Here is a 56,401-nt window from a genome sequence, read left to right as displayed (position 1 = left end):
AAACGGCGCGCCGGGCGGGCGTCTTCGGGTTCTTCCGGCGTCTGAGGCCCCATATGGCTGCCGCCGGTAAAACGCCAGACCTCCATGCCCGCCGCTTTAGCCGCACGCAAGCCCGTCAGGCTGTCTTCGATCACCAGACAGGCGCCAGGGTCAGCCCCCATCCGGGTCGCCGCGTGCAAGAATAGATCCGGCGCGGGCTTGCCTCGCGCCACTTCACTGGCGGTAAAGGTCACCGGGCCCAGCCGGGCCCAGAGCCCCACCAGCCGCAGCGAGGTCTCGACACGGCGCGGGCTGGACGAGGTCGCGACGCAGACCGGCAGCGCCAGCTGATCCAGCATCGTGGTGACGCCGGGCATGACCCGCAGATCGCGGGCAAAAGCCGCCAGCAGCGCCTCGCGGTAGCCGGTCTCGAAATCCTGCGGCAGGTCGAGGCCGAAATCCTGCCGGATCGTCGCCATCACCGTCGGATAGCTGCGCCCCAGAAAGTGGCGCGCGACGTAAGGAAGGTCGATCTGCACCCCAAGCGCCGCCAGCTCAGAAACCAGCATCCGCGCGCTGATGATCTCACTGTCGATCAGCACACCGTCACAATCGAGGATCAGAAGCTCTGGAGAGATGGTCATCATGCCCCGCCGTGGAACCGGAGCATATCTTACCCATTCCGGCGCAGGCCGAAAGCCCGGGCCTCAGCACCGCGTCTTCTCAGCGCTGTTTGCCCAGAGCCAGCGTATGTGCGCGCAGCCAGGCCAGAAAACCGCGCGGATTGCCATCCCATTTCTTCAGCTCATCCGCCGGGATCGGCTCGCCGATATAGGGGCGCTGCGGCTTGAACAGTGCGCGCCTGATCTCGCGCAGCAAAAGCCCCTGGCGGAGCGTGTCCGAAAGCTTGTTCGCGATCAGGAAGCTGCGGCTGTTCTGGCCCGGGAAGAAGATCGGCAGAATGGTGGCGCCGGTCGATTTCACGATCTTATGGGTAAAGACGTTCCATTCCGCCTCGATTGCGGGGCCGAAATATGTCTCGGACATCGCAACCTTGCCGGCCGGGAAAAGGATGATGACGCCGCCATTTTTCAGCTGGGCCAGCGTCTCGTTGCGCATTTTCAGCCCCTCTTCGCGCGCATTTTCCTCATGCGGGAAGGGGACGGGGATCATAAATTCCTCGACCTCGGGGATACCGGTCAGCAGGGACCGGGTGAGGATTTTGAAATCGGGGCGCACGCGCGTGATCATCTCGGCCATGATCATGCCATCGACCAGACCCGAAGGATGGTTCGCCACCACCACGACCGGGCCGGTTTTCGGGATGCGGGCGATTTCCTCGGGCGGCGTGTCGATCCGGATCCCCATATGGCGGATCGCCTTGGGCCAGAACGGTGCCCCAAAGGGCGCGCCGGATTTTTCAAAGCTGCGGATCAGCCGCAAAAGCCGGATCTTGGCCGTCAGCCATTCAATCGCGCGAATCGTATTCGCCTTGAACGGGTTGCGGAAGGTGCCCGCATAGGACAGCCGGCGCATGTCATAGGGTTTATCCACCTGCCCCCGCGACTTGGCCGGAGTGGCATTCTGGGTGGCGGACTGGCTTTGCTCGGTCACGAAGCGACGATCCTCAGCGTGTGCGTCCCGGAACCGGCCCGAAAATCGGACCCCTCATTCCAGGAACACGAGGCTCTCAATAGTCCTCTCCGAAGCGCCCGGCAACCAGAGCCTCCAGCGCATCGGCAAGTTTCTCCGCCTCGGCCCCCGATGTCGTCACGTCAATCGAGGTCCCGCGCGAGGCGGCCAGCATCAGAAGACCCATGATCGAATCCCCCGACACTTCCATCCCGTCCTTGGCAACGAGGGCGCGGGCATCATGCGCCTCGACCGTTTCGACGAATTTCGCCGAGGCCCGTGCATGCAGCCCCTTCTCATTGACGATCTTCAAAGTCCGCAAGAGCAAATCCTCTGGTGGCAGAACCGCCTCAGATCCCGCCGCCGAGATCAAGGCTGTTGATATATTTGCGGCCGGCATCCAGCGCCATCGAAACCGCCTCCGGCACCGGAAGATCCCGCGATTTCGCCAGTTTGATCAGCATCGGCAGGTTTGCGCCATAGAGAATGCGCCGCCCCGAGGCCGTACAGGCCGGCAAGGACAGGTTCGAGGGCGAGCCCCCGAACATATCCGTCACCACCACCACGCCTTCGCCGGTATCGACCGAATTGGCGGCGGCGATGATCTCGGCCTGTTTGGCATTGCGGTCATGGTCGTCTTCGATCGCAATGGCGATCATACCGTCCTGAGGGCCGACAACATGCTCGACCGCGGAAAGATATTCCCGCGCCAGACCGCCATGTGCGACGATTACAATCCCGATCAAACCACCGACACCTTGTCAGCTGGGCCAGGCATTTCGCCGGCCTTGCGTTCCAGTTCCCTGTGCCGTTTTGACACTGGCCAGCCGGCCTGCGCAAGGGCACTGCCCATCAATTCCACCATAGCAACCGATCTGTGCTGGCCGCCGGTGCAGCCAAAGCCGATTGCAAGATGCGCCTTGCCCTCATCGACCTGGGCCGGAAGCAGAAATTCCGTCAGATCACGCACCCGGTCAAGGAAAGGTGCAAAATTCGGATCCTGCGCCAGAAACGACTGCACGTCGTGGTCGCGCCCGTCCAGCGCGCGCAAGGCGGGGTTCCAGTGCGGGTTTTTCAGAAAGCGGCAGTCGAACACCATATCCACCCCGCGCGGCAGCCCGCGCCGGTAGCTGAAACTTTGCAGCGAGACGGCGAGGCGGCCGGATTTATCCGGCTCGAACCAGCGTTTGATCTCGGCTTTCAGATCATGGGGCGACAATTCGGTGGTGTCGATCAGCAGATCGGCCCTGACCCGGATCGGGGCCAGCAGGTCAAATTCGCGTGCGATGCCTTCGGCCGGGGTCTCATCCGTGGCCAGCGGGTGGCGACGGCGGGTCTCGGAATAGCGGCGGATCAGTTCGGGCGTGGCGCAATCCAGATAGAGCACCATCAGCGAGACCTCGGGCGCGCGCATCATGGTGTCGATCAGCTCGATCAGCGCGGTGGCATTGAAGTCGCGATTGCGCACATCAAGGCCAAGCGCGATGGGACGGTCGGGAGGCGTTCCCTCCAGAAGTCGCGGGATCAGGCTGAGCGGGATATTGTCGATGGTCTCATAGCCGATATCTTCCAGCACACGGATCGCCGTGGTCCGCCCGGCACCCGACGGGCCGGTCACAAGGACCAGTCTGAATTCCCGGGGCGCATCACCCCCGGAACAGGCCGCCGAAGAGGCATCCATGGCTCACTCCTGCCGCGCGCCCGTCATCAGGGCGAGCAATCCTTCGGCAAGATGGGGATTTTGCGACCGCAGCACAAGCGGCAGTTCATATCCAGGTAAACTGGTGTGGCGCAGCGGCGGCACTCGCCTGGTCTCGGTCTCGCCCAGATCGACCACCAGCGCCAGCGGCACCGGGCCCGAGGGCTCTACCCGCAGGATGCCGATGCCCCGCGCCTCGATCAGCCCGCGAATCGCATCCGCCGGGCAGGAAATCTCGACCCCCGTGCCGGTATCGGTCAGCGCCGTGCGGTCATCCGAGACCAGCCGCGCGCCATAAGCCATCAGTTTCAGCGCCAGTGAGGATTTCCCCGACCCGGCAGGGCCAAGGATCAAAAGCCCTCTGCCCGCGATCGCAACCGAACTGGCATGCAGGATCTGCGCCGCCTTCACAGCCATCGTCACAACCGTCATCACACCGGCAGGCCGACCACGAAACGCGCCCCCAGCGGTTCCGAATTCGGATCGGCATTCGGGTGGCGGATGTTTTCGGCCCAGATCACGCCGCCATGCGCCTCGACGATCTGTTTCGAGATAGACAGGCCGAGGCCGGAATTATTGCCGAAATGGGTTTCCGGACGGTCGGAGTAAAAGCGTTTGAACACTTTGGTCAGCGCCTGTTCCGGGATGCCGGGGCCGGTATCCTCGACCACGATCAGCACACGGTTCTCCCGCTGACGCGCCCAGACCCGCACCGCATCGCTTTGCTCGCAAAAGGAAATCGCATTGGTGATCAGGTTGACAAAGACCTGGGCCAGCCGCGCCTCAAGCCCGCGGACCACAATCTTGCCCTGCGGCAGATCGGTCAGGAAATCGACACCTTTTTCCGCCGCCTGATCGCCCAGATATTGCGTCAGATTGGTCAGGGTCTGGACGAGGTCGAACTCCTCCTCCTCTTCCTTGACCAGTTCCGAATCCAGCCGCGAGGCATTGGAAATGTCACTCACCAGCCGGTCGAGCCGCCGCACATCATGCTCGATCACATCCAGCAGCTTCTCGCGATGCTCTTCTTTTTTGACAAAGCGCAGCGAGCCGACTGCCGAGCGCAGCGAGGCCAGCGGGTTCTTGATCTCATGCGCCACATCGGCGGCAAATTGTTCATTGGCATCAATGCGGTCGTAAAGCGCCGCCACCATGCCGCGCATCGCGACCGAAAGCCGCCCGATCTCATCGGGACGCGCCGCGAGATCCGGAATCCGCACGCGGCCGGGCGAGACCTTGCCACCATCCGAGCCGCGCCCGATCTCGGCCGCCGCCGCCAGATCGGAAAGCGGATTGGCGATGGTCGAGGCCAGCACCAGCGACAGGCCGATGGACACCAGCAGCGCCACGATAAAGACCTGCAGCACCTGTTCCCGCTCGTATCGCACCAGGCGGTCGATCTCACCCGCCGCCGAGGTCAGCACGAGGACCGAACGCAACTCGCCCGCCACCGCAACCGGCGTGGCGACCGAAAACACCTTGCCGCCCTCGACACCAAGCCCGGTCGAAGAGGCCGTTTGCCCCGCCATCGCCGCAGGCAACAGTTTGCGCGCCAGCGTGGCGCTGTCTTCGCCCTCAAGCCGGGTGCGACCCAGCGAAAGCACCACCGAAACCCCGTCCCAGACCGAGTTCAGGAAATCGGTGATCACCGTCGGGCGCCCACTGACCAGATTGCTGTCCGGCCCGGTACGGGTGGCGAGAATGCTGCCCTGGGGGTCAAAGACAAAGGCAACCACGCCCGGCGCCAGATCGACCCGGCCAAGCGCGGTGGAGTAATCATAGGGCGCATCCGGGTTGGCCTGACTGGCCCCGAACACGCCCGAAATCAGCCGCGCCTCGCGCACGAGACCGGCCTCGCGGCTGACCACCAGGCTGTCGCGGAACGGATTCAGGAACAGCACCCCCGCCACCAGGATGATCAGCGCCATCAGGTTGAAAATGATGATCTTTCGCGCCAGAGGGCTGCGGTTCAGCGCCACAAGGCCGCCAATCGGGCGGGCCTCGCGCTGATCATCGGGGATGCTGTCGGGCGAGACCCAGTCCTCGCCCAAAAGGACCTGCCCCCCGCGCCGACGGGTGCCGGGGCGGGGGTTGCGGTTGTCAGAACCAAGGCGCGGCGAGGCTGTCATTCTTCGTTGTAGCGATAACCGATGCCGTAAAGCGTTTCGATGGCCGAGAACTCTTCATCAACCGAGCGCATCTTCTTACGCAACCGCTTGATATGGCTGTCGATGGTGCGGTCATCGACATAGACCTGATCGTCGTAAGCCACGTCCATCAGCTGATCGCGCGACTTCACGAAACCCGGACGCTGCGCCAGCGCCTGGAGCAGCAGGAACTCGGTCACGGTCAGCGAGACGTCGCGACCCTTCCAGCTGACCGCATGCCGCAAGGGATCCATCCGGAGCTCACCGCGCTCGATCACCTTATTCTCTTCCGAGACCGGTGCATCCGAGGCGACGCCCGCATCCTGACGGCGCAAAAGCGCCCGGATGCGTTCGACCAGCAGCCGCTGCGAGAAGGGCTTTTTGACGTAATCGTCGGCCCCCATCCGCAGCCCCAGCACCTCGTCGATCTCGTCATCCTTCGAGGTAAGGAAGATCACCGGCATCGCGGTCTTCTGCCGCAGGCGCTGCAAGAGATCCATCCCGTCCATGCGGGGCATCTTGATATCAAGAACCGCCATGTCGGGCATGCGGCGATTAAATGCGTCCAGGGCCGACTGGCCGTCAGTATAGGTTTCGACTTCAAACCCCTCGGCTTCGAGGGTCATCGAGACGGACGTCAGAATGTTCCTGTCGTCGTCCACCAGGGCGATGCGCGACATAATGTATCCTGCTCTGTTTCTTATCAGGATATAATCCCCAAAGCGCGCCCCGGAATCAACAGGAAACGAATCACCCACCCGTTCCGGCGGGGGAAAGCCCTGCGAAATTGTGGCAGCATGGCGAAATTGCCTCACTGTGGGCAAGCCGCCGCCACTGGTTGCGCTAACCTGTGTATGGTTGCGCTAACTCCCTGAAAGGTTGCTGTTTTCCTCTATAGACCGCGTGTTATAGGCGCCCTGAGGGCAGTACAAACGGATAGGGTTTGCCCTTGCGCCCAAGGCCCGGGCGCAGTTTCAACCAAGGCCGCGCCAGGTGCGCGGCGACCGGAGCTTGGCACGGATATGACTATGAACGGACGCGTGAACCCAAAACGCACTCTGGAACACCAGGGCATCAGCGGTGCTGGTACTGTTCATTACAACTATCGCGAACCCGCACTTGTCGAAGCCGCGGTCGCCCGTGGCGAGGGCCATATCGGCAAAGGCGGCGCCTTCCTCTGCACGACAGGGAAATTTACCGGCCGCTCGCCCAAGGACAAATTCGTGGTCCGCACGGCTTCGACCGAAGACACCATCTGGTGGGAAAACAACGCGCCGATGGCGCCCGAGGCCTGGGCTTTGCTCAAGGCCGACATGCTCGATCACCTGAAGGGGCGCGAGCTTTTCGTCCAGGATCTCTTTGCCGGCGCTGACCCGGCGCATCGCGTCGATGTGCGGATGGTGACCGGGCTTGCCTGGCACAACCTCTTCATCCGCCATCTGCTGCGCCGTCCCGAAGCCACCGAGCTGGACAGCTTCGAGCCGGAATGGACGATCATCAACCTGCCCTCCTTCAAGGCAGACCCTGCACGTCACGGCACCCGCTCTGACACCGTGATCGCGCTGAACTTCGATGAAAAGACCGTGCTGATCGCCAATACCGAATATGGTGGCGAGAACAAGAAATCGGTCTTCACCATTCTGAACTACCTGCTGCCGGAAAAAGGCGTGATGCCGATGCATTGCTCGGCCAATCACGCGATCGGCAATCCGGAAGACACCGCCGTCTTCTTCGGCCTCTCGGGCACCGGCAAGACCACGCTTTCGGCCGATCCCTCGCGGATCCTGATCGGCGATGATGAGCATGGCTGGTCCGATACGGGCACCTTCAATTTTGAAGGCGGCTGCTATGCCAAGACGATCAACCTCTCGGCCGAGGCCGAACCGGAGATCTACGCGACCACCCACCGTTTCGCGACCGTGGTGGAGAATATGGTCTGGGACCCCGAGACGTTCGAGCTCGATTTCGAAGACAATTCGCTCACCGACAATATGCGCTGTGCCTATCCGCTGGATTACATCTCGAACGCTTCGGTGACGGGGCTGGGCGGGATGCCGAAGAATGTGGTGATGCTGACCTGTGACGCGTTCGGCGTGCTGCCGCCGATCTCGCGGCTGACACCCGCGCAGGCGATGTATCACTTCCTCTCGGGCTTCACCTCGAAAACCCCGGGGACCGAGCGTGGTGTGGTTGAGCCGACGCCGACCTTCTCGACCTGTTTTGGCGCCCCCTTCATGCCGCGCCGGCCCGAGGTTTATGGCAAGCTGCTGCAGGAAAAGATCGCGCGTTTCGGCGCCTCGTGCTGGCTGGTGAATACCGGCTGGACCGGCGGCAAACATGGAACCGGCCGGCGGATGCCGATCAAAGCCACCCGCGCGCTGCTGACGGCGGCGCTGGATGGTTCGCTGGGCCAGGTGCAGTTCCGCAAGGATCCGAATTTCGGTTTCGAGGTTCCGGTCGATGTGCCCGGCGTTGATCCGGTGCTGCTGAACCCGCGCGAGACCTGGGCCGATAAGGCCGCCTATGACGCGCAGGCCCAGGTGCTGGTCGGCATGTTCTCGAAGAATTTCGGCCAATATGTCGAACATATCGACGCCGATGTGCGCGCCGCCGCGATTGGCTGAAATATTCGATAAGTGAAATCAGAACCGTCCGGGAACGCTGTTTTCCGGGCGGTTTTGTTTGATGTCGTCAGGTCGCGGGGAATTCGGCCCGCAGCTCGTCGCCAAAGATCAGCATGGTCGGCCCTTTGCGGGCAGCGCCCGCACGCAAAAGATCCGGCAGCGCCGCCGCGCCGCTCACCCGCTCGACATGCCAGCCCGAAGCGGCGGCGATGGCTGCAAGGTCGGGCGTGTAGATATCGACGCCCAAAGCCGGGATATTGCGCGCGATCATATAGCTTTTGATCTCGCCATAGCCGTTATTGTCATGCAGCAGCAGGATCACCGGCACTTCGGCCTCGGTCGCGGATGCCAGTTCCGACAGCGAGAATTGCAAGCCCCCATCACCCGAGATCGCCACCACCGGGCGATCATCCGCCAGTTTCGCACCAATCGCCGCCGGCAGCCCATAGCCCAGCGTGCCGTAGCCGGTGGCCGAGTTGAACCAGGTGCCGGGGCTCTCGGCCTCGTAATTCATATTGCCGGCATAGGTCAGCTGCGTTGAATCGCCAACCAGCCGCGCACCGGGCAGCGTGTCCCTGACCAGCGACAAGAGCGCCAGATCGCGCCGGTAGGCCTCGGGCAATGCGGCACGCCCGGCCCGCGCCACACCGGCCCGCGCCGCGCCGTCTTTCTTTGCGGCAGGGGGCGGGTCGGCAAGAACCGCCGCCACGAACTCTGCCGCATCCGATGCAATCGCCAGCCAGGGCGTTACCCCCCGCGCCATATGCACCGGATCAAGATCGACGCGGATCAGCTTTCCGGGCAGCGAGAAACCGCCATCCTCATTCATATCGTAATCGGTCAGGCCCAGTTCGGTGCCGATCGCCAGAACCACGTCGGCGCCCGCGATCAGCGCCCGGGTCGTCTCCATCGAGGGCGACAGCGGCACTGCCAGCGGATGCCCGGGTGGCAAGAGGCCACGGGCATTGGTCGTCATCACCAAAGGCGCATCGAACAGCTCGGCCAGCCTGCCGATTTCGGCCCGCTGCGCGCCGCCACCGGCGAGGATCACCGGCCGGGCGGCCCCCTCCAGCGCCTGCACCGCCTCACGCAGCGCCGCCGGCGCCGGCGCCGGCAGCGACAGCATCATCGGCTGCGGCAAAGGCAGATGGCCGGCATCCGCAAGCATCACATTGATCGGGAGCTCAATATGCACCGGGCGCGGCCGCGCGCCGTAAAACACCGCGAAAGCCTGGGCCAGCACCCCGGCCAGTTCCTCGGGCCGGTTCACGGTGCGCGAAAACGCCGCCACACCCGAGACCAGCGCCTGCTGATTGGGCAGTTCATGCAGCCAGCCCTCGCCCGAGCCCATCCGTCCATGTGCGTTCACGGTCGAGATCACCAGCATCGGAATCGAATCGCCGTAAGCCTGGCCCATGGCCGTCACGATATTGGTCATGCCCGGGCCGGTGATGATGAAACAGACGCCCGGCTTGCCAGAGGCCCGCGCATAGCCATCGGCCATGAAGCCGGCGCCCTGTTCATGGCGCGGCGTCACATGGCGCACACCCGATCCGGCAAGGCCCCGATAGAGCTCGACCGTATGAACGCCGGGGATGCCGAACACTACCTCGACGCCATAAGCCCGCAAGAGATGGGTCAGATAGACCCCCGTAGAAATATTAGCCGTCACGTCCTCATCCCTGTCTTTTCTGGCCCTGCCGAACCTGCACCGCCGTTTTGATCAGCACAACCGCGACCACAATCGCGATCAGCACCACGGAAATCGCGGCGATTGCCGGGTCGATATTGTCCCTCAGCCCCATCCACATCATCCGGGGCAGCGTCACCGCATTGACCGAGGTGATGAAAAGGGTGACGCCGATCTCCTCCCAGGAGAGAACGAAGGTCAGGAACAACGCCGCGATCATGCCGAAGCGGATATTCGGCATGATGATGCGGAACACCCGCGTCATCAGCCCCGCCCCCATCGAGCGCGCAGCGAGGTCAATGCGGCGATCAACCTGGCTCAGCGCGACGGTGATCAGCACCACCGCGAAAGGCGCCACCATAACCGAATGCGCCAGCGCCACGCCGAAGAACGTGTCATAGCCGATCACGCCGTTCCACTGGCTCAGCGAGGTCAGAAAGAAATAGAGCGTCAGGGCCGAGACGACCGGAGGCGCCACCATCGGCAGCATCGCGATCCCCATATAGAGCCCGGCGAATTTCGGTTGCAACATCCAGAGCCCAAGCGCGAAAGCGGCGGCCAGCGCGGTGGAAAAGAGGCTCGCGACCAGCCCGATGCGGATCGAGAGCCAGACGCCCTTGCCCCAGGCCGGATTGTCGATCAGCGCCCGGTAATGGCGCAGCGACCACTCATCCCCGGCCATCGACAGATTGCGCCCGGGCGTGAAACTGACCGGCACCACCGCGATCAGCGGCATCAGCAGAAACACCGCGACCAGCGCCGCAAGGATCGTGGCCAGGAGGCCCGGTTTCAGCGTGATCATCGCCCGGTCCCCTTGGCATATTTCATCGTCAGCGCCAGCAAGAGACCGATGGCGACCATCATAATCACCGAGATCGCGGCGCCAAGGCCCCAGTCCGGGCTCTGGAAAATCCTCAGCCAGATGAGTTCAGCCACCAGCACCGAGCGGCCACCGCCGAGGATCGCGGGGGTGACGAAGAAGCCAAGCGCGAAGACGAAGACCAGCAGACAGGCGCCGAAAATGCCGGTTTTGGTCATGGGAACAAAGACCTGCCAGAAGATGCGCGCCCGGGACGCCCCCATGCCGCGCGCGGCGAGAAGCACGCGCTCATCGACCGAACGCATGGCCGAGGCCAGCGGGAAGACCGCGAAGGGGATCAGGAAATGCACCATCCCCAGCACAACGCCGAATTCGTTCCGCACCAGCGCCAGCGGTTCGGAAAAGATGCCGATCTCCTGGCCCCAGGTGTTGATGATGCCGCGGTTCGACAAAAGCGCCAGCCAGCCAAAGGCCCGTGTCAGCACGGAAATCCAGAAGGGGATCAGGATGCAGAGCTCGACAAACAGCCGCATCACCGGCCCGCCCCGCACCCAGAGAAGGGTGATGATATAGGCCATGGCGACCGCCAGAACGGTGACCAGCGCGCAGATCCTGACCGTGCGCCAGATCACGCTGAGAACCAGCGGATCGGTCAGCGCGGTTTTATACTGGCCAAGGCCCGGCTCGGGCAGTGTCACGCTCCAGCGCATGACGCCGAGGAACGGGACAAGATAGGCCAGAGCCAGAAAGACCAGCAGCGGGGCCAGCAAAAACAGGCGGGAACGGAGCATGGCATCCTCCTGAGCGGCGATCCCCGGGCCGGACTGGCCCGGGGCAAGGGACCCATCAGGCCGAGATGATCTTCAGATATTCATCCAGCGCGGCGCCGTAGCTGGTCTCGTACCAGGCCATGTCGATCGGCATTTGCTGGGCATAGTTATCGGCGGCCACCGGGTTGTATTTCGCGTCCTCGGGCGGCAGCAAGGCATCGGTCGCCGGGTTTGCCGGCCCCTGGCCCAGCATCTCGAACATGATCAGCTGTTTCGCCGGATCCTGCACCGAGGCGAGGAATTGCATCGCGGTTTCCGCACCACCCGGATTGCCTTTGACCACGCCAAGCGCGCCGGGCGAGACGAAACCGTCTTTCCAGATGAATTTCACATCGCCGCCGCTGTCTTCCTCGATCAGGCGGGCGCGGGTCGACCAGACGATGGCCATCGAGGCCTCACCATCCAGAAGCAGCGACTGGCTCTCGGACCCGCCGCCCCAGAAGGCCACGACATGCTCTTTGAACGCCGCCAGCTTCTTATGCGCCCGCTCGATATCCAGTGGGTAGAGATCGCCCGGCGCCACGCCATCGGCCAGCAAAGCCGCCTCCCAGACACCGACGCCCCATTTATAAAGCGCACGCTTGCCGGGGAATTTCTCGGTATCGAAGAAATCCGCCATGCCGGTCGGCGGGTTATCCCCGAATTTGGTCGCGTCATAGGCGATGACATACGAGAAGAAATAGGTCGAGGCGGCATAGTCCCAGCCAAAGCCCTCGCGGAATTTGGTCTTGTCGACGACGGCGTAATCGACGGGTTCCATCATGCCTTTCTTGCCAAGCGCCTCAGCCGAGAACGGGTCGACATCGACCAGATCCCAGGTCGGTTTGCCGCTTTCGACCTGAGCCTGGATCGCACCCTCGGTCGGGCCCGATCCGTCCTGGCGCACGGTGATGCCGGTCGCCTCAAGGAAGGGCTTGCCATAGGCGGTGTCATAGGCCGCGCCCGCGTCGCCGCCCCAGTTCACCAGCACCAGTTCTTTGGTCTGGGCATCGGCGCGGCTCCCCAGCCCAAGCGCCGAAGTTCCCAGCAAAAGCGCAAGACCGGTGTTGAAATTCCGCCGCGAAATCTGACCCTTGCGGGCCTTCATCGCAAGGATTTCCAACTGGTCGCGCTGGAAGGGTCCGTTCATAATCCATCTCCCTGTTGAGGATTTTCAGTCAGCCGGCGCCCGCATCTTATGGCGGGTCTGTCCCGGAATTCGCTTACAGCATGAAACCGCGATGGGCGTCCCAGCTGGTCCAGACCGCCGCCCCCGGCACAAGCCCGTCGGGCAGTTTCGCGGTCGGCATATGCAAAACGACCGGCACCCCGCCTTTGGTGGTCAAAGCGAGGCGGGTCTCAGACCCAAGATAGGTCAGATCTTTCAGCTCGACCGGCAGCGCATTGCCAGAGGCGGGCTCGCTGACCAAGAGGTCCATATATTCAGGCCGGATCGCCAGATGATCGCCCGCACCGTCAGGCAGCCGGATCGCGCGCCCCTCGATCTGCGAGGAGGCGACCGGCAAAATATTGATGTCGCCCAGGAATTCCGCCACGAACCGGTTGGATGGCCGCTCATAGATTTCACGCGGGGCGGCGATCTGCTGCAACTGGCCCTTTTCGAAAATCGCGATGCGCGAGGACAAGGCCAGTGCCTCTTCCTGGTCATGGGTCACGAAGACAAAGGTGGTGCCGGTCTCCTGATGGATGCGCCGCATCTCATCCTGCATCTGGCCGCGCAGGTTCTTGTCCAGCGCCGAAAATGGCTCGTCGAGCAGCAGAACCGGCGGCTCATAGGCCAGCGCCCGGGCCAGCGCGACCCGCTGCTGCTGGCCGCCCGACAGGCCCGAAGGCCGTTTGTGGCCATGGCCGCCCAGCCCGACCATCTCGACCATGTCCCTGACACGTTTCGAAACATCCGCAGAGGAGCGGCCCTGGACCTTCAGCGGGAAGGCGATGTTTTCCTCGACAGTCATATGCGGAAACAGCGCGTAACCCTGAAAGACCATGCCGAAGCCGCGCGCCTCGGGGGGCGTCCCGGTCATCTCGCGCCCGTCCAGCGTCAGCCGTCCCGATGTCGGCGCCTCGAAACCCGAAAGGATCATCAGGAAGGTGGTCTTTCCCGACCCGGATGGCCCCAGCAGCGTGACGAATTCGCCGCGCCCGATGGTCATGGAAATATCCTGCAGCGCGGTAAAGCGCCCGAACATCTTGCCGATCCCAGAAGCTCCGATTTCTGCTGCCTGCGTCACTTGGTATCCCTTGCCAGAGTTGCCGGTGCCAGAGTTCCGGATGCCAGAATTCCGGATGTCAGAGGTCCGGGTGCCGGCCAATGCCGCAGATCGCGGCGGGGACCGGGCAGACTGTCCATCCAAGCCTGAGACGGGGGGCTCTGAAAAACAATAGAAAGTTTTTCACCCTTTCGGGAAATAATATTTGCCGATCTTTGGCGGACCGATCAAAAAGGGGTCAATCACCGATCAACGCGCCCAGAAGCCAGTCGCGAAAGGCACCGACAGCCGGGTTGCCGGCCTTTTCCGGCGGAATGACCACGAAATAGGACCGGACAGAGCGCACGGAAAGATCAAAGGGCCTGACCAGATGGCCGGCGCGGATCGCATCCTGGCAGATGAATTCATCCCCCATCGCGATCCCCTGGGCGCCAAGCGCCGCCGCATAGACCAGGTTCATATCGGCAAAACGGATGCCGTTCTGCGCCGACTCGACCGGCATCCCCGCCAGGCGGAACCAGCATTCCCAATCCTCGTAATCGCCCAGATGCAAGAGCGTGGCCCCCAGCAGCGCGCCGGTATCGGCCATGGATTCAAAGCGGTTCAGCCAGGCCGGGCTGCAAAGCGGCGTGAAATCCACCTCTTTCAACAACTCGACATCCATGCCGGGCTGCTTGCCCTCGCCAAAGGTGATAAAGATATCGACATCGGGATTCGACACGTCATCCAGCCGGCGTGGCGTCTGCACGGAAAGTGTAACATCTGGAAAATCCGAGACAAATCCTCCAATCTTGCCACAAAGCCAGCTTGAGGCAAAGCCCGGCGGGCAGCTGACCGACAGCGTCCCCGTCACGCCGCGCGCCGCATTTCGCGTCGCCGAGCCGGCAATCATCGACAGAGCGCGGCGGATATCCGTTGCATAGGCCAGGCCCTGGGGCGTCAGCTCGACCCGCGTGCCAATCCGGCTTGTCAGGCGAAAGCCCAGGTCACGCTCCAGAAGCCGCAACTGGTGACTGACCGCGCTGCGGGTCAGGTTCAGCTCATCCGCCGCCTGCCAGACCGTGCCGTGGCGGGCAAAACTCTCCAGCGCGCGCAGCGCCTGGGTCGAGGGGATACGGGCCATCAGGACCTCACTGGCTTTGCACCATACCGGGGCCCCAGTCTGGGTCTTTCTGCGGCGCATACAAGCAAAAGGTGAATTTCCTTTGCCGAAGCCGGGAAAAGGTTTCACTTTCAGGGCAGCCGCCTGCCCTGTTAGCCCTGAAAGGGTGGCAGGGAGGCGCCTTGCCCGCCCCCTGTCGCCCTTTTGTGTCGATCCGGAGCCCGGGACATGTCGCAGCTTTCCGCCGCCCAGACCACCGCCCTTGCCAGCGTCAAAGCCCGCGCCCGGGACCATTCCGACTGGTGCGCCACGATCTTTTCCTATGGCGAGACCGCCTGGCGCGAATACCAGTCCTGCGCCTGGTATGTCGAAAGGCTGCGCGCCGAGGGGTTCACCGTCGAGGAAGGATCGGCCGGCATGCCGACCGCCTTCTGCGCCACCTGGTCGAACGGCCCCGAATCCGAGGGCGCTCCGGTGATCGGCATGTATGCCGAATATGATGCGGTGCCGGGGAATTGCCAGGCGGCCTCGACCCGGCGCGAACCGCGAAAGGGGCTGGGTTTTCAGGCCGGCGGCCATACCGATCCGCATTCCGGCCTTGGGATTGCCGGGCTGGCGGGGCTGCTCGCGACCAAAGCCGCGATGGAAAAGCACGGGATCAAGGGCGGCCTGCGCTTTACCGGCGAGCCTGCGGAAAAGGTGCGCGGCTCGAAACCGATCCATGCCGCGAAAGGCTATTATGACGGGCTGGCCGCGATCCTGTCCTTCCATCCGTTTTACATGCTGCCGATGTGCAACACGGTCCGCTGGGACACGCATTGCGGGGCGGCCTACTCGATGATCTACCGTTTCATCTGCGATGAGCCGCAGGCCTGGGGGGGCAGCCTGTCGCAGGATGGCGCGCCGATCCCGCAATCACATTCCGCCGTCCGCGCGCCCGGTGCCAATGACGCGCTGAACCTGATGTTCCTGACCTCGAAATCCTTGCGCGATTCGATGCTGCCGCATCAGGGCGGCTGGTCGATTTCCGAGGCGATCCTGACCGCAGGCCAGGCCACCGCCGACAACCTGCCCGCCGGTCTGGCTGAGATCCAGTATATGATGCGGGTACCGACGCTCGCGATGGCCGAGGCGGTCACCGCAGCGCTGGACCGCAATGCTGAACACGCGAGCGCGATGACCGGCTGCCGGGTCGAGCGGCACTGGGTCTGCAAATCGCGCCCCGGCCTTGCGAACCATACCATCGCATCGGTCGTATGGGACGCGATGCAGGCAGCCGGCGCCCCCGAATGGGGGCAGGACGCGAAAGAGATCGCCCGCGAGATCCAGTCGGGTCTTGGCATCGCGCCGATGGCAGAGCCCTTCATCCCGGAAATGACCCGGCTGATCGACCCGCAGGCGGCGGAGAAAATCCTGCGCGAGGATCTGCCGCCCTCGCAGAAGAATTCCACCTCGGATGATTACACCGATATGTGCTGGCATGCGCCCACCGCGCGCTTCTACATCGCGCGCCCCGCGCTGAATGCGCCGGCGGGGTATACTTACCCGGCCTGGGTGATGAACGCGCTTGGCGGCATCCCGGCGACCATCGACCCGATGGTGCAAAAGGCCGCCGAGGTTCTGGCGCTCTCGGCGCTGCGCATTCTGGAAGACGCAGAGGCCCGGGCGGCGATGTGGACCGAGTTCGAGAGCCGCAGCAAGGCCGCCCCGATCCCGCCCCTGTGCGATTACGCCCCCCCGATCCATTTCCGCTGGCCGGAATATGTCACCACCGCAAGGGGCCGCGACTGGTGGATCCCCTCTGCCATGCAAGGCGCCTGAAACAGGAGAGAGAAATGAACGTGCAGACCAGGCCTGAACCCTTTTCCCTCCAGCGCCGCAAACAGGGCGGCGGCACCAGCCCGCTGGCGCATTGGGGGTTCCGAAATGAAACCGACCGGCTGACCGATGTGCTGCTGGGCGACCCGGCTTACCTGCGCCATATGGCGACCTCGTCCCTGTCGAGGAAACACCTGCGCGAGAACCCGTGCAACATCCAGGAAGCTCAGGCGCAGCATAAGGAACTGAAAGCGGCCTATGAGGGCTTCGGCGTCACTGTCCATACCGTGCCGCCCGAGGCAGAACTGCCGATGCAGGTCTATACCCGCGACAGCTCGGTGATGACCCCTTACGGCGCAGTGATCACCGCGATGAGCCAGCCCTGGCGCCGCGGCGAAAACTATGCCGCGATCCGCCATTACGAGAGCCTCGGCATCCCGATCTATGACATGGTGACCGCCGGCACTTTCGAGGGCGGCGATTTCAATGTGATCGAGGAAGGCGTTTTGCTCGTGGGGTGCGGCGGGGCCCGCACCAATGAGGACGGCGCGCGCCAGGTGGCGTCCTGGTTCGCGGCCGAAGGCTGGGAGGTCCGCCTCGCCTTTATCGACGAGTATTACGTCCATATCGACCTGATGGTGGTGCCGATCGCCGAGAAACTCACCGCCGTCTGCCTCGCCTGCACCGAGCCCGCCATCGTCGACTGGCTGAAGGCGAAGGGCCATGAGATCATCGACGTGCCCTTCCAGGACACGATGGCACTCGGGTGCAATTTCATGTCTCTGGGCGGCGACCGCATCATCGCGCCGAAAGCCTCGCAAACCCTGATCGGCCAGCTGAAAGCGCGCGGATTCGACGTGGCCGTGGTCGATACGGCGGAAATCTCGAAAACCGGCGGTGGCATCCATTGCATGGCCCAGGCGCTGAAACGCGAGGGGTAAAGCCGATCAATCGCGCGCCGGTTCACTCCGGCGCGCTTCGAAGGCCCGGAGCCGGCGGAGCAGCTCATCGCCGGATTGCCAGGAGTACAGGGTTTCCAGCTGCTTAAGGCGCGGCAGGAGCGGCATCACTTCGGCCTCATCCAGCGCTGAAAGCAAGATGTACAGGTTGGCGACCCGTGACTGGTCGGGCGCGGCGGTGGCAGCTTCGTCTTCCAGGGCTGCCATGATCTGCTCTGCCCGACCGCTTAACGCAGCAGGATCCAGCGCCAGATGCTCCGCAAGCGGCCGGGGCATCTGCCGATGGTCAAGCCCGTGATCCTGCTGGCGGCCCGCAATCCAGAGATCGGCCAGCCTGATCTGTTCCGCCACCAGCCCCGCCAGCGCCGCATCGAATTTCCGGCGGACGAGGTCCGGATCTGCCATAATCCGCCCCTCTGGCCCGACTTTCTCGAGCCCAAGCACCCTTGCCAGCGCCTCGAGCGAATTCGGCGCCGTGGCCCATTCCATGCGGGTATCAAGCCGCATGCAGCCAATGGTCATCGCCTTGCGCCCCAGCAGCCGGCCGCAAAACGCGCCAAGATCCGGCCACCAGGGCAGGGGCAGCCAGCCCGGCGCCGGATCGCGCAACATCACCGGCGCGGCTCCCCCGGGCGGCTCGATCAGATAACCCCGGTCAGCAAGACTGGCCCCGCGCCCCGGCGATCCCTCTGGCGGTGCCTGTATCCGGATCGCCGGCAGATCCGGAACTTCGGGCATGGTCAGCAGGCAAATCTCCTGTCGCCCCGGGTGATAAGCGCCGCCGAAATCGATCCCCGGTATCCAGCCGTTCGGCAGTCGTTCCAGCAATTCATCGCAGAGGGTGCCGTCGATAAAGCGCCCCGCCCTTGTCGGCGAGGAAGGATCCAACGGATTGAAGGTATATGTTACCGGCACTCCGTAATCCAACAGCAGTGAGCCCGCCGGGAACAGCGGCAAAACCAGCGCCTGGCGGGTTGGGTCGAATTCCACCCGCAGCCCGGCATTTGCCACTGCTCGCTCGCGCAATTCCTGCGCATAGCGAAGGTTTTCCACCGCGTACAGAAGGTAATAGCCCGAGAAAACCGCAATCACCGGCGTCAGCCAGAGTGCATGGATCTTGCCGCCCGCAACCTCGACCATGATGCCGATCATCCCCAGCCAGAGACAGGCGAAGATCGCGACCGCGAGCAACCAGGCGAGGAAGACCGCCAGCAAGGGTGGCACCGGCAGGTGCAGGGCGTAATAGGGTAAGGATGTGCCGTTCACCGCTGCGAACAGCGATGGCAGAAAGAACAGGAGCGAGCGGGGGAAACGGCGTCTCATGCCGGGGGGTGTAGCGCCATGGCGCGGCTATTCTGAGGCCGTTTCCGGGCAATGGCGCGACCCGGAGACAGACATATCGGCCTCACTTCCGTCGCTTGTGCTCCTCAAGCCTTGGGAATATTTCCACGAAATTGCAGGGCCCGTGCCGGTAGTCGAGCTGTTTGACAAGAATCTCGTCCCAGGCATCCTTGCAGGCGCCGGTCGAGCCTGGCAGCGCGAAAAGATATGTCCCGCCCGCAACGCCTGCACAGGCGCGGCTTTGCACGGCAGAGGTGCCGATCTTCTGCATCGAGACGATGGTGAAGACGGTGGAAAAGGCGGTTATTTCCTTCTCATAGACGTCGTGATGCGCCTCGACCGTCACATCCCGGCCCGTCAGACCGGTGCCGCCGGTCGAGATCACCACATCGACGCCCGGATCGGCGATCCAGGCCCTGAGCTGCGCGGCGATGCCGTCCCGGTCATCGGTCACGATGGCACGGGCGGCCAGGAGATGCCCGGCGCCTGTCAGACGCGCCACCAGGGTATCGCCCGAGCGGTCCTCGGCGAGGCTGCGGGTGTCGGAAACCGTCAGCACCGCGATGCGGGTCGGGATGAATTCCCGGTCGGTCATGCGGCACGCTCCATCACGGCAAGGCGCAAAGCGAGGGCTGCAAAGATGCCGCCGGTCGCGCGGTTCATCCCCCTGGCCAGCCGGTCAGACCCGGTAAGCGCCCGCCCGAGGCGCCCGGCAAACACCCCGACCGCGCCATTGATCACAAGGCCCCCTGCGCAGATGATCAGCCCGAGCGCCAGGAATTGCGGCAGCACCGGGCGCGCAGCGCTTACGAATTGCGGCAGGAAGGCGAGGATGAACAGCGCCACTTTCGGGTTCAGAAGGTTCACCACCAGCGCCTCGCGAAACACCCGCAGAACCGGCGCGCGGGTGACCGGGGCGATCTCGGGCCGGCCGGCATTCCAGGACTTCACCGCAAGCCACAGAAGATAGGCAACACCGCCCCAGCGGATCACCTCAAACGCCATCGGATGCGCTTTCAACAGCGCCGCAAGGCCCAGCCCCGCCACCAGAACATGCACGAAACAGCCCAGGGCGATGCCGAGATTGGCCGCCATCCCGGATTTTGCCCCGCCTTTCAGCCCCTGGGCCAGCACGAACATCATATCCGCCCCCGGCGTCAGGTTCAGCGCCAGAGCGGCGGGAAGAAAGGCCAGCAATGTGACGGCATCAATTGGAAACATCGGCGGCACCTGGGGGTTGCAAGGCGTGGATCACGGAAGGCTTCACAGGCAGGGATTCATCACGGGCAGGCGCGGCGTGGCCAGCACACGGTTCATTTCGCCCGGAAAGTCTTCGCCCGACAGATAGCCGAGCATCTCCGCCAGATCGCCGCCCGGTTTCAGCCGCTCACAGGTCTTTTGCCGCGCGGCCTCGTCTTCACCCGCCTGGTCCGCCATCGCCTTTTCCAGCAGCCCCTGCGCATAGCCTGCCGGGCGCGGCGGCACCGCATTTTCCTCGATGAAACGGCCCATCCGGTCGAAAGCGGCCTTAAGCCGAGCCTCCTCCCCGGCATCCAGATTGCCCGGGCAGGTCGCATTCAGCGCCGTCATATCGGCCATGATCGCAAAGGTGCAGCCAAGCGCGCCCCCCGCATCGGTGCCGTAGCAATTCCCGTCCGAGCATTGCACCAACACCCCGTCCCCGAGATTGAGGCTCTGCACCGTCATGCCATTCGCATCGGTCATGGTCTCGACCCTGTCGGCATTCTCGCGCATCAACAGGCCGTAATCTATCCAGTCCTGCGCGAAGACAGGCAGCGGCAGCAGCATAAGGATCACGGCGAGGCGCATGGATTATTCCTTGTCGAGAAAGGCCCTGAGCGCGAGCAGATCGGCCCAGGCCTCACGTTTGGCCCCGGGAGTGCGCAAAAGATAGGCCGGATGCGTCATCGGCAAGAGCGGCTTTTCCAGCGCAGTCGTCCAGTTGCCGCGCGCGCGCAGGATGCCGCGATTGCCGGTCAGAGCGACCAGCGGCGTATTGCCCATGACGACGATCACATCCGGGTCGGCCAGCGCGATATGGCGCTCGACAAAGGGGCGCATCATCGCGATTTCCGCCGGGGTCGGATCGCGGTTCCCTTCGGGGCGCCAGGGCATGACATTGGTGATATAGAAGGCCGCCGCCGGATCGGGGCTTTGCCTCGACAGGCCGATGGCGGCAAACATCTGGTCCAAAAGGCGGCCCGCCTCGCCCACGAAGGGGCGGCCCTCGATATCCTCGTCGCGCCCCGGCGCCTCGCCAAGGATCAGGAGCCGCGCCTTCGGATTGCCATCGGCAAAGACGGTATTGCGCGCGCCGCGTTTCAGATCGCACAGATCAAAGCTGCGGATCGCATCGGCCAGGGCTTCAAGCGTTGCAGCCCCGGCAGCCGTGGCGCGGGCCACGGCGACCGGGTCGATCCCGGGAACTGCGGGCTGCTCCTGGACATCCGGCCATGGCGCGCGCGGCTGTGCAGGCGCTTGCGGGCTGGAGGCGGCGGGTTGCGGGCGGGCAGGCTTTTCGACCACCACCTCATAGCGGTTGACCGGAACCTCGCCGATCACCTCGTCGATGCCGCAATCAAGCTGCCAGTCCAGCGCCGCATAAGCCGCATGCCAGTCGGCCACGATCAGGGCGGCGAGGTCTTCCCCCTCCGCCGGTGTTTCTGCCGTGATGCCGGTCTCGATTCCCATGGCGCCGAGGGTAGTGCCTGTAATGCCGCGCCACAAGCCGGCGCCCGCCCCTGTCCTGCCAGCGCTTGCCCCTTTTCCCCCGGTTTGCCATAAGCAAAGGGCAAAATGACAGGGATCACATCATGGCTTTCCATGCCCGCCATCTTCTGGGGATCGAGCCGCTCTCGCCCATGGAGATCACCACAATCCTCGATCTCGCCGACCGCTATGTCGATCTGAACCGCCGCACGGTCAAACAGTCGGATACCCTGGCGGGGATGACGCAGATCAACATGTTCTTCGAGAATTCGACCCGCACCCAGTCGAGTTTCGAGATCGCCGGCAAGCGTCTTGGCGCCGATGTGATGAATATGAATATGGCGACCTCGTCGGTGAAAAAGGGCGAGACGCTGATCGACACCGCGATGACGCTGAACGCGATGCATCCCGATCTCCTGGTGGTGCGGCACGGGGCCTCGGGCGCGGTGAACCTTTTGGCGTCAAAGGTGAATTGCGCGGTGCTGAATGCAGGCGACGGGCGGCACGAGCACCCGACCCAGGCGCTGCTGGACGCATTGACGATCCGGCGGGCAAAGGGGCGGATCGACCGTCTGACCATCGCGATCTGCGGCGATGTCGCGCATAGCCGGGTGGCGCGGTCAAACCTGATCCTCCTCGGCAAGATGGGCAATAATCTGCGTCTGATCGGGCCGCCGACCCTGATGCCTTCGGGCTTTGCGGAACTCGGCGCCACCGTCGTGGATGACATGCGCGAGGGGCTGAAAGGCGCCGATGTGGTGATGATGCTGCGCCTCCAGAAGGAACGCATGGATGGCGGTTTCATCCCTTCGATGCGGGAATATTACCACCGCTACGGGCTGGATGCCGAGAAGCTGGCTTTCGCGAAACCCGACGCCATTGTGATGCATCCCGGGCCGATGAACCGGGGCGTCGAGATCGACGGCGAGATCGCCGATGACATCAACCGATCGGTGATCCAGGACCAGGTGGAGATGGGCGTCGCGGTGCGGATGGCCTGTATGGATCTGCTGGCACGAAACCTGCGCGCCGAGCGCGGCCGGCGCATCGCGGAAAGCTATGTATAAGGTGGAGACCGCTCTCCTCGCAACCACAGGGGCAACCACAGGGGCGACCACAGGGACAATCACAAGGGCGACCGCGACAGGCCCGTCCACGACAGGGGCGCGGGGGGCAGATCTGCCCTTTCCTGCCGCCACCGGCGCTTCGGGCAGCGGCGACACGACAGATGCGGTGATCTGGCGCAGCCGCCAGTCGCCATGGCTGATCAGGCCTGCGGCGCTGTTTCCCGGCCTTATCTTCCTCCCGGCATCGTTCGTGATGGTGCCGCAACTCGTCCGCAGGATCGCTGCGGGTGAGTTGCCAGCGGGAATCGCCGCCAATGCCATGCTCTTTGCCGTGATCACCATTGGCCTGGTCATGGGCATCGGGGCGCTGTTCCTGCTGGTGATCATCCCCTTTGGCGCCATCCGCGCGGAAGACCGGCTGACCAGAACGGCGCTGCCCCTGGAGACCCGGCTGCCGGGGCTGCGCCGCCGGCGCAGCATCCCGGTTGACGGGCTGCGGATCCATCGCCCGGGCCGGGCGCGGCTTACGGTTCGCAGCCCCGATGACGGCTGGACAGGTGGCGCGCTCCTCTTCCTGCCCCGCCGTGACCGCGAGGCGCTCTGCGCCGCCCTGCCAGAAGGAGCCTGTCCGTGACCACACCCGATCCCAACCGCAAACCGACCAAAGCCGAGATGCGCCAGGGCGGCATGGTCGCCACCGCCGTCCTGCTGGTGCTGGTGGCGCTGACCGTGATCTTCGTCTGGGTCGGAGGCTGACCCATGACCGGGGCGCCGCCGCCAGGCTGGGAGGACATTCTCGACCCGGGCGAGGTGATCCTTTGGCAAGGCCGCCCCGGGGCGCGGTTCGACTGGTCCTCGCTGATCCATTTCCGGCTGCTCTTCGCGATCCCCTATACGGTTTTCGCGCTGTTCTGGATCGTCCTTGTCTCGGGCGTCAAAAGCGGGCCGCCCTTTCCGGTCAATATCATCTTCATCCTCTTCGGCCTGCCTTTGGCGGCCACCGGCCTCGCCATGTGTTTTGGCGCGCCGCTGGGGCGCTGGCTGCGGCTGAGGGGCAGCTTTTACACCCTGACCGACCGCAATGCCTTTATCGCAACCGAGATCCTCGGCCGCCGCCGGCTGGAGCGTTTCCCGCTGAACTCACGCCTTTATCCGGCGCTGGAGGAAGGTCTGCCCGGCTCGGTCTGGTTCGCGACCCGGGGCTGGACCATGCAGAACCTGTCAAAGAACAGCCTTATCGGCACGGCTTACATCATGGGGATTGTCAGCGACAGGATCGGGTTCGAAGAGATCCCCGAGGCGCGGCGCGTCTATCGGCTGATGCTGGACGCGGTGGCAGGCCCTGGCAGGGCCGCGCCATGAGGCCGGGCGCAGGCGACGGGCTGATCTGGAGCGGCAGGCCGCGTGTCGCCCTGCAATGGCGACGGACCAGCCTGTCCCGGGTTGCAATCGGCCTCGTGCTTGTCGTGATCGGGGTCGCGATTGCGCCCTGGGCCTGGACCACCGGGATCGAGGGTATGCAAACCGTAAGGGGGCGCCGGTTCCCGGGTCTCGGCGGGGCGCTTGTGGCGCTGTCGGGCGCGGCCCTTGTGGCGGGCGGGCTTTACCATACGTTCTGGCCGGTCTTTGGTCCCTGGACGCGGCTGCGGTTTCGCAGCTATGCGCTGAGCCGACACTTTGCCATCATCCACACGCCCTTTACCGGCACCCGGTCTTTTGCTTTGGTCGCCGGCCAGCAGATCACCCTTGAGGAGGCCGGGGCCGGCGGCGGATCTGGCACCCTGCACGGCTCGGTCTGGTTCCGCACCGAAGCCATTGCCGGCGACAAGCCGGCGCGGCGGTTTGCCCCCCTGGGCCTCGCGCCCCGCAATATCCGCTGGCGCCGCATCGGGTTCGAACAGATCCCCGACGCGCCCCATATCGCCGCGATGATGCGCGCGGCCATTGCCGCCCTGCCCGAATCCTGAACCCCAGCCCTGCCCCCCCCGCAAGAGACCCGCCCCGATGTCTGAACCCGCCCCGATCCCGCCCCCGGACTGGAGCCAGGACCTTGCCCCCGGCGAGCGGCTGCTCTGGACCGGGCGGCCCGAGCCAGGCCGGCGCTACAGCCGCAGCGATTTCGGCATGTCGGTTCTGGGTGGGATGGTGGCGCTCTTTGCCGCATTGTGGATCCTCTTTGCCGTCACCATGCTCAATGATCCGGCAATGGCGCCGCAGGCACCGCTGCTGGGTCTGGTCATGGTGTTTTGTGGCCTTGTGGCAGCGCTGAGCCTCCTTGCCGCCAGATGGCTCCTCTGGGGCGGCTGGCTCCGGCGCGAGCGTGATCTGGAACGCGCATTCTACGCCCTCACCGACCGGCGCGCGCTGATGCGGCTGACCGCCCCCCCACCGCGCTTTGCCACGCCGAAACTGACCTCCTGGCCGATCCTGTCGCAGACGATGATCGAGATGACCGGCAATCCCGCCCGCGAACCGGTCTCGCTGCATCTGGCGATGCTTGTCACGGTGGACAGCGACGGCGACAAGACTTACACCCGCACCGGGTTTGAGCGTATCGCGGATGCAGAGCATGTGCTGCAGCTGATCCTCGATATTCAGGCCAAAATAACGCAGGCCAGATCACGGCCCGAGACGGATCACCGATGACCATCCTTCATTACACCAATGCCCGCCTGATCGACCCCGAAACGCTGACGGACAGCGTTGGCAGCCTGACCGTGGTGGATGGCATCATCGCCGAACCCGCCAGGAAGCTGCCGAAAGGCGCTGTCACCCTTGATTGCGGCGGCAAATGCCTTGCGCCGGGGATCGTCGACTGGGGCGTCAAGATCGGCGAGCCGGGCGAGCGGCATCGCGAAAGCTTCCGCTCGGCGGGCCTTGCGGCGGCGGCAGGGGGCGTCACCACGGTGATCGCGCGGCCCGATACGGCTCCGGCGATCGACACGCCCGAGGTGCTGGAATTCGTCACCCGCCGCGCAGCCGAGGCCGCCCCCGTCCGCATCCGCCATATGGCCGCGCTGACCAAGGGGCGCGAGGGCCATGAGATGACCGAGATCGGCTTCCTGCTGGATGCCGGCGCGCTGGCCTTTACCGATGCGTTCCATGTCTCGACCGATACCCGCGCGCTGTCGCGCGCGCTGACCTATGCCCGCTCGCTTGGCGCGCTGGTGATGGGTCATCCGCAAGAGCCGGTGATGTCGAAAGGCGGCGCCGCGACGAGCGGAAAATTCGCCAGTTTCCGCGGCATTCCGGCGGTTTCTCCGATCGCGGAACGCATGGGGCTGGAGAGGGATCTCGCGCTGGTCGAGATGACCCGCGCCCGCTATCACGCCGATCAGATCACCACCGCGCATTCCCTGCCGGCGCTGGCGCGGGCGAAAGCGGCGGGGCTGGATGTCACCGCCGGCACCTCGATCCACCATCTGACGCTGAACGAGCTGGATCTTGGTGATTACCGCACCTTCTTCAAACTGACGCCGCCCTTGCGCTCGGAAGAAGACCGCCAGGCGATCATCGCGGCGCTTGCAGATGGGCTGATCGACGTGATCGCGTCCTTCCACACGCCGGCGGATGAGGAATCGAAACGGCTGCCCTTTGAAGAGGCGGCGCCGGGCGCGGTGGGGCTGGAAACCCTGCTGCCGGCTGCGATGCGGCTTTACCATGCCGGCCATCTGAGCCTGCCGCAGATCTTCCGCGCCATGGCGCTGAACCCCGCGAACCGGCTGGGGCTGCCGCAGGGGCGGCTCTCGCCTGGCGCCCCGGCCGATCTGGTGCTGTTCGATCCGGATGCGCCTTTCCTGATGAACCGCTTTACGCTGCATTCGAAATCGAAGAATACGCCCTTTGACGGGGCGCGGATGGAGGGGCGCGTGCTGGCCAGCTGGGTCGGCGGGCGCGAAGTGTTCCGGGCGGCCGAATAGCCGCTTGAAGGGGAGAGGAAGATGCCGGATTTCGTAACCGCGCGCGAGACGCTGATCCTGGTGGCCGTGCTGGCCTATTTGCTGGGATCGGTGCCTTTTGGCGTCCTGATCACCAGGGCGATGGGTCTGGGTGACCTGCGCCGGATCGGCTCGGGGAATATTGGTGCGACCAATGTGCTGAGGACGGGCAATAAGGGCGCGGCGATTGCGACCCTGTTGCTGGATGGTGGCAAGGGTGCGGTGGCGGTCTTGCTGGCGCGGTGGTGGGCCGGGGCGGAAGACGCTGCCCAGATCGCGGCGCTGGCGGCCTTTCTGGGCCATCTCTTCCCGGTCTGGAGCGGGTTCAGGGGGGGCAAAGGCGTCGCGACCTTTCTTGGCATCCTGCTGGCTCTGGCCTGGCCTGTCGGGGTTGCGGCCTGCCTGAGCTGGCTTGTCGGCGCGTTCGTGACCCGGATGTCCTCGGCGGCGGCGCTGATCGCGGCGGCGCTGACACCTGTTTGGGTGTTGCTGACCGGCGTGCAGGATGTGCCGGGCTGGATGGCCGCGCCGGGTGCCGGGCGGATGCTGATCCTTGTCGTGACCCTGACGGTGCTGATCTATATCCGCCACAGCGCCAATCTGGCGCGGATCAAGGCAGGGACAGAGCCGAAGATCGGGGAAAAGAAGGCCTGATCCGCAATGGCTGAGCTTGCCCTTGCGGCGATTGCCGTCCTGGTGCTGCTGTCCTGGCTCTTGCTGGCCATTGCCGGGGTCAGGCGGCTAAGGCAGCGGCAAAGGCCGCTTGCGGTGCTGGATGGCTCCAATGTGATGCATTGGAAGGATGGCAAGCCGCAGATCGACACCGTGATCGGGGTGCTGCGGCTGCTGGACCGGCTGGGCTATGAAAGCGGCGTGGTGTTTGATGCCAATGCAGGTTACCTGCTGGCGGATCGCTATATGAACGCCGATGAGTTCCGCAAGCAGCTTGGTCTGACCGGCAGCCGGGTTCTTGTCGTGCCCAAGGGCGAACAGGCCGACCCGTTCCTGCTGCGCTTTGCCAGCAAAAGCAATGCGGTGATCGTCAGCAATGACCGCTTTCGCGACCGTATCGCCGATTTCCCGCTGATGGCAGGCCCGGGCCGGCTGGTCCGGGGCGGCTGCCGACAGGACGGGCTCTGGCTTGACCTGCCCGCCGCTGCAAACCCGGCCAGAAAACCGGGCCGGCGGGCGGCTCAGTAGCTTGCCGCCTCATAGACCGGCGCGAGGCTGCCGGCCCAGTCGCCATGATAAAGCTCCAGCCAGCGGTCGGCCTGCACCCGGCCCGCTTTCAGGCTGGTGACCAGCGGCGCGAGGTAGGCCTCTTCGCCATATCCGCGCGACGCCAGACCGGCCTGCGACAGCGACAGCGCCGCACGCGCCAGATCGGCAAGCTTCACCCCATTCGCCTCGCCCTGCAGCGCCGCGACCGAGGCCTGGACCCTCAGCCCCTCGCGCGTCTCTGCGTCGATATTCCTGACCAGCTCCCAGGCGGCATCAAGCGCGGTCTCGTCATAGGTCAGGCCGGTCCAGAAGGCCGGCAGCGCGATCAGATGCGCCCGGTCACCGCAATCGGCGCCGCGCATCTCGATATATTTCTTGACCCGCGCCTCGGGGAACACGGTGGTCAGATGGTCGGCCCAGTCGGAGAGTGTCGGCTTTTCTCCCGGCAGCGCCGGCAGTTTGCCCGCAAGGAAATCGCGGAACGACTGGCCAAGCGCGTTGATGTATTTGCCGTCGCGATAGACGAAATACATCGGCACATCGAGCACCCAGTCGACATAGGCCTGGAAGCCCATGCCTTCGTCAAAGACGAAAGGCAGCATGCCGGTGCGGCTGTCATCCAGCCCGCGCCAGATGCGCGAGCGCCAGGACTTATGCCCGTTCAGCTTGCCGTCGAAGAAGGGCGAAGAGGCGAACAATGCCGTCGCCACCGGCTGCAAAGCCAGCGCCACGCGCAGCTTTTTGACCATGTCGGATTCCGACGCGTAGTCGAGGTTCACCTGCACCGTCGAGGTGCGATACATCATCTGCGTGCCATGGGTGCCGACGCGGCCCATGTAATCGGTCATCAGCCGGTAGCGGCCTTTCGGCATCACCGGCATCTGGTCATGCGTCCATTCCGGCGCCGCCCCGATTCCCATGAAGCGCACGCCCATGCCCCCGGTCACCGCAGCCACTTCGGCCAGGTGATTATCCAGCTCGGCCGCGGTCTCCTGGATGGTCAGCACCGGCGCGCCGGAGAGTTCAAACTGGCCGCCCGGCTCAAGGCTGATATTGGCGCCATTGCGGGTCAGGCCAATCACATTCTCGCCCTCGACCACCGCTTCCCAGCCGAAACGGGCTTCAAGCCCTGCGAAAATCGCGGAAATCGAGCGCGGGCCGGCATAGGGCAGCGGCGCTCTGGTATCGGTCAGCCAGCCGAATTTCTCGTGCTCGGTGCCGATGCGCCAGTCGGTTTTCGGCTTGCAACCGCTTTCCAGCAAAGCCGCGAGCTGGTCAAAGCTCTCGATCGGGCCGCCTCCGGACTGGGGTATCGACATGGGGCTGGCTCCGGCTTCGCTGTCATCAGGTCTCAGGCGACATGACCTGTCCTGCCGCGAGGGATATTGTCAAGCCCACCGGATGCACAGAACCCGTGACGGCGGTGCGTCAGACCGGCCTGATGCCGCTGCCCGGCCGCGTCCAGACCAGGTGCTCGCTATGGCCGGTGGCGGGCAGAGTGCTGCCCGGTGGCGCCTCGCGCGCATCCAGCGCCGCGACCAGATCCGAGGCGCTGAGCCCGGGCAGGCTGGCAAAGGCATCGACCAGATCGCCGGCCCCTGCCGAATCGAGCGGCACGATCAGCCGCGCGCCGGAAAGGTCGCGCATCTGCCACAGCCGGCGCCCGCGCAGGGTGACCAGTTTCAGCTCGGAAAGGTCATTGAGGCTGATCTCGCCCCCCATCACCGGATGGAGGAATCGGATGCGGCCCTCATCGACCTCAATCAGACCGGGCGCCGAAGGATCGGCCTGAAAGCGCATCCGGCGCCAGCCATTGACCGCCCATCCAAGGCCAAGCGCGATCACCGCAAGGCCCGGCAATTGCCACACAAGCGTGCCGCCGGAAAAAATCCAGCCACCGAAAAGAACCAGCGCCAGCCCTTCGGTCACGCCCTGCCAGCGGCGGAAACCGGCGACCACCTCGGGGCGGATCATGCCCAATCCCCGAATTGCTTTTGCCACAAAGCCACCGCCGCCAGCGCGGCGGTTTCCGCCCGCAGGATGCGCGGGCCAAGCGCTACCGGCGTAACAAAAGAGAGGCTGTCGAGCCAGGCGCGTTCCTCGGGCGTGAAGCCGCCCTCTGGCCCGATCAGGATCGCCGCCGGTTCGCCAGGCGCGCCAGGCCAGCGGCTGTCCGCCCCCGCCCGCCCCTCATCGGCCCAGTAAAGCCGGCGGGCCGGATCCCAGGCGGAGAGCAGGCGGTCCAGCGGCTGCACCTCCTGGATCCCGGGCACAGAGGTCGCGCCGCATTGCTCGGCAGCTTCGACCGCATGGGCCTCTTGCTTGTCGAGCCTGAGCCGTTCGGCATTCATCCGCCGGGTCGAGACCGGCAAAAGCTGCGCCACCCCCAGCTCCACCGCTTTTTCTACGATGAAACTGGTGCGTTCCTTTTTGACCGGGGTGAACAAAAGCCACAGGTCAGGCGGGAAATCCTGGTCGCGCGTCTGTGTCTCGCAGACCAGCACACCACGGCGCTTACCCGCCTCGGCCACCCGGGCCAGCCATTCGCCGTCCCGACCGTTGAAGAGGTGCACTTCGGCGCCCGGCCCCAGCCGCATCACGGCAAAAAGGTAATTCGCGGCGCCCTCGGTCACGGCGACGGCTTGCCCCCCGCCCAGGGGCTGATCTACATGAAGTCTGACTTTCGGCCCTGCCATGGAGGCGAAACTATGGCGCCCACAGAGAGAACGCCAGAGGGAAGCGACGCGCCGGAGGGGGAGAAGACCCTCTCGCCGGTCGAGGCGGCACGGCTTGCCGATCAGCTGGAGGCCACCGCGCGCATGGTCAGTGCGGGCCAGGTGGCCGATGCGCCGCGGGGCAACTGGGTTGACCGGCTGGCGCCGCCCCGGGCGCGGCCCTTTCTGCGGCTTTCCCGGGCCGACCGCCCGATCGGGACCTGGCTTTTATGGATCCCCTGCCTCTGGGCGCTGGCGCTGGCCGCCAATGACGGGGCGGGCTTTGGCTGGTGGGATCTGTGGCTGGTGGCCTCGTCAGGGGTCGGAGCCTTCCTGATGCGCGGCGCCGGCTGCACCTGGAATGACATCACCGACCGCGATTTCGACGCCTCGGTCGCGCGGACGAGATCGCGCCCGCTGCCGTCGGGCCAGGTGACGGTGAAGGGCGCGGTGATCTGGATGGCGGTGCAGACGCTGATCGCGGCGCTGATCCTTTTGACCTATAACCGGCTGGCGATCACGCTGGGCATCGCCTCGCTGGCGCTGGTGGTGATCTACCCATTTGCGAAACGCTTCACCTGGTGGCCGCAGGTGTTTCTGGGCCTTGCCTTCAACTGGGGGGCGCTGCTTCTCTGGGCCGCGCATTCCGGCACCGTGCCGGTCGCAGCGGTGCTTTTATGGCTGTCGGGCATCGCCTGGACCCTGTTCTACGACACCATCTATGCCCATCAGGACAAGGAAGACGACGCGCTGATCGGGGTGAAATCCACCGCGCGGCTGTTTGCCGGCCGCACCGGTCAGTGGCTGGCCGGTTTCCTTGCGATTTCGGTGCTTCTGTTCGCCGGTGCCGTGATCCTTGCCATCCCCGGCAGCCGCGGGCTCTGGCCGCTTCTCATGGCGCTTTGCGGCATCTGGGCCTTTGGGCTGCATCTCTTCTGGCAGCTGCGGCACCTGGATGCCGATGATCCCGCCACCTGCCTGCGGCTCTTTCTGGCGAACCGCGATGCCGGGCTGATCCCTGTGCTGTTTCTTGCCGCAGCCGCCTTCCTCTGATTGATCCCTGCCGCCTGAGGGCCTAGGTAGAGGAACGATCCCGAAGCCCCGGTTTCCCGGCTGCGGAATCGCACCGTTCCGCAATTCCCGGGTCCTCCTTTGCCGAAACGCCTGCTCACCCTGCCCCGCGCCGTCCTCGGTGCCCTTGCCTTCGCACTTGCCGGGCTTTTGATGATCGGCATCGCCTTTTGCACGGTGCTGGTGATCGAGAACCGCACTGAGACCGTGCTGGGAGAGGGTCTGACTGAATCGCGGATGGACTGGGTCAGCGTCGCGACCGACGGGATGCAGGTCGCGCTGACCGGCACCGCACCCAATGAGGCAGCGCGGTTCCGGGCGCTGAACCTGGTGGGGAGCCTCGTCGATGCCTCGCGGATCCGCGACGGGCTTGAGGTCGCGCCGACCACCGCCATCGAGGCGCCGCGCTTCTCGGTCGAGATGCTGAGAAACGATGACGGGATTCAGCTGATCGGCCTGATCCCCGCGATTATCGAAGAGGGCGCGCTGGATGCCGATGGCCTTGTGGCGGCGGCCAATGGCTTTACCGCCGAAGACAGCCCGCCCGCCAATATGCTGCAAACCGCCAACTGGCCGGCGCCCGAGAGCTGGGATGCCTCGCTGCGCTTTGGGCTGGATGCGCTGTCCTTGCTGAAACGCTCGAAAATCTCGGTCTCGGCGGGTGAGGTGCGGGTGACCGCCATTGCCGACAGCCCGGCCGAGAAGCGGCGTTTCGAGGCCGAACTGAGCAAGCGCAAGCCGGCCTCGGTCCGGCTGGATGCCGCGATTTCGGCGCCGCGCCCGGTGATCACCCCCTTCACCCTGCGCTTTGTGATCGATGGCAGCGGCGCGCGGTTCGATGCCTGCTCGGCCGATACCGAACGCGCCCGCAGTCTGATCCTCGCCGCCGCCGGCGCCGCCGGAATGGAGGGGCCGGCGATCTGCACCGTGGGCCTTGGCACACCCACCCCGCGCTGGTCCGAAGCGGCGGCGCTGGCGATCCGCACCCTTGGCGCCATGGGCCAGGGCAGCGTGACCTTCTCGGATGCCGATATCACCTTTGAGGCCGGCGAAGGCGTCACCCAGGCCGGATTCGACAATGCGCTTGGCGATCTGCGCGCCGCTCTGCCGGATGTGTTTTCGCTGCAACCGGTGCCGCCCGCGACCGAGACCCTGATCCGCGGCCCCGAGGAATTCACCGCCCGCCTCCAGGCCGGCGGCCGGGCCGAGCTGCGCGGGCGCCTTGTCGATGAGGTGCAGCAAGCGGCGGTCGATGCCTATGCGCGGGCCTCTTTCGGTGCGGCCAATGTCTATGTGGCGACGCTTCTGGACCCGAACCTGCCCGATGGCTGGCCGACCCGGGTGCTGGCCGGGCTCGAATCGCTGTCCATGCTGAGCGAGGGCACTCTGGTCGTGCGCGCCGATACGGTCGAGCTGCGCGGCGTGACCGGCAGCCAGGATGCGCGCGCCGGCATCACCCGGATCCTGTCGTCGAAACTGGGCCAGGGGCAGAATTTCCGCGTCGAGGTCACCTATGACAAAAAGCGCGACCCGCTGGCGGCGCTGCCCACTCCTGCGGAATGCGCGGCGGATGTGGCGGCGATCATGGTGAAGGCGAAAATCGCCTTCACGCCCGGATCGGCCGAGATCGCCTCCGAGGCCGGACCGGTGCTGAACGAGATCGCCGAAGTGCTGAAACGCTGCCCGGCACTTGCGATGGAGATCGCGGGCCATACCGATTCCCAGGGGTCGGAAAGCGGCAATGCGGCGCTGAGCCAGGCCCGGGCCGAGGCGGTGATGATGGCGCTGCAGGGGCGCCGCGTGGATATCTCGAATATGACGGCGGTGGGTTATGGTGAAAGCACCCCCATCGCCGATAATGCGACAGAGGCCGGCCGCGAGGCCAACCGGCGCATCGAGTTCCGGCTGACCGGCGAGGTGACACCCACGCCGCCGGCCGGGACCGCCGCAGAGGCCAGCCCGGTCGCCACTCCGCAAAGCGCCAGCGCAGAGCCCACGACAGAAGCCGCGCCGGGCTCCGCCGCCGCGCCTCTGGACAGTGGCTCTGAGCCCGGCGATGAGATGGATGACGTCGTTCTGGGCTCAATCGACCCCGATGAGGCTGATGGTCAGGGCGAAGAGCCCATCGCGGCCGAAACGGCACCGGCAACACCAGCCCCTGCCGCAGGAACCGCAGCCCCGCCGCCTTCCGATGGGGCGGCCACGATCCTCTACCCCTATGACGGCCCCTCGCTTGCCCCTGAAGACCAGACCATCCGCCCCAGAACCCGCCCGGCCAGTGCCGACTGACCAACCGGAAGAATGGCCACCGGAAGAATGACAATTGCCGTTTGCGCCGTAAGGGCGGCGCCGGCAGGACGAGGAAAGAAGATCTGAATGAACCGGACAGAATTCATAATCGCCACATCGGTCATCCTGCTGCTCGCCTTCGGGCTTGGCTGGTTCTGCCACTGGCTGCTGCACCGTTTCTCGCGCAATGCCGGCGATGATCTGAGCGAGCTCGAACGGCTGGCGCAGTCGCTGCATGAAACCGAAGAAATGCGCGATCAGGCCATCGTCTGGCTCGAAAGCCGTGAGGCCGAGCTGGGCAACCAGATCAGCCAGACCGAAGCGGAGTTGCGCGCCGCGATGGAAGGCCTGCGCGAGGCCCGCCAGGAGGCCGAAGAAATGCGCGCCTATATCGAACGGATGCATGCGAACAGCTGATCCCACCGCCTCTGGCCCGTGCCGGATGCCTCCGGCGGGAGTATTTGGGTCAAGAGGAAGACGGCATTTCCCCTGACTGAAATACTCCCCGCGGAGCGGCCCGGCAGCCTGGGAAGATGCCGCCAGCCCTGTCTCGATTCATGCGGCAACTGGACTGGTCACAAGCATATAACTGGACAAGTGGCCTTACGGATGCCACCTCAGGGAAAACCCATCTGCGGAGGTTCCCATGCTTGATTCCGTCACCAATCTGCGCTCGCTTCTGAAAGACCCCTCGCTTCTGGTCGAAAAGGCCTGGGTCGCCGGTGCCTGGATCGACGCCGATGATGGCTCGAGTTTCGAGGTGATCAATCCGGCGCGCGGCGATGTTATTGCCCGCGTCCCCAATCTGGGCCGCGCCGAGACCGCCCGCGCCATTGCAGCAGCCGAAAAGGGTCAGAAGGCCTGGGCCGCGCGCACCGGAAAAGAGCGCAGCCAGATCCTCAGGAAATGGTTCGATCTGATGATGGCGAACCAGGACGACCTGGGCACCATCCTCACCGCCGAAATGGGCAAACCCCTGGCCGAGGCCAAGGGCGAAATCGCTTACGGCGCTTCCTTCATCGAATGGTTTGCCGAGGAGGCGAAGCGGGTTTACGGCGAGACCATTCCCGGCCACCAGCCCGATAAGCGCATCACGGTGATCAAGCAACCGATCGGCGTTGTCGCCTCGATCACGCCCTGGAACTTCCCGAACGCGATGATCACCCGCAAATGTGGACCTGCGCTGGCCGTAGGCTGCGCCTTCGTCGCCCGTCCAGCCGCCGAGACGCCGCTTTCCGCGCTGGCCATTGCGGTTCTGGCCGAACGTGCCGGCATCCCGGGCGACGTCTTCTCGGTCATCACCTCGAAGCGCTCCTCGGATATCGGCAAGGAGTTCTGCGAGAACCCCATCGTGCGCAAGCTGACCTTCACCGGCTCGACCGAAGTGGGGCGGATCCTGCTGCGCCAGGCGGCAGATCAGGTGATGAAATGCTCGATGGAGCTGGGCGGCAATGCGCCCTTCATCGTGTTCGATGATGCCGATCTCGACAAGGCGGTCGAAGGCGCGATGCTGTCGAAGTTCCGCAATAACGGCCAGACCTGCGTTTGTGCGAACCGGATCTATGTCCAGGCCGGCGTCTATGACAGCTTTGCCGAGAAACTCGCCCAGGCCGTCGCGAAGACCAAAGTGGGCGACGGGCTCTCCGAGCCGGTGCAGTTCGGGCCGCTGGTCAATGTGGCTGCGGTGGAAAAGGTCGAGGAGCATATCGCAGATGCCACCTCCAAAGGCGCCGTGGTGGCGCTTGGCGGCAAGCGGCATCCGCTGGGTGGATCCTTCTTCCAGCCGACGATTCTCACCAATGTGAAGCCGGATATGCTGGTGACCACCGAGGAGACCTTTGGCCCGCTGGCGCCGCTCTTCCGGTTTGAAACCGAGGAAGAGGTCGTTGCGATGGCGAATGATACCATTTTCGGCCTCGCCTCTTACTTCTACTCGCGCGATATCGGACGGATCACCCGGGTCCAGGAGGCGCTGGAATATGGCATTGTTGGTGTCAATACCGGGCTGATCTCGACCGCCGAGGCACCGTTTGGCGGTGTCAAACAATCGGGGCTGGGCCGCGAAGGCAGCCATCACGGCACCGAAGACTATCTGGAAATGAAATATATCTGCCTGAGCCTGTGATGGGGGCAGACGGGGGGCCGCCTGCCCCCCGGGCCCGCAAGCGGGCCTCCCCCCGGGGATATTTAAGGACAGGAGAAAGCGGATTTCATCTGTCTCTAAATATCCTCAGGGGGTGAATGAGCCGCAAGGCTCAGAGGGGGCGCGAGCGCCCCCTTTTTCTTTGCCCGCTAACCCCCTGAAATAACGCCTGCTATCTGATATCAACCGGGCGTTTTTGCCTGGCATGGCGCTTCCTCCCAGATTTGCCTCATCGCGTTCCGAACCGGTCTTCTGCCGATCCTGTTCCGGAACGCTGGCTCACTCCAGGAAAGGAACCGCCATGCTGCCCGCATCCCGCTCCACCACGATCCGCACTGGTAAATTCCGCACCGGCGCTGTTGCCGCTCTGGCGGCCGCTTCGGTCGCTCTGTCCTCGATGCCCGCTCTGGCCTGGGGCAAGAAGGAGCAGGGTTTCGTCGCCGGCGTCGCCACCGCGATCGTCATCGACCAGCTGATCCAGAACGGCCAGCACCGCAAAGAGCGTCAGCCGCGCTATTATGAAGAGCCGCGCTATTACGAGCCGGCGCCGGTCTATCGTGAGACCCGCCGCAGCACCAAGAGCTACAGCTCGGTCTATTCGACCCCGGCCGCCCAGGCGTTCAACACCTATAGTCTCAGCGAACGCAAGGCGATCCAGCGCCAGCTGCGTCGCGCCGGTTATTACCAAGGCGGCATCGACGGTGTATTCGGCAATGGCACCTATAATGCGGTGGCTTCCTGGGCGCGCGATACCGGTGCCGGCGGCAATCTGAGGACCACCGGTGGCGCCTTTGCCGTCTATGACGGGCTGCTGTTCTGAACCGGCTCTGATCGCCCCCGGCCCTCCGGGCGGGCGACACTGACAGGCGGACCAGAAATGGCAGGCGCTCCGGCCGGTATAGCCCCCCGACCGACAGGCGCGCCGCAAACCATAAGACCATATGCGGCCGCCCGCCCCTTCATCCCGCCGGATGAAGGGGTTTTGCCTTTACAGCCGGCGCAAAGCCCGGTGCCTGCCGTCAGTCGAGATCATAGGTGAACCAGGTTGTCTCATTGACGATCTGCGCGTCATCGAGCACCTGCGGCAGATCGGCCAGCGCAATATCGGTGGCGCGGGCAAGGAAATCCCATTCCACCACCAGCCGGCCCGGCCCCGGCGCCGAGCCCTGCAGCGCGTAACGGAAGGCCGCATTGTCCAGCGTGACCGCCTGGGGCGGCTGCAACAGGCCAAAGCGGCCCGTCACCTCGGTGCGATGCCGGTACTGGCCAGGGGAAAGCCCGATCATCGGGAATTTGCGCGGGACCGCCTTCAGCTGCACTGCGCCGCCCTGGGGCAGATCGGCGGCGAAATCCTCGGCCGCGACCGGAAAGCCGACCAGCAGCCCCCCCTCCCGGAGCGCGGCGGATGAAAGGAAATAGCGCTCATGCAGCATCACCACATTGTTCAGCGGCTCATCCGTGAAATCGGGCTCGCGGATCATCACCATACCGGGGAACACGATCTGGTAATAGCTGTGCAGCTCGGACGAGATCTCTTCGATCCCGTATTCGCTGTTGCGGTAGCGCAGATCATCGGCGGCTTCCCCACGATGTTCCGAGACCACATCAAGGAACAGCCCCGCCGGCGTGATGCGCCAGCTTTCCTTCACATCGGTCGCCCAGATCGCGGCGGGATCGGTGTTCATCGCCTCGGGCACCAGCGTCCCGGCGGTCAGCGGCAGTGCAAAGCCGAAATCGGGCGGGCTGGCTGCCTCCAGCCGGGCCTCTTGCGGCATCGCAGACGGGTCGAGCCACCAGACCCTCCCCTCCAGCTGCACCCGCACCAGCGGCTTGTCGAGAAACATCATCGAAGGGGGCAGCCGATCCAGCGCGCGGCCGTAATCATAGCCCGACAGCGCGACATCGGCCTCAAAGCCCAGCCGGCGCAGCAGGGTGCGCAGCAAGAGCGCCTTTTCCGAAGGGGCACCCGCGGATTTTTCCACCACCAGAGCCGGCGGCGTCATCATCCCCTGCCCCGCGACAAACGGGGCGCCGCTGTCCGAGATCTCGCTCTGAACCATGCGCAGTGCCGCCGCGATCTCGCGGGTCGAGAGCGCCCCGCCCTCCTCCGGACGCAGCGCATCCAGCCGTGCCTCCCAGGCGCCAAGCGGCCAGTCGGCGGTGTAATGCGGCGCCAGCGCGGTCACGATATGGCCCCAGTCCGGCCCGGCGCTCAGCCGCAGCGTGGTGAATTCATCGACCCAGGCCGGCACCAGTTCCACCGGCATCATCGGGGGCGCGTCGAAAGACTGGAATTCATGGCGGGTGCCGCCGCCAGGGCGCGGCCCGCTGATCCGCGTCACGCTGTCGGGCAGCGGCGGATAGGAAAGCGCCCAGCCCTCGGGCCAGTTCACCACCGCCCGCGCCAGGGTGACACGACCCTCGAACCCCAGCTGCGCCACCGCCTCGCGCTCCAGCTCCGGCAGGCCCGAGACCGAGCGGCGCAGGACAGAGAAATCCAGCACATCGCCGGGGCGCAGCTCAAAGACATTCAGCAGGACAAAACGCTGCTGATCCCCCTGCGCCGGATCCTCGCTGGCATTGAAGCTTTCCATCACCAGCTGCGGCGTGCCCGCGAGTTGCCGCTCCTCGCCATCGCGCCAGAGCGAAACCCCGGTCAGCGCCAAATCCTCGTTGGTGGTGAAATAGCTGAAAATCTGCACCCCGGCCTCGACCGCGCCTTCCGGCGTGGTGATCTCGATCACCTGACGTTCCCAGATCTGCCGCTGGCCGTCGGGCCAGGCGAATTGCACATCGCGGAGGAGGTGACGCAGCCCGTCATCCTCGCCGCTGCCAAGGCCGGAAAGCGTCGTGATTTCGGGCAGGTAATCAACCCAGTCCGGCACCGGCACCATCTGGGGCACCGTCTGGGGCACCGTCTGGGGCACCGTCTGGGGCACCGTCTGGGGCCTTGTATCCTCGGCCAGGGCGGGCAAGGCGGATTGCAGCGCCGCAAAGAGGTACAGAATCAGGGCGAGTGCGAAACTGGCGACGCGGCACATTGGGCTCTCCGGAGGGCAAGGCGGGAAAGGGGAAACCCGGGGCGCCAGGCCCCCGCCGGCCCGCCGCCGCGCCGAGCCTGCGGGAAACGCGTCGCAGCCACAAGTCGGCAAACCCCTGGCGGAAGGCGGGCGGGTGCAAAAAATTCCAACCGCCTCCAGGGATTGCCAGCCGGGCTGCGTCTCATTAGCACCATGCTGATGGATACGCCCGACGAGACCCTTGCCAGTGCTGCGGCCGATGGTGACCGCGCGGCCTTTGCAACCCTGGTTGCACGGCATTATGACCGGATTTTCGGCCTTGCCTGGCGGCTCAGCGGCAACCGGTCGGATGCCGAGGATCTGGCCCAGGACATCTGTGCCGCTTTGCCGGTAAAACTCCGTCACTGGCGGGCCGAGGCGCGCTTCACCACCTGGCTTTACCGTGTCGTGGTCAATGCCGCCCATGATCAGCGCCGCCGCCAGGCCACCCGCTCAAAGGCAGCAGAGGGCTGGGGCGACTGGGAACTGGCGCGCCAGGATGAGATCGAAACCGGGCGCGAGGCCGAGGCCTGGTTGCATCAGGCGATGGCGCAGCTTTCGCCGGAACTGCGCGATACCGTCGCCCTGGTCCTCGGCGAAGAGCTGACCCAGGCTCAGGCCGGCGAAGTGCTGGGCGTGACCGAGGGCACCATCAGCTGGCGAATGTCTGAGGTGAAAAAACGGCTGCGCGTGATCGCAGCGAGAGAGGTCGGACAATGACCGATGACCTGAACGATCTGCGCGCCGCTCTGAAAAGCGCCCCCGCCTCTGACCCCGAAGCCCGCGCCCGCGCGCTGGCATTGGCGATGGAAAATTTCGACCGGATCCAGGGATCGGCGGATCAGTCGCGTCACAAGGAAGACCGCCCGGGGGCAGATACGCCCCGGAGGGCGGGCTTCTTTGGCGGAGTGCGACAGATGATGAACTTTCTTACCGCAAAGCCGGCGCTGCTGGCGACGACTTCGGCGGCGGCGCTGGTGGTCGGCCTGGCGTTTGTGCTGCCTTTGGGCACTATTCCGGGGATCGGCCAGGGCTCGCAGGAGGATATGCGCGAGTCGAACCTGACCGGCGAATGGGTCACGACCAACCCCGCGCCGGCAGAACCGGCAGCGCCGGCGGCTGGTGCGGCGGATGAACCCGCGAACACCGCTATGGGCACCGCAGCCACGCCGAAACCCGCTCCGGAGGCTGCGGCAAAGGTTGCTGCCGATGAGGTTCCTGGCCTGAATTCATCCGTCAGACCAGCGTCCCGGCCAGAAAATCCGGAATCACAGGCACCGGTGCGGAAGGCGACAGAAGCCGCCGGCGGTGATAAGGCTGAATATGCAGCGGACATCTCCGGTGATGTGATTGTATCGGAGGCCCCTCCGCTGCCGATGAATGATGCACGTCTGCGGGTCTCGAACGGCATCATGCCCGCCGGGGATATGACCTATCTTCCCGCCCCCGCCCCTTCGACCGAAGACTATGCCAATGCGGCGGCCAATCCGGTCAAGGTGACCGCCGAAGAGCCGGTCTCGACCTTCTCGACCGATATCGACACCGCCTCCTGGTCGGTGATCCGCTCGACGCTGAATGCAGGTCTGCTGCCCGCGCCCGAACAGGTGCGGGTCGAGGAGATGGTGAATTATTTCCCCTATAGCTATGCCGCGCCCGAGGCAGGCGAGGCCTTCGCCACCACGGTCTCGGTGATGCCGACGCCATGGAATCCGGAGACGCGTCTGGTCAGCATCGGCCTGCAAGGCGCGCTGCCAGAAATCGCCAACCGCCCGGCCCTGAACCTCGTTTTCCTCGTCGATACCTCCGGCTCGATGCAGGATATGAACAAGCTGCCCTTGTTGAAACAGTCGCTTGCGCTGATGCTGCCCGAGCTGCGCCCCGAGGATCAGGTCGCCATCGTCGCCTATGCCGGTTCCGCCGGCACCGTGCTGGAGCCGACCCCTGCGGGCGAGCGTGACAAGATCCTGAACGCGCTGGACGGGCTGTCGGCGGGCGGTTCGACAGCCGGGGCCGAGGGGCTGGAACTCGCCTATCAGCTGGCCGCGAAAATGGCGGGGGATGGTGAGGTCAGCCGCATCCTGCTGGCCACCGATGGCGATTTCAACGTCGGTGTTTCCGACCCCGAAGGGCTGGAGGCCTATGTCGCGAAGAAACGCGCCGGCGGCACTTATCTGTCAGTGCTGGGGTTTGGGCGCGGCAACCTGGATGATGCCACGATGCAGGCGCTGGCGCAGAACGGCAATGGCACGGCCTCTTACATCGACAGCCTGTCCGAGGCGCGAAAAGTGCTGGTTGACCAGCTGACCGGGGCGCTTTTCCCCATCGCGGATGATGTAAAAGTGCAAGTCGAGTGGAACCCGGCCCAGGTCGCGGAATACCGGCTGATCGGCTATGAGACCCGGGCGCTGGCGCGCGAGGATTTCAACAATGATAAGGTCGATGCCGGAGAGATAGGCGCCGGGCTTCAGGTCACGGCGATCTATGAGGTCACAGCACCAGGCTCGGCCGGGCTGAAAAACGACCCGCTGCGCTATGGCGAGGCAGCGGCAGCAGGGGATGTCAACAGCGAGCTGGGCTTCCTGCGGCTGCGCTGGAAAGAGCCGGGGGAAAGCGTCTCGAAGCTGAAAGAAACCCCGATCACCGGCACGGAACCCGCCTCGGATGAGACCCGTTTCGCCGCCGCGATGGCCGGTTTCGGTCAGCTGTTGCAGGGCTCGGTCTATACCGGCGACTGGGGCTGGCAAGAGGCGATCGACCTCGCTCTGGCCTCGCGCGGCAGCGATCCTTACGGCTATCGGATCGAGGCGGTGAACCTGATGCGGCTGGCACAGAGCCTCTCGAAGTAAGCACGGCGCGAACGTGAAAGGCGCGGGGCCTGCCCCGCGCCTTTCACGTTAAAGTACTGATATTTCAGGCGTAAAGAGAGGCCCAGCGGGAGATCAGCTGCCCCTGCAGCTTGCGCGAACGGCGGATCCAGGCCTCGGCCCCGGGCGGATTTTCCCGCGCGGCGACCGGTACCGCATCGCGTCGCGCCGTGTCGCCGGTAAAGATCGCGAAGACCATCTCGCGCCCGCCAGGCGGCGTGATATAGCCTGCCAGCGCCGAGACGAAGTTCAGCGTACCGGATTTCGCCATCACCTTGACCGGGTGACCCTTGATCACCTTGCCCTCACTGTCCTTCATGCCGACATCGCGCAGGATCGGCTTCAGCCCGCGCCCGTCTCGCTGCGCCCGGACCAACAGCTGCCCCATATCCCGGGCAGAGATCCGCGATGCACCGCCGAGGCCGGAATGATCGGCGAAACTTGCGGCAATGCCAAAGCTCTGCCGCGCCCAGGCGGTCATCTCGCGGCCCGATGCCGCAATCGAGCCTGCCCCCGAAGCGCTGAGCCCCGAACATTCGGCGGTGATATTGGTCGACCAGCGCAGCATCTCGCGCAGGACCTCGGGCAGCGACTGGCTCTCGACCCGGGCCAGCTCATCGCCGCGCGGCAGGGCCGCGACCGCCTGGCCCTCGGGCAGAGTCACACCCTGGGCCTTTGCCAGTGTGCGGAACACCTCGGCAGTGTAAAGCCCGGTCAGCCGCACCGGCAGCCAGCGCGAGCCCCCCTTGCCAAGCGCACCGGAGGCAACCGTCCAGTCCTCGCGCGCGGCGCCGCCTTTATAGGTGTATAAAGGTGTCTCGCGGCTGGCGACCTTCATTCCCACCATCGAGACTTTGGGCACAAAGCGCTCGCCCCGTGCATCAATCGCGACCGTCCAGTCAGCCCCCGCCTTTTTCCATTCGAAATGGACGCGGTTGAAATTCAGGTTCAGCCCGGACAGCGCCGGGTTATAGCCGACCTGCTCGGGCTGGTCCCCGGCGATATGCGCGGCATAGGGCAGCGCGCCCTCCCAGTAGAGGAAGCGCCCCGAGACCCCCCTGACGCCGCGTTTCGCCAGCCGTGCGGCCAGATCGCCCAGCTGATCGGTCTGAAGCGTCGCATCGCCGCCGCCCGCCAGCACCAGATCACCCTGAACCACACCACCCTGCACCGGGCCTGTGGCCAGGATTCGCGTCGCAAAGCGCCGCCCTGCCCCAAGCTTTTCCAGCGCGTAAAGCGCGGTCACTGCCTTGGTTACCGAGGCCGGCGGCAAGGCCGCATCGGCATCGTGATCCTCAAGCACCGCGCCCGTCGCGGCATCCATCAGCACGAAGCCGACCGCCCCGGTCAGATCGGCGGCGCGGATCAGCGCCCCCGCATCATTCGTCACAGAGGATTTACGGCTTTGCGTGGGCGTATCATCGCCCCTGACCTTGGGCCGGGGCGAGGAATTCATCACCTGACCGCAGGCTGGCAGCGCCGCACTGGCGAGCATTGCCGCAAGCAATCCTCGTCTTGAAATCCCGCGTCCTGACGTCAAGGCCCGATTCCCCCGGTTATCCTGAGCGTGTTTACCTTATCCGGCGCGGCTCTCCCACCCGCCGGAATTCGCTCAGCTGATAACAGCATAGTGAAGAAATCCTGAAAACCGGCGCGGGCCTATGGAAATCCGGATGCAGGGAAGATCACTCGCCGCGCGGGAAGCGCTTCGATTCTTCCAGCACGTTCAGATCCATATGGTTGCGCATGTACCGTTCAGACGCAGCGCGGAGCGGCTGGTGATCCCAGGGGAACCAGGCGCCGTTGCGCAAGGCTTCATAAACCACCCAGCGCCGGGCCTGGCTTTCGCGCACCTCGGAATCATAGGCGGCGAGATCCCAGCGCCTGTCGGCCTCTGCCCGAAACCAGGTGAGCACCTCGACCGCGCGCGGGTCTTCCGCAAGATTGCGGCGCTCGCCCGGATCATGGGCGAGGTCATAGAGCTGCTCGGGATCAGCCATGCAGCGGATATATTTCCAGGCGCCCTCGCGCAGGCAGACCAGCGGCGTGACCGAGCCCTCGGCCGCGTATTCCATCGCCACCGGCCCGCGCGGCGCCCCCGTCGCGACAGGCAGAAGATCAACTCCGGCGGTCCAGGGCATCACCTCAGACATGTCGATGCCGGCAATCGCGCAAAGGGTCGGTGTCACGTCGATGGTCGAGACCGGGGTTTCCACGAGGCCAGGCGCCAGACCAGGTGCTGCCAGCATCAGCGGTACCCGGGCCGAACCCTCGAAGAAGTTCATTTTGAACCAGAGGCCACGTTCCCCCAGCATATCGCCATGGTCCGAGACGAAGAGCACCACCGCCTCCTGGCGGGTCGTCTCAAGCACCGCGAGAATCTCGCCAATCTTGTCGTCGATGTAAGAGATATTGGCGAAATAGCCCTGACGGGCGCGGCGGATATGGTCGGGCGTGATGTCAAAGGCGCGGAAGTCGCAGGCCTCCATCAGCCGCTGTGAGTGCGGATCCATCTGGTTGAAGGGGATCGGCGCCGGCGGCTCGCATTCCGGGGCACCCTCATAGCGATCCCAATATTTGCGACGCGCCACATAGGGGTCATGCGGATGGGTGAAAGAGACCGTCAACGCCCAGGGGCGGGCATCGCCGCCGCGCGAGAGGTCGTAAAGCTTCTGCACCGCCTGGAAGGCGACATCATCGTCATATTCCAGCTGGTTGGTGATTTCCGCCACCCCTGCCCCGGTGACGGAGCCGAGATTGTGATACCACCAGTCGATTCGCTCGCCCGGTTTGCGATAATCCGGGGTCCAGCCGAAATCGGCAGGATAGATGTCGGTGGTCAGGCGTTCCTCGAACCCGTGCATCTGATCGGGGCCGACGAAATGCATCTTGCCGGAAAGCGCGGTCTGATAGCCGGCGCGGCGCAGGTGATGGGCATAGGTCGGGATATCCGAGGTGAACTCGGCCGCATTGTCATAGACCCGGGTGCGGCGTGGCAGCTGTCCCGACATGAACGACGCCCGCCCCGGCGCACAAAGCGGGCTGCCGGTATAGCTGTTCGCGAATCTCACAGACCGTGCCGCCAGTTTCTTCAGATTGGGCGCATGAAGGAAGTCGGCCGGGCCATCGGGGAAGAATGTGCCATTGAGCTGATCAACCATCAGGATCAGGATATTCGGACGCCGGCTCATCTTCGCTCCCCTGCAAGACCGTGGTGTTTGCGCGTTTTGGTGCCGGGAGATCCGGCACTGCGCAAGACGGTTTCACCGATCACACCGCCCGGATTACGTTCTCAGACACAGACCTGCCGCTTTCAGGCTGTTTTTTGCAAAAATCGTCGATTTACTCGGTCTTCACACGCTCCCTTCGAAAGGCAGCTATGGATCACCCCGGGCAGGACAGTATCACGACAATCCAACGGGTCGGATCACCCGCCATGCCCTGGTGGAGGCCCGGGCGGCCCTGTGACCGGCACGCCGCAGAGCGGCCCTGCTGCATTGGCGAAACCACCCGAATGAAAGCTTTTCCTGTCAATGGGTTGCAATTCCTGCACCGCAGCGTCTATCCTTACCGCGATATGGTTGAAGGCAGGCGGGCCATGCCCGGGGACAGCGTTGTCCCATCTCATCTTTCATTCCGTGCAGGGCGGTGCCACAGCGGCGCGCCCCGTATGGGCAACCAGAGACTGATGCTTTCCGGGGCGGCGCTGCCCCTGTCTGGTCTCAACGGGCATCCGCAGGATTTGCCCGCAACGAAAACATTTGCCCACCGCCGCGCTTCGCGCTTTTATTGACTCAATAATCAAGAACAGAATCCGGCCGGACCGCCAGGCGAGGCCGCAGAGACTGACAGAAAACCGACAGGGAGATAATGAATGTCCGAGAAACTCGACTGGATGGTGGCCCGTGCCCGCGCCGGCAAGATGAGCCGCCGCGAATTCATCGGCCGGACCACCGCGATGGGGGTCTCTGCCGCGCTGGCTTCGGCGCTGTTCACCAAAGCCGCCATGGCCGAGCCGAAAAAGGGCGGTACGATCCGCGTCGGTCTCGCCGGCGGGGAAAGCACCAATACGCTGGATCCGGCGCTGGCGGCCTCGGTCGTGCCGCAGGTCGGCAATGCGCAATGGGGCGAGCAGCTGGTCGATATGAATCCCGATGGGACCATCGACTTCCGCATCGGTGAGGAAGTCTCGTCCAGCCCGGATTCGAAGGTCTGGACCTTCAAGATCCGCCAGGGCGTCACCTTCTCGGATGGCAAACCCGTCACCGCCGAAGATGTGATGGCGACCTTCAAGCGCCACACCGATGAGAACGCGCAATCGGGCGCGCTTGGCATCGTCAAGGGCATCACCGATATGAAGGCGGAAGGCGACAAGCTGACCCTGACGCTGGACGCGCCTTCGGCCGACCTTCCTTACCTTCTGACCGATTATCACCTGATAATCCAGCCCGGCGGCGGTTACGACAACCCCAATGCCGGCATCGGCGCCGGCCCCTATATTCTGGAAACCTTCGAACCAGGCGTGCGCTACGTCCTGCAAAAGAATCCGAATCACTGGGATCCGAATATGGGTCACGCCGATACGGTGGAGATCCTGTCGATCAACGATAACACCGCCCGCACCGCCGCGCTGCAATCGGGCCAGGTTCATATGATGAACCGGATCGACCCGAAAATCGCACAGCTGCTGGCCGGTGCGCCGGGGGTCGAGGTGCGCCGCGCGGTGGGCCGTGGCCATTACGTCTTTATCATGCATGTCGACAAGGCGCCCTTCGACAATAATGACCTGCGCACCGCGCTGAAACTGGCGGTCAAGCGCGACGAGATGGTCGAGAAGGTGCTGGGGGGCCTCGGCTCGGTCGGGAACGATTTCCCGATCAACGCGGCCTATCCGCTGTTCGACGACACCATCCCGCAGCGCACATATGATGCGGCGGCGGCCAAGGCGGCCTATGACAAATCCGGCCATGACGGCAGCCCGATCATCCTGCGCACAGCCCCTGGTGCCTTCCCGGGCGCGGTGGATGCCGCCAACCTCTTTGCAGCCTCGGCGAAAGAGGCCGGCATCCCGCTGCAGATCCAGCTTGAACCCGATGACGGCTACTGGACCAATGTGTGGAACGTGCAGCCCTTCTGCGCCAGCTATTGGGGCGGTCGCCCGACCCAGGATCAGATGTATTCCACCGCCTATCTTTCGACCGCAGAGTGGAATGACACCAAGTTCAAGAATGCCAAATTCGACGAGCTGCTGATGAAGGCCCGCGCCGAGCTGGACGACACCAAGCGCAAGGCGGATTACTCGGAAATGGCGTATATCGTGCGCGACGAGGGCGGTCTGATCCTGCCGATGTTCAACGAATTCGTCGCCGGTATCCGGGCGGCGGAAATCGGTGGCTGGATCGACGATCCGAATGCCGAGATGATGAACTACCGCGCCCCCTCCAAGTGCTGGCTGGTCTGAGGACGGCCCGGTGCATCCAATCCTGAAACTCCTGGTCCAGCGCATCGCGCTGGGCCTCCTGTTGCTTTTGGCGGTTTCGGCGGTGATCTTTCTTGGCGTCGAGGCGCTGCCGGGTGATACGGCGCAGGCGATCCTCGGCCAGTCCGCCACCCCCCAGGCGCTGGAGAACCTGCGCGCACAGATGGGCCTCGATCAGCCCGCGCTGACGCGCTATTTTAGCTGGCTCGGCGGGGTGATGACCGGCGATCTGGGCAAGGCTCTCACCAATGGCGTCGATATAGCCCAGGCCATCGGGCAAAGGCTGGGGAATACGCTGTTCCTCGCCGGATGCGCCGCCGCCATCGCGGTGCCGCTGGCGCTGATCCTTGGCGCGGTGGCAGCCCGCTATGCCGGCCGCTGGCCCGACAAGGTGATCTCGGCGGTCACGCTGACCACGATCTCGCTGCCGGAATTCGTTGCCGCCTATTTCGTGATTTACCTGCTGACCATCGTTTTCCCGGTCTTCCAGCCGGTCGCCATCGTCTTTCCGGGGATGAGCTTCTGGGCCAAACTCCAGGCCGTTGCCCTGCCGGTGATCGTTCTGGTGATGGTGGTGCTGGCGCATATGATGCGGATGACGCGGGCCGCGATCCTTAACGTCATGCAATCGGCCTATATCGAGACGGCCGAGCTCAAGGGCCTCTCGCCCATGACGATCATCTGGAAACATGCCTTCCCCAATGCCATTGCGCCGGTGATCTCGGTCGTCGCGATCAACCTCGCCTATCTTGTGGTTGGCGTTGTCGTGGTCGAGGTCGTGTTCTCCTACAACGCGCTTGGCCAGTATCTGGTCGACCATGTGACGAAACGTGACCTGCCGGTGGTGCAGGCGGTCGGGCTGATCTTTGCCACGGTCTATATCGGGCTGAACATCATCGCCGATGTGACCGCGATCATCGCCAACCCCAGGCTGAGGCATCCGAAATGAGAATACCGCCCTCAGCCCTTATTGGCCTCGTCTTCACCGGCATCTTCATCTTTTCGGCGGTCTTTGCCGATCTGATCATGCCCTATGCCTATGACCTCCCCGTAGGAGGCCAGTGGGAGAGCCCCTCGGCCACGCATTGGTTCGGCACCGACACCATTGGCCGCGACATTCTCTCGCGTCTGATCAAGGGCGGCCAGATCACGATCTTCGTGGCACTGGCCGCCTCGATCCTCTCCTTTTCGATGGGGTCTTTCTTTGGCTTCCTCGCCGCCGTGCAAGGGGGCTGGACCGATCAGATCCTCAGCCGGGTCTGCGATCTGATGATGGCGATCCCCTCACTGATCGTCGCGCTGGTGCTGCTTTCGGTGCTGCCGCTGAACCTGACCGTGCTGATCCTCGTGATGGGGGTGCTCGATTCTACCCGCGTCTTCCGTCTCGCCCGCGCGGTCGCGATGGATATCGCGGTGATGGAATATGTCGAAGCGGCACGTCTGCGCGGCGAAAAGGGCGGCTGGGTGATCTTTCGCGAGATCCTGCCCAATGCGCTTTCGCCGCTGGTCGCGGAATTCGGCCTCCGGTTCATCTTCGCGGTGCTCTTCATCTCAACGCTGTCCTTCCTTGGCCTTGGCGTGCAGCCGCCGCTGGCGGACTGGGGTGGCATGGTGAAAGAGAACAAGGACGGGCTGACCTACGGGATCTCGGCGGCAATGGTGCCGGCGCTGGCGATTGCCGCGCTCGCGATCTCGGTCAACCTGGTGGCCGACTGGGTGCTTTCGCGCACCTCCAGCCTGAAAGGAGGCCGCGGATGAGTGCCAAACCAACCCAAAGCGGGCCGCTTCTGGAAATCCGTGGCCTCGTGATCGAGGCCACCTCCTACCCGCCCGGCGAGCCTCCGAAAAACGTCACCCTGGTGCATGGGGTTGATGTCACGCTGCAAAAGGGCAAGGTGCTGGGGCTGATCGGCGAGTCTGGCGCCGGGAAATCCACCATCGGGCTTTCGTCAATGTCTTACGGGCGCGGCGGAGTGCGGCTGACCGGGGGCGAAATCCTTCTGAACGGGCGCGAGATCCGCACCGCATCGCCGGGGCAGTTGCGCAAAATCAGGGGGAAAGAGGTCACCTATGTCTCGCAATCGGCGGCGGCATCTTTCAACCCGTCGAAACGGCTGATGGATCAGGTGATCGAGACCTGCCTCTCGCATAAGATCATGTCGAAATCCGAAGCCGAGGCGCGGGCGGTCACGCTGTTTCGCAAACTGGGCCTGCCCTCACCCGAAACCATCGGCAACCGCTATCCGCACCAGGTCTCGGGCGGGCAGCTGCAGCGGGTGATGACCGCGATGGCGCTCTGCCCGAAACCCGATCTGGTGGTGTTCGACGAGCCCACCACCGCGCTCGACGTGACGACGCAGATCGACGTGCTGGCGGCGATCAAAGAGGCCATCCGCGACACCGGCGTCGCGGCGCTTTACATCACCCATGATCTGGCCGTAGTCGCCCAGGTCGCCGATGAGATCATGGTCTTGCGCCATGGCCGCAAGGTCGAGCTTGGCACCACCGATCAGATCATCAACCGCCCCGCCGAGGATTACACCAGGGCGCTGGTCTCGGTGCGCAGCATCGACCATGCCGAAAAGCCCGAAGCAGCCCCGCTTCTGAAAATCGAGAACGTCACCGCCCGCTATTCCGGCACCACATTCGATGTGTTGAAAAACATCTCGATCGAGCTGCCGCCCGGGCAGACGCTGGCGGTGGTGGGGGAAAGCGGCTCGGGGAAGTCGACGCTGGCGCGGGCGATCACCGGGCTTTTGCCGCCCTCGAAAGGCCGGATCACCTTTGACGGGCGCCCGCTTTCCAGCGCCTTTCCGGGGCGGTCCCGCGATGATCTGCGCCAGATCCAGATGATCTATCAGATGGCCGATACCGCGATGAACCCGCGCCAGACGGTTGGAACCATCATCGGACGGCCGCTGGAATTCTATTTCGGCCTGCGCGGTGTCGCCCGCGACAAGCGGGTGCAGGAGTTGCTGGATCAGATCGAGATGGGCAAGGGCTTCATCGACCGCTACCCGGCCGAGTTGTCGGGCGGCCAGAAGCAGCGCGTCTGCATCGCCCGCGCATTGGCGGCAAAGCCGAAGCTGATCATCTGCGATGAGGTCACCTCGGCGCTGGATCCGCTGGTGGCGGACGGAATTCTGAAACTTCTGCTGGAGTTGCAGGCCGAGACGCAGATGGCTTACCTGTTTATCACCCATGACCTGGCCACCGTGCGCGCCATCGCCGACAAGATCGCGGTGATGTATAAGGGCGAGGTGCGGCGCTACGGCCAGAAAAGCGATGTGCTGGCGCCCCCCTTCGACGATTACACCGACCTGCTTCTCTCCTCGGTTCCCGAGATGGAACTGGGCTGGCTGGAAGCTGTGCTGGAGCATCGCCGCCAGACCGGGATCGGAGCCGGCGCCGGCAACTGAGCGCCCGGCAACTGCCCCCTTGTCATGGAACCGTGCCGCGTCTGAGGCATTGTCCCCCAGGAGACCCGCCGGCCCGTTTGCCCGCAAGGACAGACGGGCCGGTTCCTTTGCAGCAAACCGCCGCATCTTTGCCGGCGGAACCAGAAACGATGAGAGACGAGGCGGATGGAGACCATACAGCACCTGGCAAGCGATTATCCCTGGACCGAAACCCTGTTCTGGCTTGTCACCCTGACGCTGGCGGCGCTTTTCGTGAATTTCGTGGTGAAAGTGGCGCTGGTCAGGCTGCTGAACCGGCTGATTGCCGGCATTACCGCGCTGAACGGGCCGGATGTGGTGAAATCCGGTGTCATCGCGCGGCTGGCCAATACCGCGCCGACGCTGGTGATCTCAAGCTGGATCATGGCGGTGCCCGGCCTGCCCCTCACCATCTCGACCGTGATCCGCAATGTCGCCAATGCGGTCACCATCCTCTTCGTCGCCATGGCCATTGCCGCCGCGCTGAACCTGGCCGAGACCATCTGGCGCCGGCGTCATGGCGGCAGTGGCAAATCGGTCAAGGGTTTCGTGCAGATCGCGGTGATCGCGGTCTATATCGTGGCGGTGATCCTGATGATCGCGGCGGTGCTGGACCGCTCGCCCGTCATCCTGCTTTCGGGGATCGGGGCGCTGTCCGCCGTGCTGATCCTCGTCTTCCAGGACACGCTTTTGTCGCTGGTCGCCAGCCTGCAAATCTCGTCGACCGGCATTGTCCGGGTCGGAGACTGGCTGGAAATGCCCTCGATGCAGGCCGATGGCGAGGTGGTTGATCTGGCGCTTTACAATGTCACCGTGCGCAACTGGGATATGACCTACGCCACTTTCCCGATCCGCAAACTGGTCACCGACCCGTTCCGCAACTGGCGCGGCATGACGGAATCCGGCGGGCGGCGGATCAAACGCTCGCTGCTGGTCGATCAGGGCAGCATCCGCTTTCTCGGCGAGGATGAGTTGCGCCGCCTGCATACGCTGCGCCGGCTGACACCTTATTTCGACAGCAAACACAAAGAGCTGGAGGCCTGGAATGCGGAACTGGGCGAGGCGGCAAAAGTCGCGGGCAATCGCCGCCGCCTGACCAATATCGGCAGCTTCCGCGCCTATGTGGAGGCTTATCTCAAGGCCCATCCCCGCATCCGCCAGGACATGACCCTGCTGGTGCGCCACCTTGCCCCCGATCAGAACGGGCTGCCGGTTGAGATCTATTGCTTCACCGCCACCACCGCCTGGGGCGACTATGAGGCGATTCAGGCCGATATTTTCGACCATCTGATCGCGATCATGCCGGAATTCGGGCTGTCCGTGCTGCAATCCCCTTCAGGCGGCGATATCCGCGCCCTTGCCGGCCCGATTGAGGCCGCCATGAGCCAGGCGATGGAGGATGCGGCACAGCGCCAGGCGCCGAAAGCCACTCAGCCGGTGTAATCGGGCTCTTCTCGATCAAGGATCGCGCGGATTTCCGACAGATGCGCCGCCGCAAAACCGGGATAGGCCTCCCATTCCAGGGCGGTCTTTTCCGCCACTGCATCCGACATCACCCTGAGCGGCCGCCCGGTCGAGAGCGCGCGGATATAGGTCTCGGCGGCGCGCTCGAAATAGTAAAGCCTGTTGAAGGTCTCGGCCACGGTCCGCCCGATCACCAGCACGCCGTGATTGCCCATGATCATCGTGTGGATCCTCGGATCCGCCAGCAGCCCGGCACAGCGCGCGCCCTCCTCCTCAAAGGCCATGCCGCCATATTCGCCATCCACCACCTGGCGGCCATGGAACATCGCGGAATTCTGGTCGATGGCGGGCAGGCGCGAGTCCTCCAGCGCGGCCAGAACGGTCGCATGGATCGAATGCACATGCATGACACAGACCGCATGCGAACAGGCGCGGTGAATGGCACCATGCAGCCCCCAGGCGGTCGGGTCCGGCGCATCGGGGCGCTGCATCGTATCGGGGTCATCGGCGTCGATCTCGACCAGCGAAGTGGCGGTGATGCGCGAGAAATGCCGCCCGTTCGGGTTGATCAGGAAGCGGGTTCCGGCCGGATTTACCGCCAGCGAGAAATGGTTCGCCACCGCCTCATGCATATTCAGCCGCACCGTCCAGCGAAAGGCCGCCGCCAGATCGCAGCGCTGGATCTCATGGGTCAGATTGCTGTGCTGGTTCATCGCTCTCTCCATGTCGTTGCCCCCAGCCTGCACCGCGCCCGCGGTTCAATCAAGATGGCAGCAAGAAGGCGGTGATGACGCGGAAATTCCCGAATCCCCCCCTGGAATGAGCACAATCGAAGCAGAAGATAAAAATTAAGAGAAAAACAAACTGCTTCATCCTCAAATCCGGAGCATCGGCATGCAGGCATATCATTCCTTCGATTTTGGTGGCGCCGTCAGAATTGGCCATTCCTTCCGGGTTCTTTGCGTGACGGCAACCGCCGGTGCCCCGATGGCTGACCGGCTGGCAGCCCTGGGTGGCAGGATCGAAACCGAATCCGAGCTTTACACCGCGCTGTCAGGTGTGATCGACGATCCGGGTGGCTGCGATATGCTGGTGCTGGATTGTGACACGCTGGGCGGCGAAGATGTGGCGCAGGTGGTCACCCGCACCCTGCGCGCTGTGGACTCGCGCCTGCCGGTGGTGCTGATCAGCGCCGGCTTCCCGTCCCATCTGTTCCCCGAATCCCGCGAAGAACCGATCTGCCTGCGCGCGCCGGTCTCGGATCTGAGCCTGCGCATCGGCTGCGAACATGCCTTGCGCGACCTGACCCGCTGGGCCGCCGCCTGACCGCTCCGGCCCGGACGGCATGAAAAAGGGCGGCCTCAGGGGCCGCCCTTTTCAATTCCGGCGATACCCGCCCCGGCTTATGCCAGAGAGATATTGATCGCAGATTCGCGGCCGTCACGGCCGGATTCGATGTCGAAGGTCACAGCCTGACCGTCTTTCAGACCACGCAGACCAGCGCGCTCCAGAGCGGTGATGTGAACGAAGACGTCTTTCTTGCCACCCTCGGGGGCGATGAAGCCGTAACCCTTGGTTTCGTTGAACCATTTCACGGTGCCATTGGCCATCGTGAGTTCTCCTGATCGTATCTCCGCCCACGTTATGTGGCGGACTGGCGCTGTCAGCTTTTTGGTCGATGGCTGTAGGCCGGAAGGCGGAGACAGGTCGAAAGAAGATAACGTCGCCCCCGTCCTATGCCCGGAAAGTTGTGAAAGGGCAAGCGAAAGCTCTGATTTCATGCGGTTTGCGCGGGATGCGGGGAGGATGGGCGCGGCGTAGCCATGCCCCATGCAAAAGCGGCCGGAAGCCTCGCTGGCACCGGCCGGTCAGGGGGGTGTTTTCGGTGTATTCTGGGCTTCGAATTCTGGGCCTCGGATTCCGGGTCTTCGGTTCAGGGTCCCGAATTCAGAGACCCTGGTTCAGGCCCCCGGATTCAGGCCCCGGACGCCGGGCAGAGGCTCAGACGTCGGCGGTCGCCAGATTGCGGCGCGGCAGCAGCGCGAAGAGGCCGGCCAGCAGCACCGCCCCTGCCGCAACCGAGAACCACAGCGACAGCGCGGCAATGGCGCCCGAACCAAGGATCAGTGCAACAAGCCCGGACAGGAAACCCAGCATCCCGCCAACGATCATTGTCACGACAGCCATGATCCGCTCCTGCTTTTCAGCCCAGATTTGCATCATAGTGAATCGCGGCGAATTCGGGCGGAAATGGGGCAGTGAGAGGGTCATCATAGGGCAGGATCTTCTGCCTGCGCGGCCCCCGCCTGGCCTGGCTTGCGGTCTGGCCAGGCTCGTGATTCGGCCCGCACCCGATGGTTTCCGGGGCGCGGGCCGGCCTTTTGAATTCGAAACCGGGGGCATACCCCCGGCACCCGGTCAGAAAACGTCGAACAGATACAACAGGATGATGATCGGGATAGGAATGCCCAGCAGCCAGGCGCCGATACCTTTCATGGCGACCTCCTTCATGTTGTGTTCAAGGGACTTAACCAACGCCTTCGGTCGCAAAAGGTTCCCCCGCAGCCCCGGGTCCCGTCTCAGCGGCATTCCTGTGCCTGCCAGCGGCCGCGCAGGAAATCCTCGATCCGCAACAGGATCTGCGGATGGGTGACCAGCATCAGATGGCCGCCGCCGGGCACCACGCAAAGCGTGGCATCCAGCCTGCGCGCCAGCCGTGCCACGCCGCCGGGCGAGAAGACGGGATCCTCGCTGCCATGCAGGAAAAGGATCTCAGCGCCGGAAGAGCGCGCGGCTTGCGACAGGGTCCAACCCAGCAGATCGCTGGTATGCGCCCGCCCCAGCCCTTTGACCGGCAGGATCAGGTAATCGCGGTCCCGCGCGGCGCGGCGCTCGGCCAGGCGGCGGATGGTCGGATCCTTGCGCCAGCCATAGCCGTAAAGCAGCACCTTGTAATATTCGCCCCAGACCGCGCGCGCCGTCAGCGAGCCTGCCGCCAGCGCCGAAGCGCCGACCGCAACCATCCCGCGCGCGCCCGATTCGTAGGCGCCGGGAAAGGGCGTCACGCCCGAAAGGACCACAACACGGGTCTTGCGCGCCGGTCCGATCAGGCCCGCGGCCTCGATCGCGATGGCGCCGCCGGTAGAGAAGCCGAGGATCTCGATATCGGCCTGCGGATAAAGCGCAGCATGGCGGGCAATGGCAGCGGCGACCTGGGCCACGCGCATCGGCGGATCCAGCGGCTGCCCCTCCAGCCCGGGAAAGCGGTATTCCATCACCAGATGGCCAGGGCCTGACGGCTTGCGCAACCGCCCGAAAATTTGCGCGGTCGAAAGCGCGCCGGGGATCAGATAGGTGATGCGCCCGGGCCGGCCCTTGCCGCGCGCAACCTCATGGATCAGGGTGACGGGTTTCGGGGTCTCCGCCATCTGCTCCGCGCGCGGGGCCGGCGGCGTCACCTCGGATGGCTGGCGCGCCGGGCCGCATCCGGCAAGCATCAGCCCCATGGCGAGAGCGATCCCGGTCAGAAACCGCGCCCTGCCCCCCGCTTTCCCGCCCCCTGCTTTCCCGTCGTCACCACCGCGCCACATGATCCGGACCGCTTAACCATCACCTGCCCTGATCCTGCCGGGCGCGGCGCTGAGGCGCAACCGGGCTTTGCACCGCGCCCCACATGGCCCCGCCCCCCGGCCAGGGGGGCCTTTCCCCGCAAAATCACCGGCCAGGGCGCCCTCCGCCGGCAGCCGCCGCCTTGCCCCCGCGCCCCTGGATCGCTACATGAGGGCCAATCCCGCAAGGAAGTTTCATTCGGAGCGCCCTCATGGCCAGCTATCAATATGTCTATCACATGGACGGCGTGTCCAAGACCTATCCCGGTGGGAAAAAGGTTTTCGAGAATATCCGCCTGAACTTCCTGCCCGGCGTCAAGATCGGCGTGGTCGGCGTCAACGGTGCCGGTAAATCGACGCTGCTCAAGGTCATGGCCGGCATCGACAAGGATTTCCAGGGCGAGGCCTGGGCCGCCAAGGGCGCGAAAGTCGGCTATCTGCCGCAGGAGCCGCAGCTCGACGAGAC

At 64.5% G+C, this 56,401-nt stretch carries 55 protein-coding genes (2 of these 55 only partly in view); 26 read left to right on the top strand and 29 right to left on the bottom strand.

Translation table 11 applies throughout. The features are described 5' to 3' along the window. The 8 genes from DRF71_RS18085 to DRF71_RS18050 all read right to left on the bottom strand — a co-directional run. Positions 1-623: the 5' portion of an HAD family hydrolase gene (locus tag DRF71_RS18085; RefSeq protein ID WP_112312154.1), read on the bottom strand. 70 nt of this gene lie to the left of the window's left edge; the window shows 623 of its 693 coding nt (coding positions 1-623); the start codon lies at positions 621-623; its stop codon lies off the left edge, out of view. A gap of 79 nt (positions 624-702) precedes the next feature. Then, entirely contained in the window at positions 703-1,593 is an 891-nt protein-coding gene (locus DRF71_RS18080) for a lysophospholipid acyltransferase family protein (RefSeq protein WP_408634550.1), read from the bottom strand. 76 nt (positions 1,594-1,669) lie between these two features. Further along, positions 1,670-1,939 (bottom strand): HPr family phosphocarrier protein, encoded by a 270-nt coding sequence (locus tag DRF71_RS18075; RefSeq protein ID WP_112312152.1) that lies wholly within the window; start codon positions 1,937-1,939, stop codon positions 1,670-1,672. Between the two features lie 22 nt (positions 1,940-1,961). After that, positions 1,962-2,357, bottom strand: a complete 396-nt coding sequence (locus tag DRF71_RS18070) for a PTS sugar transporter subunit IIA (protein WP_112311912.1) — start codon at positions 2,355-2,357, stop codon at positions 1,962-1,964. Further along, on the bottom strand, positions 2,354-3,292 hold the full coding sequence (gene rapZ / locus DRF71_RS18065; RefSeq protein WP_112311911.1) for an RNase adapter RapZ: 939 nt from the start codon (positions 3,290-3,292) through the stop codon (positions 2,354-2,356). Before rapZ ends, DRF71_RS18070 begins: the two co-directional genes overlap by 4 nt. A gap of 3 nt (positions 3,293-3,295) precedes the next feature. Further along, on the bottom strand, positions 3,296-3,727 hold the full coding sequence (locus DRF71_RS18060; RefSeq protein ID WP_112312151.1) for an HPr kinase/phosphorylase: 432 nt from the start codon (positions 3,725-3,727) through the stop codon (positions 3,296-3,298). A gap of 14 nt (positions 3,728-3,741) precedes the next feature. Next, positions 3,742-5,439, bottom strand: coding sequence for a sensor N-terminal transmembrane domain-containing protein (locus tag DRF71_RS18055; protein ID WP_112311910.1), 1,698 nt, complete (start codon positions 5,437-5,439; stop codon positions 3,742-3,744). After that, a complete protein-coding gene (locus tag DRF71_RS18050; RefSeq protein WP_112311909.1) occupies positions 5,436-6,137 on the bottom strand; it encodes a response regulator transcription factor in 702 nt (233 codons plus the stop codon). Before DRF71_RS18050 ends, DRF71_RS18055 begins: the two co-directional genes overlap by 4 nt. Positions 6,138-6,485: 348 nt before the next feature. Between DRF71_RS18050 and DRF71_RS18045 the strand changes: the two genes are divergently transcribed. Further along, positions 6,486-8,081, top strand: coding sequence for a phosphoenolpyruvate carboxykinase (locus tag DRF71_RS18045; protein WP_112311908.1), 1,596 nt, complete (start codon positions 6,486-6,488; stop codon positions 8,079-8,081). 67 nt (positions 8,082-8,148) lie between these two features. Here DRF71_RS18045 and DRF71_RS18040 read toward each other — a convergent pair whose 3' ends face one another. From DRF71_RS18040 to DRF71_RS18015, 6 genes are all read right to left on the bottom strand, one after another. Further along, complete coding sequence (locus DRF71_RS18040; RefSeq protein ID WP_232831569.1) at positions 8,149-9,753, bottom strand: 5-guanidino-2-oxopentanoate decarboxylase; 1,605 nt, start codon at positions 9,751-9,753, stop codon at positions 8,149-8,151. Positions 9,754-9,757: 4 nt separating this feature from the next. Further along, positions 9,758-10,573, bottom strand: a complete 816-nt coding sequence (locus tag DRF71_RS18035) for an ABC transporter permease (RefSeq protein WP_112311907.1) — start codon at positions 10,571-10,573, stop codon at positions 9,758-9,760. After that, positions 10,570-11,382 (bottom strand): ABC transporter permease, encoded by an 813-nt coding sequence (locus tag DRF71_RS18030; RefSeq protein WP_112311906.1) that lies wholly within the window; start codon positions 11,380-11,382, stop codon positions 10,570-10,572. The genes DRF71_RS18035 and DRF71_RS18030 overlap by 4 nt, the downstream gene beginning before the upstream one ends. 55 nt (positions 11,383-11,437) lie before the next feature. Then, complete coding sequence (locus DRF71_RS18025; RefSeq protein WP_112311905.1) at positions 11,438-12,550, bottom strand: ABC transporter substrate-binding protein; 1,113 nt, start codon at positions 12,548-12,550, stop codon at positions 11,438-11,440. A 73-nt stretch (positions 12,551-12,623) separates the two neighbouring features. Continuing rightward, positions 12,624-13,652 (bottom strand): ABC transporter ATP-binding protein, encoded by a 1,029-nt coding sequence (locus tag DRF71_RS18020; protein WP_232831568.1) that lies wholly within the window; start codon positions 13,650-13,652, stop codon positions 12,624-12,626. A 217-nt stretch (positions 13,653-13,869) separates the two neighbouring features. Beyond that, a complete protein-coding gene (locus DRF71_RS18015) occupies positions 13,870-14,754 on the bottom strand; it encodes a LysR substrate-binding domain-containing protein (protein WP_112312148.1) in 885 nt (294 codons plus the stop codon). 207 nt (positions 14,755-14,961) lie between these two features. Between DRF71_RS18015 and DRF71_RS18010 the strand changes: the two genes are divergently transcribed. Next, complete coding sequence (locus DRF71_RS18010) at positions 14,962-16,554, top strand: zinc-binding metallopeptidase family protein (protein WP_198672255.1); 1,593 nt, start codon at positions 14,962-14,964, stop codon at positions 16,552-16,554. 14 nt (positions 16,555-16,568) lie between these two features. Then, a complete protein-coding gene (locus DRF71_RS18005) occupies positions 16,569-17,492 on the top strand; it encodes a dimethylarginine dimethylaminohydrolase family protein (RefSeq protein WP_112311904.1) in 924 nt (307 codons plus the stop codon). A 6-nt stretch (positions 17,493-17,498) separates the two neighbouring features. Here the strand turns inward: DRF71_RS18005 and DRF71_RS18000 are convergent, their stop codons facing one another. The 5 genes from DRF71_RS18000 to DRF71_RS17980 all read right to left on the bottom strand — a co-directional run bounded on the left by DRF71_RS18000 (position 17,499) and on the right by DRF71_RS17980 (position 21,563). After that, entirely contained in the window at positions 17,499-18,833 is a 1,335-nt protein-coding gene (locus tag DRF71_RS18000) for a hypothetical protein (RefSeq protein WP_112311903.1), read from the bottom strand. Positions 18,834-18,915: 82 nt separating this feature from the next. Next, positions 18,916-19,446, bottom strand: a complete 531-nt coding sequence (gene moaB, locus DRF71_RS17995; protein WP_112311902.1) for a molybdenum cofactor biosynthesis protein B — start codon at positions 19,444-19,446, stop codon at positions 18,916-18,918. Continuing rightward, entirely contained in the window at positions 19,443-20,072 is a 630-nt protein-coding gene (locus DRF71_RS17990) for a LysE family translocator (protein ID WP_112311901.1), read from the bottom strand. The genes moaB and DRF71_RS17990 overlap by 4 nt, the downstream gene beginning before the upstream one ends. Positions 20,073-20,114: 42 nt before the next feature. Then, positions 20,115-20,681, bottom strand: a complete 567-nt coding sequence (locus DRF71_RS17985; RefSeq protein ID WP_112311900.1) for a hypothetical protein — start codon at positions 20,679-20,681, stop codon at positions 20,115-20,117. 3 nt (positions 20,682-20,684) lie between these two features. After that, a complete protein-coding gene (locus DRF71_RS17980; RefSeq protein WP_408634549.1) occupies positions 20,685-21,563 on the bottom strand; it encodes a uracil-DNA glycosylase in 879 nt (292 codons plus the stop codon). A 122-nt stretch (positions 21,564-21,685) separates the two neighbouring features. On the opposite strand from DRF71_RS17980, the gene DRF71_RS17975 reads away from it, so the two are divergent. From DRF71_RS17975 to DRF71_RS17940, 9 genes are read left to right on the top strand one after another with little or no spacing between them, the layout of a single operon-like run. Then, positions 21,686-22,648, top strand: a complete 963-nt coding sequence (locus DRF71_RS17975) for an aspartate carbamoyltransferase catalytic subunit (protein ID WP_112311899.1) — start codon at positions 21,686-21,688, stop codon at positions 22,646-22,648. Continuing rightward, a complete protein-coding gene (locus DRF71_RS17970; protein ID WP_112311898.1) occupies positions 22,641-23,282 on the top strand; it encodes a hypothetical protein in 642 nt (213 codons plus the stop codon). The genes DRF71_RS17975 and DRF71_RS17970 overlap by 8 nt, the downstream gene beginning before the upstream one ends. Continuing rightward, positions 23,279-23,404: a hypothetical protein gene (locus DRF71_RS29065; protein WP_269814380.1), complete on the top strand. Its 126-nt coding sequence runs from the start codon at positions 23,279-23,281 to the stop codon at positions 23,402-23,404. Before DRF71_RS17970 ends, DRF71_RS29065 begins: the two co-directional genes overlap by 4 nt. A gap of 3 nt (positions 23,405-23,407) precedes the next feature. After that, positions 23,408-24,010 (top strand): hypothetical protein, encoded by a 603-nt coding sequence (locus DRF71_RS17965; RefSeq protein WP_112311897.1) that lies wholly within the window; start codon positions 23,408-23,410, stop codon positions 24,008-24,010. Further along, on the top strand, positions 24,007-24,615 hold the full coding sequence (locus DRF71_RS17960; RefSeq protein ID WP_112311896.1) for a hypothetical protein: 609 nt from the start codon (positions 24,007-24,009) through the stop codon (positions 24,613-24,615). The genes DRF71_RS17965 and DRF71_RS17960 overlap by 4 nt, the downstream gene beginning before the upstream one ends. Positions 24,616-24,652: 37 nt before the next feature. Then, on the top strand, positions 24,653-25,294 hold the full coding sequence (locus DRF71_RS17955) for a hypothetical protein (RefSeq protein ID WP_112311895.1): 642 nt from the start codon (positions 24,653-24,655) through the stop codon (positions 25,292-25,294). Then, entirely contained in the window at positions 25,291-26,568 is a 1,278-nt protein-coding gene (pyrC, locus tag DRF71_RS17950; protein ID WP_112311894.1) for a dihydroorotase, read from the top strand. Before DRF71_RS17955 ends, pyrC begins: the two co-directional genes overlap by 4 nt. Before the next feature lie 21 nt (positions 26,569-26,589). Further along, the gene (plsY, locus tag DRF71_RS17945) at positions 26,590-27,240 is read left to right on the top strand and encodes a glycerol-3-phosphate 1-O-acyltransferase PlsY (protein WP_112311893.1); all 651 of its coding nucleotides are present in this window, start codon (positions 26,590-26,592) and stop codon (positions 27,238-27,240) included. 6 nt (positions 27,241-27,246) lie between these two features. After that, positions 27,247-27,786, top strand: a complete 540-nt coding sequence (locus DRF71_RS17940; protein WP_112311892.1) for an NYN domain-containing protein — start codon at positions 27,247-27,249, stop codon at positions 27,784-27,786. Here the strand turns inward: DRF71_RS17940 and DRF71_RS17935 are convergent. The 3 genes from DRF71_RS17935 to DRF71_RS17925 all read right to left on the bottom strand — a co-directional run bounded on the left by DRF71_RS17935 (position 27,780) and on the right by DRF71_RS17925 (position 30,503). After that, a complete protein-coding gene (locus tag DRF71_RS17935) occupies positions 27,780-29,126 on the bottom strand; it encodes a glutamate--cysteine ligase (protein ID WP_112311891.1) in 1,347 nt (448 codons plus the stop codon). The genes DRF71_RS17940 and DRF71_RS17935 overlap by 7 nt on opposite strands. 109 nt (positions 29,127-29,235) lie before the next feature. Then, positions 29,236-29,781: a hypothetical protein gene (locus DRF71_RS17930; protein WP_112311890.1), complete on the bottom strand. Its 546-nt coding sequence runs from the start codon at positions 29,779-29,781 to the stop codon at positions 29,236-29,238. Beyond that, a complete protein-coding gene (locus DRF71_RS17925; protein WP_112311889.1) occupies positions 29,778-30,503 on the bottom strand; it encodes a 16S rRNA (uracil(1498)-N(3))-methyltransferase in 726 nt (241 codons plus the stop codon). The genes DRF71_RS17930 and DRF71_RS17925 overlap by 4 nt, the downstream gene beginning before the upstream one ends. 123 nt (positions 30,504-30,626) lie before the next feature. Between DRF71_RS17925 and ubiA the strand changes: the two genes are divergently transcribed. The 5 genes from ubiA (at position 30,627) to DRF71_RS17900 (ending at position 36,844) form a co-directional block, all read left to right on the top strand. Continuing rightward, entirely contained in the window at positions 30,627-31,574 is a 948-nt protein-coding gene (gene ubiA, locus DRF71_RS17920; protein ID WP_232831590.1) for a 4-hydroxybenzoate octaprenyltransferase, read from the top strand. 99 nt (positions 31,575-31,673) lie between these two features. Further along, positions 31,674-33,881, top strand: a complete 2,208-nt coding sequence (locus tag DRF71_RS17915; RefSeq protein ID WP_112311887.1) for an OmpA family protein — start codon at positions 31,674-31,676, stop codon at positions 33,879-33,881. Positions 33,882-33,968: 87 nt separating this feature from the next. Continuing rightward, the gene (locus tag DRF71_RS17910; protein ID WP_112311886.1) at positions 33,969-34,298 is read left to right on the top strand and encodes a hypothetical protein; all 330 of its coding nucleotides are present in this window, start codon (positions 33,969-33,971) and stop codon (positions 34,296-34,298) included. Between the two features lie 229 nt (positions 34,299-34,527). Beyond that, on the top strand, positions 34,528-36,006 hold the full coding sequence (locus tag DRF71_RS17905; protein ID WP_112311885.1) for an NAD-dependent succinate-semialdehyde dehydrogenase: 1,479 nt from the start codon (positions 34,528-34,530) through the stop codon (positions 36,004-36,006). A gap of 319 nt (positions 36,007-36,325) precedes the next feature. Continuing rightward, positions 36,326-36,844 (top strand): peptidoglycan-binding domain-containing protein, encoded by a 519-nt coding sequence (locus tag DRF71_RS17900; protein WP_157971148.1) that lies wholly within the window; start codon positions 36,326-36,328, stop codon positions 36,842-36,844. Between the two features lie 199 nt (positions 36,845-37,043). On the opposite strand, the gene DRF71_RS17895 is transcribed toward DRF71_RS17900, so the two are convergent. Further along, positions 37,044-39,065, bottom strand: a complete 2,022-nt coding sequence (locus tag DRF71_RS17895) for a DUF3857 domain-containing protein (protein WP_112311883.1) — start codon at positions 39,063-39,065, stop codon at positions 37,044-37,046. Positions 39,066-39,263: 198 nt separating this feature from the next. Between DRF71_RS17895 and DRF71_RS17890 the strand changes: the two genes are divergently transcribed. Both DRF71_RS17890 and DRF71_RS17885 read left to right on the top strand, forming a co-directional pair. Continuing rightward, positions 39,264-39,803 (top strand): RNA polymerase sigma factor, encoded by a 540-nt coding sequence (locus tag DRF71_RS17890; RefSeq protein ID WP_112312146.1) that lies wholly within the window; start codon positions 39,264-39,266, stop codon positions 39,801-39,803. Then, the gene (locus tag DRF71_RS17885; protein ID WP_112311882.1) at positions 39,800-41,929 is read left to right on the top strand and encodes a vWA domain-containing protein; all 2,130 of its coding nucleotides are present in this window, start codon (positions 39,800-39,802) and stop codon (positions 41,927-41,929) included. The genes DRF71_RS17890 and DRF71_RS17885 overlap by 4 nt, the downstream gene beginning before the upstream one ends. Before the next feature lie 64 nt (positions 41,930-41,993). Here the strand turns inward: DRF71_RS17885 and dacB are convergent, their stop codons facing one another. Beyond that, positions 41,994-43,442, bottom strand: a complete 1,449-nt coding sequence (gene dacB / locus DRF71_RS17880; protein ID WP_112311881.1) for a D-alanyl-D-alanine carboxypeptidase/D-alanyl-D-alanine endopeptidase — start codon at positions 43,440-43,442, stop codon at positions 41,994-41,996. Between the two features lie 190 nt (positions 43,443-43,632). Further along, complete coding sequence (betC, locus tag DRF71_RS17875) at positions 43,633-45,138, bottom strand: choline-sulfatase (protein WP_112311880.1); 1,506 nt, start codon at positions 45,136-45,138, stop codon at positions 43,633-43,635. A gap of 683 nt (positions 45,139-45,821) precedes the next feature. Here betC and DRF71_RS17870 point away from each other — a divergent pair. The 5 genes from DRF71_RS17870 (at position 45,822) to DRF71_RS17850 (ending at position 52,306) form a co-directional block, all read left to right on the top strand. Next, positions 45,822-47,408, top strand: a complete 1,587-nt coding sequence (locus tag DRF71_RS17870; RefSeq protein ID WP_112311879.1) for an ABC transporter substrate-binding protein — start codon at positions 45,822-45,824, stop codon at positions 47,406-47,408. Between the two features lie 10 nt (positions 47,409-47,418). After that, positions 47,419-48,375, top strand: a complete 957-nt coding sequence (locus DRF71_RS17865; RefSeq protein ID WP_112311878.1) for an ABC transporter permease — start codon at positions 47,419-47,421, stop codon at positions 48,373-48,375. Next, a complete protein-coding gene (locus tag DRF71_RS17860) occupies positions 48,372-49,184 on the top strand; it encodes an ABC transporter permease (RefSeq protein ID WP_112311877.1) in 813 nt (270 codons plus the stop codon). Before DRF71_RS17865 ends, DRF71_RS17860 begins: the two co-directional genes overlap by 4 nt. After that, the gene (locus DRF71_RS17855) at positions 49,181-50,845 is read left to right on the top strand and encodes an ABC transporter ATP-binding protein (protein ID WP_112311876.1); all 1,665 of its coding nucleotides are present in this window, start codon (positions 49,181-49,183) and stop codon (positions 50,843-50,845) included. Before DRF71_RS17860 ends, DRF71_RS17855 begins: the two co-directional genes overlap by 4 nt. Before the next feature lie 165 nt (positions 50,846-51,010). Next, positions 51,011-52,306: a mechanosensitive ion channel family protein gene (locus DRF71_RS17850; RefSeq protein ID WP_112311875.1), complete on the top strand. Its 1,296-nt coding sequence runs from the start codon at positions 51,011-51,013 to the stop codon at positions 52,304-52,306. Here DRF71_RS17850 and DRF71_RS17845 read toward each other — a convergent pair. After that, complete coding sequence (locus DRF71_RS17845) at positions 52,294-53,040, bottom strand: class II aldolase and adducin N-terminal domain-containing protein (protein ID WP_232831567.1); 747 nt, start codon at positions 53,038-53,040, stop codon at positions 52,294-52,296. The genes DRF71_RS17850 and DRF71_RS17845 overlap by 13 nt on opposite strands. Before the next feature lie 181 nt (positions 53,041-53,221). Here DRF71_RS17845 and DRF71_RS17840 point away from each other — a divergent pair, with 181 nt between their 5' ends. Further along, positions 53,222-53,653 carry a hypothetical protein gene (locus DRF71_RS17840; protein ID WP_112311873.1) on the top strand — a complete coding sequence of 144 codons (432 nt, stop codon included), beginning with the start codon at positions 53,222-53,224 and terminating at the stop codon, positions 53,651-53,653. A gap of 77 nt (positions 53,654-53,730) precedes the next feature. Here the strand turns inward: DRF71_RS17840 and DRF71_RS17835 are convergent, their stop codons facing one another. The 3 genes from DRF71_RS17835 to DRF71_RS17825 form a co-directional block, all read right to left on the bottom strand. Beyond that, entirely contained in the window at positions 53,731-53,937 is a 207-nt protein-coding gene (locus DRF71_RS17835; RefSeq protein WP_112311872.1) for a cold-shock protein, read from the bottom strand. 391 nt (positions 53,938-54,328) lie between these two features. Then, positions 54,329-54,514 (bottom strand): hypothetical protein, encoded by a 186-nt coding sequence (locus tag DRF71_RS17830; RefSeq protein ID WP_157971147.1) that lies wholly within the window; start codon positions 54,512-54,514, stop codon positions 54,329-54,331. 392 nt (positions 54,515-54,906) lie between these two features. After that, complete coding sequence (locus DRF71_RS17825; protein WP_112311870.1) at positions 54,907-55,917, bottom strand: alpha/beta hydrolase; 1,011 nt, start codon at positions 55,915-55,917, stop codon at positions 54,907-54,909. 230 nt (positions 55,918-56,147) lie between these two features. On the opposite strand from DRF71_RS17825, the gene ettA reads away from it, so the two are divergent. After that, a protein-coding gene (gene ettA / locus DRF71_RS17820; RefSeq protein ID WP_112311869.1) for an energy-dependent translational throttle protein EttA crosses the window boundary here: on the top strand, positions 56,148-56,401 show its beginning. 1,405 nt of this gene lie beyond the right edge of the window; the window shows 254 of its 1,659 coding nt (coding positions 1-254); it begins with the start codon at positions 56,148-56,150; its stop codon lies beyond the right edge, outside the window.

The organism is Pseudogemmobacter bohemicus, assembly GCF_003290025.1.
Classification (GTDB): Bacteria; Pseudomonadota; Alphaproteobacteria; order Rhodobacterales; family Rhodobacteraceae; genus Pseudogemmobacter; species Pseudogemmobacter bohemicus.
The sequence above is the reverse complement of the archived record's forward strand: the minus strand, read 5'-3'. Positions and strand labels throughout refer to the sequence as shown.

Coding starts and splice junctions, on each gene's coding strand:
- DRF71_RS17895 (WP_112311883.1), bottom strand. CDS start 39,065: ATGTGCCGCGTCGCCAGTTTCGCACTCGCCCTGATTCTGTACCTCTTT.
- DRF71_RS18045 (WP_112311908.1), top strand. CDS start 6,486: ATGAACGGACGCGTGAACCCAAAACGCACTCTGGAACACCAGGGCATC.
- DRF71_RS17830 (WP_157971147.1), bottom strand. CDS start 54,514: ATGGCTGTCGTGACAATGATCGTTGGCGGGATGCTGGGTTTCCTGTCC.
- DRF71_RS18060 (WP_112312151.1), bottom strand. CDS start 3,727: ATGGCTGTGAAGGCGGCGCAGATCCTGCATGCCAGTTCGGTTGCGATC.
- DRF71_RS17925 (WP_112311889.1), bottom strand. CDS start 30,503: ATGGCAGGGCCGAAAGTCAGACTTCATGTAGATCAGCCCCTGGGCGGG.
- DRF71_RS17855 (WP_112311876.1), top strand. CDS start 49,181: ATGAGTGCCAAACCAACCCAAAGCGGGCCGCTTCTGGAAATCCGTGGC.
- ubiA (WP_232831590.1), top strand. CDS start 30,627: ATGGTCAGTGCGGGCCAGGTGGCCGATGCGCCGCGGGGCAACTGGGTT.
- DRF71_RS17965 (WP_112311897.1), top strand. CDS start 23,408: ATGACCGGGGCGCCGCCGCCAGGCTGGGAGGACATTCTCGACCCGGGC.
- DRF71_RS17980 (WP_408634549.1), bottom strand. CDS start 21,563: ATGGGAATCGAGACCGGCATCACGGCAGAAACACCGGCGGAGGGGGAA.
- DRF71_RS17975 (WP_112311899.1), top strand. CDS start 21,686: ATGGCTTTCCATGCCCGCCATCTTCTGGGGATCGAGCCGCTCTCGCCC.
- DRF71_RS17900 (WP_157971148.1), top strand. CDS start 36,326: ATGCTGCCCGCATCCCGCTCCACCACGATCCGCACTGGTAAATTCCGC.
- DRF71_RS17845 (WP_232831567.1), bottom strand. CDS start 53,040: ATGAACCAGCACAGCAATCTGACCCATGAGATCCAGCGCTGCGATCTG.
- DRF71_RS18030 (WP_112311906.1), bottom strand. CDS start 11,382: ATGCTCCGTTCCCGCCTGTTTTTGCTGGCCCCGCTGCTGGTCTTTCTG.
- DRF71_RS18015 (WP_112312148.1), bottom strand. CDS start 14,754: ATGGCCCGTATCCCCTCGACCCAGGCGCTGCGCGCGCTGGAGAGTTTT.
- DRF71_RS18055 (WP_112311910.1), bottom strand. CDS start 5,439: ATGACAGCCTCGCCGCGCCTTGGTTCTGACAACCGCAACCCCCGCCCC.
- DRF71_RS18025 (WP_112311905.1), bottom strand. CDS start 12,550: ATGAACGGACCCTTCCAGCGCGACCAGTTGGAAATCCTTGCGATGAAG.
- dacB (WP_112311881.1), bottom strand. CDS start 43,442: ATGCTCGCCAGTGCGGCGCTGCCAGCCTGCGGTCAGGTGATGAATTCC.
- DRF71_RS18000 (WP_112311903.1), bottom strand. CDS start 18,833: ATGAGACGCCGTTTCCCCCGCTCGCTCCTGTTCTTTCTGCCATCGCTG.
- DRF71_RS17990 (WP_112311901.1), bottom strand. CDS start 20,072: ATGTTTCCAATTGATGCCGTCACATTGCTGGCCTTTCTTCCCGCCGCT.
- plsY (WP_112311893.1), top strand. CDS start 26,590: ATGCCGGATTTCGTAACCGCGCGCGAGACGCTGATCCTGGTGGCCGTG.
- DRF71_RS17910 (WP_112311886.1), top strand. CDS start 33,969: ATGAACCGGACAGAATTCATAATCGCCACATCGGTCATCCTGCTGCTC.
- rapZ (WP_112311911.1), bottom strand. CDS start 3,292: ATGGATGCCTCTTCGGCGGCCTGTTCCGGGGGTGATGCGCCCCGGGAA.
- DRF71_RS17885 (WP_112311882.1), top strand. CDS start 39,800: ATGACCGATGACCTGAACGATCTGCGCGCCGCTCTGAAAAGCGCCCCC.
- DRF71_RS17905 (WP_112311885.1), top strand. CDS start 34,528: ATGCTTGATTCCGTCACCAATCTGCGCTCGCTTCTGAAAGACCCCTCG.
- DRF71_RS18050 (WP_112311909.1), bottom strand. CDS start 6,137: ATGTCGCGCATCGCCCTGGTGGACGACGACAGGAACATTCTGACGTCC.
- DRF71_RS17840 (WP_112311873.1), top strand. CDS start 53,222: ATGCAGGCATATCATTCCTTCGATTTTGGTGGCGCCGTCAGAATTGGC.
- DRF71_RS18010 (WP_198672255.1), top strand. CDS start 14,962: ATGTCGCAGCTTTCCGCCGCCCAGACCACCGCCCTTGCCAGCGTCAAA.
- DRF71_RS17985 (WP_112311900.1), bottom strand. CDS start 20,681: ATGCGCCTCGCCGTGATCCTTATGCTGCTGCCGCTGCCTGTCTTCGCG.
- DRF71_RS17890 (WP_112312146.1), top strand. CDS start 39,264: ATGGATACGCCCGACGAGACCCTTGCCAGTGCTGCGGCCGATGGTGAC.
- DRF71_RS17970 (WP_112311898.1), top strand. CDS start 22,641: ATGTATAAGGTGGAGACCGCTCTCCTCGCAACCACAGGGGCAACCACA.
- DRF71_RS18005 (WP_112311904.1), top strand. CDS start 16,569: ATGAACGTGCAGACCAGGCCTGAACCCTTTTCCCTCCAGCGCCGCAAA.
- DRF71_RS18035 (WP_112311907.1), bottom strand. CDS start 10,573: ATGATCACGCTGAAACCGGGCCTCCTGGCCACGATCCTTGCGGCGCTG.
- DRF71_RS17835 (WP_112311872.1), bottom strand. CDS start 53,937: ATGGCCAATGGCACCGTGAAATGGTTCAACGAAACCAAGGGTTACGGC.
- betC (WP_112311880.1), bottom strand. CDS start 45,138: ATGAGCCGGCGTCCGAATATCCTGATCCTGATGGTTGATCAGCTCAAT.
- DRF71_RS17930 (WP_112311890.1), bottom strand. CDS start 29,781: ATGATCCGCCCCGAGGTGGTCGCCGGTTTCCGCCGCTGGCAGGGCGTG.
- DRF71_RS17860 (WP_112311877.1), top strand. CDS start 48,372: ATGAGAATACCGCCCTCAGCCCTTATTGGCCTCGTCTTCACCGGCATC.
- DRF71_RS17850 (WP_112311875.1), top strand. CDS start 51,011: ATGGAGACCATACAGCACCTGGCAAGCGATTATCCCTGGACCGAAACC.
- DRF71_RS17825 (WP_112311870.1), bottom strand. CDS start 55,917: ATGTGGCGCGGTGGTGACGACGGGAAAGCAGGGGGCGGGAAAGCGGGG.
- moaB (WP_112311902.1), bottom strand. CDS start 19,446: ATGACCGACCGGGAATTCATCCCGACCCGCATCGCGGTGCTGACGGTT.
- DRF71_RS17870 (WP_112311879.1), top strand. CDS start 45,822: ATGTCCGAGAAACTCGACTGGATGGTGGCCCGTGCCCGCGCCGGCAAG.
- DRF71_RS17955 (WP_112311895.1), top strand. CDS start 24,653: ATGTCTGAACCCGCCCCGATCCCGCCCCCGGACTGGAGCCAGGACCTT.
- DRF71_RS17935 (WP_112311891.1), bottom strand. CDS start 29,126: ATGTCGATACCCCAGTCCGGAGGCGGCCCGATCGAGAGCTTTGACCAG.
- DRF71_RS17960 (WP_112311896.1), top strand. CDS start 24,007: ATGAGGCCGGGCGCAGGCGACGGGCTGATCTGGAGCGGCAGGCCGCGT.
- pyrC (WP_112311894.1), top strand. CDS start 25,291: ATGACCATCCTTCATTACACCAATGCCCGCCTGATCGACCCCGAAACG.
- DRF71_RS17940 (WP_112311892.1), top strand. CDS start 27,247: ATGGCTGAGCTTGCCCTTGCGGCGATTGCCGTCCTGGTGCTGCTGTCC.